Origin of the sequence: Pseudoxanthomonas sp. GM95 (assembly GCF_900109775.1) — a bacterium.
Lineage (GTDB): Bacteria > Pseudomonadota > Gammaproteobacteria > Xanthomonadales > Xanthomonadaceae > Pseudoxanthomonas_A.
In genome coordinates this window covers 1-57671 of the sequence record NZ_FOAX01000005.1, presented here as the reverse complement: position 1 = coordinate 57671, position 57671 = coordinate 1, and the positions used below count along the sequence as shown (strand labels likewise).

Here is a 57671-nt window from a genome sequence, read left to right as displayed (position 1 = left end):
CGCAGGATCCGACCAAGGAACCGGGCTGCGTGATCGGCCCGATGATCAATCCTTCGTCCGCCGAACGTATCAATCGCATGCTGGAAGACGCGCTGTCCAAGGGCGCCAAGATCGTGGCAGGTGGCGTTGCCGACGGCGTAGTCATGCCGGCCACCATTGTCGACCACGTCAAGCCTGGCATGGAGATCTACGACGAGGAAACCTTTGGCCCGGTTACCACCATCGTCCGGGTCAACGGCGTGGACGAAGCCATCCGAGTGGCCAACGACACCGATTACGGCTTGTCCGCAGCAGTATTCGGCTCCGACACCACCCGTGCGCTGGAAGTGGCGCGCAACATCGATGCCGGCTGCGTGCATGTCAACGGCGCCACTGTACAGAACGAGCCACAGGCGCCCTATGGCGGCATGAAGAACAGCGGCTATGGACGTTTCGACGGCTCTGCCGTGATCGAGGAGTTCACCGAGATAAAGTGGGTTACCGTCGAGCCGGCCGACCAGCCATACCCGTTCTGACAGCCCGTGTTCGCTTCGCCACTGTCCGAGAAAGAGTGGCGGCGCGTGTGTGCACGCCAAACATTTTGCGTTCTGGCCCTCCGCGCCGTGCAGGTGCGGTACAACCAACGGGTAAATTCGATGAAGAAGACCATTCTGCTGATAGCGGGCGCGCTTGCGGGTGTCTCCGCCTCCGCGCTGGCCAAGGAAGGAGGCGACCAGTCCACCAATGGTGCCGAGAGCTGGGCCGCCGGTGCACTGCCACCGCCAGGCAACTACTTCCTCAACTACGCAGGCTACTGGAGTGGTGACCTCCGTAACGCATCGGGCAACAAGGTCGATTTTGGGAACGGCAAGCGTGCCACCCTCAACGCGACCTATGACGCGCTGCGCTGGGTGCACGTCACCGACAGCAAGCTTCTGGGTGCGGACTACGCGTTCCACGTGATCGTGCCAGTGGTGAACCTTTCGATCTCCCATCCTGCATTCGGTGGACGCGACAGCAAGCTTGGCGTGGGCGACATCGTCATTGATCCGTTGGTGCTTGGCTGGCACCGCGGTGACCTGCATACCACGTTCGGCCTGGACATCTTTGTGCCGACCGGCAGCTACGACAAGAGCGATCCGCGTGTCAGCATTGGTTCCAACTACTGGTCTTTTGAGCCGGTCTTGGCCTTCTCTTGGCTCCCGGCCAGCGGCTGGGAGGCCTCGGCCAAGTTCATGTACAACATCAAGACCAAGAACGATGACACCGATTACCAGTCTGGCGATGAACTACACGTGGACTGGCTCGTGGGCCGCACGCTGGGCAGCTGGGGCTTTGGCGTGGCCGGCTACTACCTCAAGCAAACCACCGACGATAAGGTCGACGGTAGCCGCATCGCGGCGGTGCCAGATGTCTGGAGTGCGGGGCGTCGCGGCCAGGTCTTCGCCTACGGGCCCAGCATCAAATACACCACCGCCGGCCATGTTGCGCTGATCGGCCAATGGGCACACGAGACCAGCGTCGAAAACCGCTTCGGCGGCGACAAGTTCCTGTTCAAGGCAATCGTTCCATTCTGAGCACCCCAATGAAAGAGCACAGCAACAGAACGGGAAATCCAGCTCCCGTGATTGAGCGGATCGAAACCTTCCTAGTCGATCTGCCCACGATCCGGCCGCACAAGCTGTCGGTGACTACGATGGTCGGCCAGACGCTGATGCTGGTGCGTATCCACTGCAGCGACGGCATCGTCGGCATCGGCGAAGGCACCACTATCGGGGGCTTGGCTTACGGGGCCGAAAGCCCGGAAGGCATGAAGGTGGCGATCGATACCTACTTCGCCCCCGTCCTGTTGGGCCAGGGGGCTAGTCGCATCCCTCTGTTGATGGATCGGGTCGGCCGTATGGTCAAGGACAACCGGTTCGCCAAGACCGCAGTTGAAACGGCGCTGCTTGACGCGCAGGGCCAGCGTGTCGGGCTACCGGTCTCCGAGCTGCTGGGTGGCCGCCGCCGCGATCGTCTACCCGTGGCATGGACGCTGGCTTCGGGTGATACCGCACGCGACATCGCCGAGGCTGAGAGGATGCTGGACTTGCGCCGGCACAACATCTTCAAGCTGAAGATCGGTGCGCGAGCGGTCAAAGACGATATCGCGCACGTAGCTGCTATCAAGCGGGCGCTGGGCGAGCGTGCTTCGGTCCGAGTGGACGTCAACATGGCTTGGAGCGAGCAGGAAGCGGCCTTTGGCATGGCCGCACTGGCCGATGCCGGCTGTGAGCTGGTCGAGCAGCCGGTGCGCTCGGCTTCGGCGATGGCGCGCCTGATGCGCCGTTTTCCAGTCGCGCTGATGGCTGACGAATCGTTGACCGGCCCAGATTCGGCGTTCGATCTAGCCAGGGTCCAAGGAGCCGACGTGTTTGCGGTCAAGATCGAGCAGAGCGGGGGCCTATTCGCCGCCCAGCACGTGGCCGCAATCGCAGACGCGGCTGGCATCGGCCTGTATGGCGGGACGATGCTCGAAGGCGCGTTCGGCACGATCGCTAGTGCACATGTCTTCTCGACCTTCAGCAAGCTCCAGTGGGGCACGGAGCTCTTCGGCCCGTTGCTGATCACCGAGGACATCCTGGTCCAGCCGCTGGACTACCAAGAGTTCTCGCTCGCTGTGCCCACCGGGGCCGGGCTGGGCATCACGCTCGATGAGGAGCGGGTTGGTCATTTCCGGCGCGACGGCCTCAAGCGCGTCAGCGTATCAACGCAGGCACACACGAATTAGGAGATCCCAAGGAATGCTTTTTCACGTACGCATGGATGTCCGCATCCCGCTAGACCTGGACCCAGGCATCGCCGCCGACCTTAAGGCAAAAGAGAAGGCGCGTTTCCAAGACCTGCAGCTCGCGGGCCAGTGGCGCCATATTTGGCGCGTGGTCGGCGAATACGCCAACGTCAGCATCTTCGATGTCGCCGACAACACCGAGCTGCACGACCTTTTGCTGAGCCTGCCACTGTTCCCGTACATGCAGATCGCGGTGACCCCGTTGTGCCGACACCCGTCATCGGTCCATCACGACGACCGCTGAAACAACCCGCAAATCCGGTGTGTGCCTATAGCACGGCGCACCAGGCAGCACATGCGACCCATGAAGGAGACAGCAATGAACGTCAATATTTTCGATCGTCCGCAAGTCCAAGAATTCCTCAAGACCGTGAGCGGACTGGATAAGCCTGAGGGTGATCCACGCATCAAGGCCATCATTCATCGATTCATGACCGATCTGTTCAAGGCCATCGATGAGCTGGACATCACGCCGGACGAGTACTGGGCTGGCATCGCGTGGATCAATGCCCTGGGCACAGCAGGTCAGGCTGGCTTGATCTCGCCCGGGCTTGGCTTGGACCACTTCCTGGACCTGCGCCTGGACGCCAAGGACGCAGCGCTGGGCATCGATGGTGAGACCCCGCGCACGATCGAAGGCCCGCTATATGTTGCCGGTGCCCCTGTCGTGCACGGACACGCACGCTTGGACGACGGTCGGGACACCAATGGTACGCCGCTGCTCATGCATGGCACGGTTCATGGCGCTGATGGCAAGCCCCTGCCTGGCGCCGTGGTTGAGGTCTGGCACTGTGATACGCGAGGCTTCTACTCACACTTCGATCCAACCGGTGTACAGGGTCCCTTCAACATGCGCCGGACCCTGATAGCCGATGAGGCAGGTCATTACAGCTTCCGCAGCATCGTGCCCAAGGGCTATGGCGTGCCGCCAGGCAGCCCGACAGAGCAGCTGCTGTTCGCGCTGGGGCGCCATGGTCAGCGCCCGGCCCACATCCATTTCTTCGTCAGCGGTGACGGACACCGCAAGCTGACCACCCAGATCAATATCGCGGGTGATCCGCTGGTCAATGACGACTTCGCCTTTGCAACGCGCAATGGACTAGTGCCGGAAATCAAGCAGCACACCGGCGGATCTCCGGTTAATGGTGTGGAGATGGGAGAGGCATTCGACGAGATCCTCTTCGATTTTCACCTGACCGAGCTGGTGAATGGGGAAGACAACCAAGCCGTCCAACGTGCGCGCGTTGCGGCCTGATCAGTCCAGACGGTACAGAAGGCAAGCGGGCCGAGCGTCCGCCTGCCTTGTTTCCAATGAGACCGGCATTGGCGTGGCCCGGTGGGAGCGCAAGCATCCCGGCCTCCTGTAAGGAGTTGCCTTGAACGTGTTTTTGGATAGGACGGACGCGGAAACCGCGATCCTGTCGTTGCTGCCAGGACGGTCTGACGACTTGGCGCGACTGAAGATCCTCGCCCGGGTAGACGGGACGCCGATCGTCACCGTCATCGGCAAGTACAACCATGGCAAGTCGAGCCTGCTCAACGTGCTGTGCGGTGCCAGCGCCTTCGACGTGGCGGATAAACGCCAGACCATTGCCCTGTCCGAGCACCTGGCTGCCGGCGTGCGCTGGCTGGATGCCCCCGGACTCGATGCCGATGTCGCAAGCGGCGACGACCGCGAAGCGTTGACCGCGGCCTGGCAGCGCTCGGACATACGCTTGCTGGTTCACGCGGCCAAGGAAGGCGAGCTGGATAACAGTGAGCGGCAGCTGCTTGGTCAGCTCGATGCCGACGACCAGCGGACCCGGCGGCAGACGCTTTTCATACTGTCGCAGGTCGACCAGCTCGAGGATGAAACCCACTTGGCGCATGTGACCGACGCGCTGGCCACGCAGGCACCGCATGTCCCGGTGCACCTGACGTCCTCGGTCCGTTACAGCAGGGGCATGGAAGGCGGCAAGGCGCTGCTAGTAGCACGCAGCGGTATCCCCGCCCTGAAGGAGGCACTGCAAGCGGCCTGCGCGCTAGTGCCCGAAGCGCGCAAGTATGAAGTCGCGCTGCGACATGCCGACGTTCGCGAGGAAGTAGGCACCTTGCAGCATGCGCGCAATCAGGCCCTGGCTACGCTACTGGAGACCCAGGTCACGCAGGCGGCTGCATTTTCCACAGGATTGTCAGAGGTCCTGGACAAGGCCAGGGACGAGATCCAGGAGCTGCTTGACCATCCCGGTCCCGACGATGCATTGCGTCCCGACACGCACGAGGAGCGCTTCCAGGTCACAGCCGGCAAGCTCGAACGCGCGCGCCAGCAGTTGGCGCTGACCAAGGTCAACAGACGGATCAGTAGCTATCTCGTTGGCCATGGGGTTGAGGAGCTGCCGCCGTCACCTGGCTGCGTGGCGTCCAGCTTGAACACGGTCATGGTCGCGGTGCTTGGGATCTCAGTGAAGTATCTGGAGGACATGCGCCGGATCTATTGCGCGGAGCCGGGTCGCGCGCATCTGCAAGCGCGATTCACCCATTACTACGAGATATCCAAGGACCGCCTGGCCTTGGCAGAGCTGATCACCGCCGCGGTCGACGCGCGCGATAAGGCGGCGTGCGCGGCCGCCGCGCTGCAGTGGCTGGAGGCACAGGCATGACCGCGATGCTATGCCCGCAGGCCGGCGACACGGAAGCGCCCATTGTTGACACTGGCCAGACGCCGTCGCCGCTCGATCGTTGCGAGCTAGACCGGTGGTACGGCACGCTGGAGCAGGACCTGCAGTCGCTCCGCGTGGAGCTGACGTTCCTGGGCGAAGGCAGTGCCCTGGCCGGTGGGATGGTCGAGCTGAAGACGCTGATCGCGCGCCTGCCAGGCATGTGGCAGCATCAGTGGGACCGCCTAACCGCCGCGCGGCTGCTGGCCGAGGCGTTCGACGACACATGCATGCTGCTGGTGTTCGGCAAGTTCAACGCCGGCAAGAGCTCGCTGTGCAACTTCCTGGCCGACCAGGCCCGTGCCCAGGGCGCGGCGGTGCGCTACTTCCATGTCGTGGAAGGCCAGGTCATAGACACCGCCGAGCGTCTGGTCGAGGGCGTGACCGAAACGACCGCCCGTCTGCAGGGCGTCGTATTGGGCCAACGGCTGGTGCTGCTGGATTCGCCGGGGTTGCATTCGGCGACCGCGGAAAATGCTGCGCTCACGCTGCGCTTCACCGATTGCGCCGACGGCATGCTGTGGCTCACCAGCTCGACCGCGCCTGGACAGGTCCAGGAACTTGAGGAGCTCTCGCGCGAGCTGCACCGCGGCAAGCCGCTGCAGCCGGTGCTGACGCGCAGCGATGTCTTCGACGAGGACGAGATCGACGGACAGATCAAAAAGGTGCTGTGCAACAAGTGTCCAGAGCGCCGCGCACTGCAGGAGCGGGACGTTGCACAGCGCTCCGCCGAAAAGCTCCGGCAGCTGGGTGTGGACGAAGGGCTGCTGCGCCAACCGCTGTCGGTGTCGGTCCATGCCGCCAAGGTGTATGCCGATTCACCCGATGGGCTGGACGAGGCGGGATTCGGTGGCCTGCGCGCCGCGCTCGATACGCTGGTGGACAGCGCCCTGCACTACAAGGGCGGCAAGCCGTTCGCCATGCAGCTTCACCATTTCGAGGAATGCGTGGTCGGCAGCCTCGAGGCGGACTTGCTGCACAAGGTCAACGCCATGATCCAAAGCCTTCAGCAGGAGCAGGGCACGCTTGCCCCGCGGCTGGAGCGACTGCGGACCGATGCCGCGCGAGCGGTGATCCTGCAGCTCCACGACACGCTGGAACTGCATGCCGAAAGCCGCAACACTGAAGCGGCAGTCCAGGCTGTGTCGGACCAGCTGCGGGATGCCTTCGCGCGGCAGTTGATGGCGAATTTCCGCGACTATCGGATTGAACTTCCCGAGCTGGACGCGGCGATCGCGATCAACGCACGCGCCCGTTACGACGTGCTGTCTGCCGAGCCGGTCGCAGAGGCCGGAGCAGGCGGGGGGACCGATGCCGCGTCGGCGCCGATCATTGGCATCAGTCACGAGCGAATGCAGACCGCGCTGGAAGAAGGGCTGGTCGAACGTCTGCAGGTCCTCGTCCAGGCTGTGGGCACGCAGATGGGCGCAGGCCTGCAGCAAACGCTGGATGCGCTCATCGCTTTTGAAGCCGGCATCTGCGAACGCACTGCCGAGCTTGCCCTGATCGGGGCCCGGTTTCGTGGCGGTGGCAGGGCCGGCGATACACAGGCGGCGCCACCTGTCGCGCGCTAGCGGGCGCTGCACGCATGCACGGCATGGCTGAGCGTTGCTGTCTTTGCGTCAAGCCAGCACCGTTGATCGCCTGACATCGACGCGCGGTTTTGCACAATGGTCGCCCCCACCGCCGCCGGTTGGCGGCGCACGATGTGCGAGAACTCCCCATGAAAACATCCCTGCTATTGTCCGCTGGCTGCGCGCTGGCGTTGTGCATTCCCGCCGCTTTTGCCGATGACGCGAGCGACCCTGCCGCCACGCCGGCCGGATCGCTTGAAGTCGTTGCCCGGTTCAATGGACCCGGACCATCGGGTATCGCGGTCACTCCGAAGGGCCGTGTGTTCGTCGGCTTCCCGCGGCATGCCGAGAACCACACTGGCATGACCTTGGGTGAGCTGGTCGACGGCGAGCTGGTGCCGTTTCCCTCGACCGCGATGAGCCTGCCGTCGCAGGCGCCAGTGGCGCAGTGGCTGGTGTCGGTACACGGCATGACCACCGACACCCGCGGCAACCTGTGGGTCATCGACGATGGCAAGCGCGCCGGCATCGACGGCATCCCGGACGGTGCGGCCAAAGTCGTCGGCTTCGACCCGGATAGCGGCCAGGTGATCGCCAGCGTGGCGCTCAAGGCGCCGGCGCTGTTGCAGGACAGTCACATGAACGACCTGCGTGTGGACCTCACCCACGGCAGCAAGGGCACTGCCTACATCAGCGATTCGTCTTTCGGCACTTCGCCGGCCTTGGTGGTGGTCGACCTGGCCAGCGGGCGCCAGCGTCGCGTGCTGGCACACCACGTCTCGACACAGCCGCAGGCAGGGTTCGTGGCGATCCTGGATGGCAAGCCGATGCGCTACGACGCCAGGCATCCGACATTCCCGGTCGGTGGCACAGACGCGATTACGCTGAGTCCGGATTCGCAGACGCTGTATTTCGCGCCATTGACCAGCCGGGCGCTGTACAGCATTCCCACCTCGGTGCTGTCCGATTTCGACACTAGCGAAGCCACGCTGGCTTCGGCGGTCAGCGATTTGGGCGAGAAGGGCTTTGCCGATGGCATGGCTAGTGATGCGCAGGGTCGCCTTTACATCACCGACGGAGAGCACGATGCCATCCTCCGGCTCTGGCCCGACGGACACCTGGACACGGTGGTCCGCGACCCGCGCATCGTCTGGCCCGATGGCATTGCCACCACTGATAAGTACGTCTATGTGACGCTGGGGCAGTGGGATCGTCTGCCCGGCTTCAATGGCGGTCGAGACTTGCGAAAGCCGCCTTATCTCCTGGTACGCGCGCCGATTGACGCGCCACCGTCTGTCGATGCCTCAAAGGCGCTGAATGTAAAAGGCGGCCGATAATCGGAGCATTGCCCGGATTTCGTCCATGAAGAAGCTTATTTGCTCCGCTGAGGCGCGTTATCGCCTGAAGAGCTGACGAAAATTCAGCATGAAATGCGGATGGCGAACGTGGCGTCTTTGTAATATTTGCGCAGGCAACCATCGGGTAACCCACCGCATGAACATTCTCACCACCGGCTCTGAAAATAAGCGCTTGGAGTCGTTGACCCGCCGAGACTTTTTGGTGGGAGCGGGCTCGGTCGCATTCTTAGTGGCCCTTGGCGGCAATGCGCTGACCGCCGCCGGCACTCCTGAAGCATTGCCCGCCACTGACGGTAAATTTTTGCGCCTTTCTCAGACGTTGACCGGCAAGGCCGATCTCAATCCGGTCACTGCCGGTCGCATCGATGCGGCATTCGCAAAACTCCAGCCCGAGCTGCACGCGCAGTTTGCCGCCCTGGCACTGCTGGCCGGCACCTACACCGAGCCAGCCACGCTGGTCGAGGCCGCAGGCGATGCCAAGCCGGCGGCGCTGGCCATCATCGCTGCCTGGTACACCGGCACCGTCGGCAAGGGCATCGAGGCTGTCACCGTGGCCTATCGCGACGCGCTCATGCAGCGTCCGGCCGACGATGGCCTGTCGCCGCCAACCTACGCCATGGGCGGCCCCGCTTGGTGGGTCGCACCGGCGCCTGCGCCGCTGCGTGGCCAGGCCTGATCCCACGTTCGTGATCCCTGCACGGCTAATCCGCGCAGGTCCCTTTATCTGAAAACCTGGAATTGCTCTCCATGAAAGTGCCCACTTTCCATGACGGCGATGCCGATGCCGACGTCGTGATCGTCGGTTCCGGCGTCGTCGGCGCCCTCATCGCCAACCAGCTGGTCCGCGCCGGCAAGTCCGTCTTGGTCCTGGAGGCCGGCCCGCGGTTGAACCGCTCGGACGTGGTCGAGAACTGGCGCAACGTCAGCTTCGAACGCCGACTCGGCAGTGACTTCCAAGGGCCTTACCCGCAGTCGCCGTTCGCGACCGCGCCGCTCTATTACCCAGCTAATGACTACGTCGCATTGAGCGGTCCGGATGCCAGCAGCTTCCGGCAGGGCTTCATCAAGGCCGTCGGTGGCACGACATGGCACTGGGCCGCCTCGTGCTGGCGTCACCTGCCGGTGGATTTCAAGATGCAGTCCACCTACGGCGTGGGCCGCGACTGGCCGATCAGCTACGACGACATCGAGCCGTACTACTGCCGCGCCGAAGAAGCCATGGGTGTCTCCGGCCCGAATGATCCGGCCAAGCAGAGCCCCTCCGAGCGCTCCAAGCCGTACCTGGCCGACATGATCCCCTGGGGTAACGGCGACAAGGCCTTTGCCGAGGTGGTCAATCCGCACGGCTACAACCTGGTGCCGATCCCGCAGGGCCGCATGGTCCGGCCGTGGAACGATCGCCCGGCCTGCTGCGGCAACAACAACTGCCAGCCGATCTGCCCGATCGGTGCGATGTACAACGGCATCCACACCGTCGAAGCCGCCGAGCAGTCCGGCGCCAAGGTGCTGGACGAATCGGTGGCCTACCGCATCGACACCGATGCGCAGAACCGCGTCACCGCCGTGCACTGGTATGACAACAAGAAGGTCAGCCACAAGGCGACCGGCCGGCAGTTCGTGATCGCCTGTAACGCGCTGGAAACCCCGCGCCTGCTGCTGTTGGCCGCTAACGAACAGAATCCGAACGGCATTGCCAACTCTTCCGACCAGGTCGGCCGCAACATGCTGGACCACTCCGGCTTCCACTGCTCATTCATCGCCGACCGGCCGATGTGGCTGGGCCGCGGCCCAGCGCAGTCCAGCTGCATGGTGGGTCCACGCGATGGCGCGTTCCGCTTGGAATACTCCTCGACCAAGATCATCCTCAACAACATCAGCCGGGTGGCTGCGGCAACCGACCAAGCCTTGAAAATGGGGTTGGTGGGTGAGGCACTTGATGCGGAGATCCGCCGCCGCTCGATTTATGGCGTGGACCTGTCCATCAGCCTGGAGCCGCTGCCTGATCCGAACAACCGCCTGACCCTATCCAAGACCCGCGTGGACGGCCATGGTCTGGCTTGCCCGGACATCCACTACTCGCTGGGTGAGTACGCACGCAAGGGCTACGACAAGTCCTGCGAGCAGCTGCGCCACATCGGCTCGCTGTTCAATGCTGAAGAGTTCGTCATCACCACCGCGCTCAACGCCAACAACCACATTATGGGCTCGACGATCATGGGCTCGGACCCGCGCGACTCGGTCGTCAATGGCGACTGCCGTGCGCATGACCATCCCAACCTGTACCTGCCAGGTGGCAGCGCGATGGCCTCTGCCAGCGTCGTCAACAGCACCCTGACCATGGCGGCGCTGGCTCTGCGCGCGGCTGATGCCATCGAGCGTGCGGCATGAATAAACTCTTCCTCGGTGCCGTGACCTTGCTGCTGGCGGCGACCAGCCAGGTCTCCCGTGCGGACGACACGGTCGAACGCGGTCGTTACCTGTCGGTGGCCGCCGACTGCGCGGCGTGTCATACCGCACCCAAGGGCGGGCAGCCTTATGCAGGTGGCTACGCGATCACCTCGCCGCTGGGCGACATCTGGGCCAGCAACATCACGCCCTCCAAGACCCACGGCATCGGCAAGTACAGCGAAGCCGATTTCGCCAAGGCCGTTCGCGAGGGCGTGCGTAAGGATGGGGCGCATCTGTATCCGGCCATGCCGTACACCTCGTACGCCAAGCTCACCGATGAAGACGTGCATGCGCTGTACACCTACTTCATGCAGGACGTGAAGCCGGTCGATGCCGAGGCGCGTCAGACCGACCTGCCGTTCCCGTTCAACATCCGCGCTTCAATGGCGGTGTGGAATCTGCTGTACCTGGACAAGGCCACCTTCAAGCCCGATCCGTCAAAGGACGCACAGTGGAATCGCGGCGCGTATCTGGTCGAAGGTCTGGAGCACTGCTCCAGCTGCCATACGCCGCGCGGGCTGATGATGCAGGAAGTGGGCAGCCAGGCTTTTGCCGGTGGCTCGCTGGGCGACTGGTATGCGCCCAACATCACCTCCGACAAGATCGGCGGCATTGGCGGCTGGAGCGATGCTCAGCTAGCCCAATACCTGAAGACCGGTCGCGTGCATGGCCTGGCCCAGGCGGGCGGCGGCATGGCTGAGGCGGTGACCAACAGCCTGTCCAAACTGCACGACGAGGACATCGCGGCCATCGTGGCCTACATGCGCAGCGTACCGGCCGTGGCTGAGCCCGGTGCAAGTAAGGCCGCTTTTGCCTGGGGTGATGCGGTTAAGGCGCCAGGTGAGCAGCCGGTGCGTGGCACCGACGCCTCTCCGTCCTCCGGAGGCGTGCTGTATTCGGGCCTGTGCGCCAGCTGCCACGGCGCTCATGGCGAAGGCAGCAAGGACGGGTATTACCCCTCGTTGGTACACAACACCACGGTGGGCCTGGCCCGCCCGCAAAACCTGCTAGCCGCCATCGCCAAGGGCGTGGATCGCGAAGTGGGCGGCGAGCACGTATTAATGCCGCATTTTTCGGAAGGCTCGCATGTGCAGCCACTGACCGATGCCGAAGTGGCTTCAGTGGCGACCTACGTACGCACCAACTTTGGTCCTGGCGATCAGGTCACCGCAGAACAGGTCGCGCATATGCGCGCCGGTGGCGACAAGCCGCTGCTGGCATCAGTACCGCGTCTGATGTTGCCTGCCGTGATCATCGGCGTGCTGGTGCTGCTGGCCTTGGTGCTACTGGTCCGCCGTGCCCGCGCCGAAAAGAACAAAAATAAGCACAACAAGGCTTCCGCATGAACCGTTCGTATTCCCTAATCGCCACTGGACTGCTGGCCGCTGCCACCAGCCTATCGGCACAGGCCGCCGACAGCGACGCCACCAAGGCCAAGCCCAAGTCGGTCGACACCATCACCCAGACCCCGCTTAGCGCCAACTGGGCCGCACGCTTGTGGCTGCAGGATCGCGGCATCACCCCGACCGCGCGCATCGTGGTGGCCAGCGGCATCAACAGCGATGGTTATCGCGGCAGCGGCTGGTCCACCGCCGAGCACATCGACCTGGGCGCGGTAATCGACACCGGCAAACTGTTCGGATTCGACGGCACGATGCGTGTGGTGTTGTCAGATCGATTCGGCAACGCCGTCAATGACCGCTCAACCGGTTCGTACATCCAGAACCAGGCCTTCTGGGGCCAGGGTCAGAACCTGCGCTTCAACGAACTGTCTTACGAGCGCTTCTTCCTGGCCAAGCGGCTCAGCCTGAAGGGCGGCTTCTATTCGATGGGCAACGACTTCGGTGGCTTGCCGTACACCTGCAACTTCAACAACAACGGCCAGTGCGGCCATCCGCTGGGGCCGATCTACAGTTCGGGCTGGCTGGACAATCCGACCGGTCAGTGGGGCCTGCGGGTCAAGTGGGCCGATCCGTCGGGCTGGTATGCACAGACCGGCGTTTACGATGTCAATCCGACCCGTAAACAGGCAGGAAACGGCTTCCGGGTTTCTGCAGAGGGCAAGACCGGCATTTTTCTGCCCGTAGAAGTGGGCTTTACCCATGGCAAGACCGCGAACGACTACACCGGCACCTACAAGGTCGGCTACTACCTAGATACCTCCAACGCCGCGGATATCGGCGATCCAACTGCGCCAAAAGCCTCCCATCGCAGCGGCTCATACGCGCAGGCGGCGCAGCGTGTGTGGAAGCCTTCCGGGGATACCGTGCGCGGTCTGTCGGTGTTTGGCGTGGCCACCCAGGCCGATGCCAAGACGGGCCTGCTGAGATACTCGTGGGAAGCTGGCGTGAGCTGGCGCGGTCTGGTTGCTTCGCGTGAGGACGATGCGCTGAGCTTGGCCTGGAATCGCCTGGACATCTCCAATCGGCTGGCCAACTACCAGCGTCTAAGCGGCAAGGAAATGCAGACCGATGAGCAGTTCGTTGAGCTGAACTACGGTGTGCAGGTCACCCGGTGGATGGTCTTGCGCCCCTCGGTGCAGTACGTGGCGCGACCGAGTGGCTATGACAGCCGTCCGGACAGCTGGGTCTTTACACTACAGGCGCAGCTAACTCTCTAGATCGACCCTCGCTGAGCGAGCGTGGGCGGCGAGGCGAGGCGAGCATCGGTGATTCGTATGCCGCGTTGTTCAGGCCTGAGGCGTGCGTGACCAATTTTCGCTGTTGCCGAAGGACTCAACCAGAAAATCAATGAAGCTGCGCACCTTGGGCGCCAAGTGGCTGCGGCTGGCGTACACCGCGAAGATCTTTATCGGCGGGATCTTATAGGTGGGCAGCAACTGGACAAGGCGGCCATCGGCGATGGCTTCGCCAACGATGAAATCCGGCTGCAGGATGATGCCCATGTCGGCGATGGCGGCCTCTCGCAGCACGTCGCCGTTGTTGGCGCGCAGACGTTCGCGCACGCGCACCGATTCCTCTCCGTCTGGACCCTCAAGGCGCCATTCGTCGCCGCCTTGCCAATAGCGATAGCCCAGCACGCCGTGTTCGGCCAAGGCGGCCAGTGACTGCGGCGTGCCGGCGCGTTTGAGGTAGCCAGGGGAGGCACACAGCGCCATCGCCGATTCGGCCAAGGGCCGGGCAATCAGCGAGCCGGCCGGCTGGCGGGTGATGCGGATGGCCACGTCGTAGCCTTCCTCCACCAGATCCACCAGGCGGTCGGACAGGTCCAGGTCCACGGTGACCTGCGGATGCAGCTGGCTGAAGCTGGCCATCAGGTCTCCCAGGCGGGCAATGCCGAAACTCACCGGGGCATTGACCCGCAGCGTGCCCGAGGGTTCCAGCGATTGCGCGGTGACCGCCGCCTCGGTGGCCGAAAACTCGGCCAGCAGCTTCAGGCAGCGCTCGTGATAGGCCGCGCCGGCGCTGGTCAGGCTGACGTGGCGGGTGGTGCGGTTGAGCAGGCGCGTGCCCAGGCGCTGTTCCAGCCAGGCCACGTGGCGGGTGACGCTGGGCGTGGACATGTCCAGCGCGTCGGCAGCGGCGGAGAACCCGCTGCGCTCGACCACCGTGGCAAACACCCGCATCGCTTCGATCGTGTCCATTGTTTCTCCTCTCGCAATAAATTCTGGCCTTCAGCGGAGTTTATCGGCTACCAACGGCGCAATAGTCTGCGCGCCTCAGTTCCTTTCTGGCACAGGCCTTGTCGTGAACACCGCCACCCGTCTGCCCTCGCTTTACATCTCCCACGGCTCGCCGATGACGGCTCTGGACCCTAAGTTGGTCGGCGTGCGTTTGGCCGAGCTGGCCCGCGACCTGCCGCGGCCCAAGGCGATCGTCGTGGCCTCGGCGCACTGGCTGGCGCGCGCGCCGCTGGTCGGCGGCCACGACCAGCCCGAAACGATCCACGACTTCGGCAACTTTCCGCAGGCGCTGTTCGAGCTCCAGTACCCGGCGCCCGGAGCGCCTGAGGTTGCCCAGCGCGTGACCCGGTTGCTGCAGGCTGCTGGCCTGAATCCGCATATCGATCAACAGCGCGGCCTGGATCACGGTGTGTGGGTACCGTTACGCCTGCTGTATCCCGATGCGGATATTCCCGTGGTGCCAGTCTCGATCCAGCCAATGGCCGGCCCCGAACACCAGTTGGCGGTGGGTCGCGCGCTGGCGCCGCTGCGCGACGAAGGCGTGCTGGTGATCGGATCGGGCAGCATCACCCACAATTTGCACGATTGGCGAAGCTACAGCGAAGGCAAGCAGGCGCCATATGTGCAGCCCTACATCGACTGGGTCGAGCGCAAGCTCGCTGCCGGCGACGTGGCCGCGATGCTCGACTACCGCCGTCAGGCGCCTGCTGCTGAGCGCGCCCATCCCACCGATGAGCACTGGCAGCCGATCTACGTGGCCATGGGTGCGGCAGGCGAAAACTTCCGGGCTACCCGCATCGATGCCGGCATCGATGCAGGCTTCCTGGCCATGGACATCTATCGATTCGACGACGCCGTTCCGGCGAAGGTGGCAGCATGAACAACGACAACACATTGACCTTCATCGAACGTGCTGCGGTCGGCACGCCCCGCGGCTTGGTGGTGCTGCTGCACGGCGTAGGCGCCAACGAGCGCAGCCTGTGGCCGCTGGCACAGGAACTGCCCGCCGACGTGCATGTGGTTCTGGTTCGCAGCCCGCTAACCCTTGCGCCGGGTATGTTTGCTTTTTTCCAGGTTCAGTTCGGTGCCAATGGCCCGCAGATCAATCCGGGCCAGGCCGATGCTAGTCGCCGCCAGTTGATCAAATTCATCGCTGCCCAGCAGGCGCGGTTGGACATCGACCCGGCACGCACCCTGGTTGCTGGTTTCAGCCAAGGCGGGATCATGAGCGCCAGCGTGGCCTTGAGCTCACCGGCATCGGTGGCCGGCTTCGGTGTGCTCAGCGGCCGGATCCTGCCGGAGCTGGAGCCGGAGATCGCACCTGACGTCGCCAGTCATGAGGTGCACGGCCTGGTGCTGCATGGCATCCGCGATTCCAAGCTGGGTCATTTCTTTGCCGAACGTGCCCAGCAGTTGCTGCAGCGCCTGGGCGTACCGCACACACTCAAGTCCTACGATGCCGATCACGAGCTGACGCCAGCAATGCGGCAGGATTTCATCCTATGGGTCAATGCGCGCCTGCCAGCGCTGACGGCGGCGTAGCATTTGGTCAAAGCACATGTCACGTGCAATGCATAGGCTTCAATCAATGTTGAATAAGCAAGGCCGCCCCGAGCACGGGGCGGCCGAATCTTGATCGTCTAAAACGAATACTTGACCGAGGTTTGGATCCGCCGCAGGTCACCCGAACGCTCGTCTTCAAGGTCGCGTCGTCCCCAGCTCAGCTCCGCTCCCAGGTCCAGCTTTGAGAAAGGCGAATAGATCAGGTTGGCGCGCCAGGACTGGGAGCGCTCGGTGATGGCAAAGCCGGTGTAGGCCACTTCGTTGTCCAGCAGCGCGGCTGAGTACATCAGGTTGCTGCGCAGTTTCGGGGAGAACAGGTGACGCCAGGCGACATAACCGCCATAGGAGTTCTCAGCGTGCAGTCCGCCCTGTGCGTCCTGCACGGTGTCCGGCGCCAGTCCAAAGGCCATGTAGCGGCCAAGGCCCTTGCCGCCGTTGAACTGGTAGCGGATATCGTCAGCCTCGCCCATGTTGAATTTGCCTGACAGGCTCAATGAGGCACCGCTGGTGTCCTCTTCTGCTGACTTAAACTGACGCAAAAGCGCCGCGACGTTGAAACTGCCCCAGCTTCCCTTGACCCCCCACTTGGCTGTGAAGTCGGGCAGGGCATTGTCACCGGAGCTGGAGCGTACGCCTGTCTGGTATGCACTGATGCTGGTCTGCGGATTCTCCAGCGACATCGAAAAGCCGCCGTGGGTGTAACGCAGCTGAGCTTGTCGCACGAATGCCACGCCATCGGTCACCCCGAGGAAATCGACCGCATCGGGCAGGACCTCGGCGGAGGTGAAGTTTGACCAGGTCTGGCCGGCTAGCCAGTGGTTCCAAGTGACATAAGCATGGCGCAGGGTCAGGGCATAGGTGTTGGTTGAGGTTTCGTTGCCCGACAGCGCATTGCTGCCGCCCCCGTACATGTCTGCCTCGATAAAGGCCTTTATCTTGTCGCCGTTGTCGGTGGTGGTGTCCATCGAGAAATTCAGACGTGAGAACTGTGCATGGAAGTCGGTGTAGCCATCGCCTCCCTGCGCGCTCGCAGCGGCGACCGGAATTGCGCTTGGTACGTAGAACAGGCGGCCGGCCGAGCCGTCGGCCATGCGACCATCCGAAGTCTCGGTGTACATGCCATCCATCTTGATGAAGCCACCGAAGGCAAAGGTAGTGCCTTGCATGGCGCCGGGCATGATCGACTGGGTTTGAATCGGGGCTTTGCCGGCGGGCACTGCACTGGCGGGGATACGGACTTGGTCGAGTTGGCGCTGTGTCTGGGCCACTTGGTCCTGTGTCTGATCGATCTGGGAGGTCTGTTGCTGCTGCGCGCCGATCAGGGCTTGGACCTGCGTCTCCAGCTGGGCCACGCGGGCTTCAAGCGCCCGTTCCTTTGCTGTTTGTGCAAACGCAGTACCGGGCAACAAAATCGCCACGGTGATGGCCAGTGACAGCGGGCAATGCGATATACGAAGCAAGTTCATCTTCTCCTCTCCCAAGAAGCATGGATGGCACGCAGGGCTAGCCCTCCTGCGAGGGCGGTACGAGGGGCGCCATGCGTGCGAAGCAGCGCTCATCGCTTGAAAACATGTCGTTGGAGCAACACCGGCACGTCCCGCTGCAGATCGCAGCAGGTTGAAGGGCGTTGCCGGTACCGGCGCCTTAGCGCCTATTGCATGACTGCGGGCGCGAACTCAGGCCTGGTGGCCCAAAGCTTCGGAAATCTGCGCAGCGGTTTGTCGCAGGTCGGCGATTGTCGTCAGGTCTGCCGTGGAGGGCAGGTAGTGGATAGAGCCCACGATGGCGATGGTGCCAAACAGCGAACCATCGGCCTGGAACACGGGGGCGGCCAGGGCGTTGATGCCCGTATAGAGCTCCTCGGGGGCATCAGCCCAACCTCGGCGTTTCACCAGGTCCACCTCGCTGCGCAGGCGATCGGGATCAGTGATGGTGCGTTGGGTTAGGCCTTTTAGAGGACCTTCCAGGGTTTCCTCCAGCAGCGCCGATGGGCCATAGGCCAAGACGATCTTTCCCTGGGCAACGCTATTGAGCGCAAATCGAGTGCCTTGGCGCAGGCTGATTTCCACCGGCGAGGTGCCCCGCAAGACGTCAATGACCACTACCTCGCTGCCGGTGAAGCTCGACACCACCACCGTCTGCCCGATCTTGTCCCGCAGCCGCTCTAGCATCGGCTTTGCCAGCGACATGATGTCGAAATGCCTGCTGCAGGCCTGGCCCAGCAGATAGAGTTGCCACCCGACCTGATAAGTGCTGGTGCGCGGATCCTGAGTTACATAACCGTGCTCGCGCAGCACCGTCAGATGACGGTGCATGCGCGCTTTGGGCATTCCCAAGAGCTGTCCAAGTTGGGTCACCCCCATTCCTGAAGACGTTGAAACCAGGGCTTCAATGATCTTCAGCGAAACAATGGCAGTAGGCGTGGCACCGTCGTCTGGCAAGGTGTCCGTCGCGTCTGCATCGGCTGTCGAGGAGGAACGTTTCATGGCGGATGGCGGGCCGTAGGGCCTTTCAGCGTACCGAATCTGAGGTTGCCGTGTCTCGCTCATCGTGACGGCGCTTAGTCAGGAAGACTGATGAAACGCTCAGCGAACACCCGGTATTCCTGCACCTTCGGTGCGCGCGCATCCTCTGGGCGGACATAACGGATCGAGCTGACCCCCTTCAATGCACGCGGCAGCAGGAAGCAACGCACGAAAGCGGTCGGTCCATCCTCGGTAGTGGGTGCGAGCACGGGGGCATGTCCCAGCTCGAACCAGGCCTCTCCCGGATTGTGAACGTGGCGCTGGCCCAGGGTCTCGATGGCGATCTGGCCGTGATGCACGATGCGAATGCCGGGACCTTGGTGGACATGCGTCAGGGCCACGCCGCCAGGCGGGAAGTCGACGCGGTCGCAGCGCATCAGCCAATCAAATCGTCTGTCTAGATCGACCTCCTGCTCCAGAAGCAGGCGGCTGCTAGTAGCCGGCGCAGACGGCAGTGCAGGCGAGGGCGCGCGGGCCGATTCTTCCAGCTCCCAACGCCATAGCAGCGTGTCGGCCTGGCCGGCAACGAGCGATAGGCCGCCATCATGGACATGGCCCTGGCCTGCTTCGATCAACCTGCCGCCACTTTCGTCATCGGCCATCACCGATCCGTCCCGGACGTAGAGCGCCCGTGGAAGGCGTGAGAGGTAGATGGCCGGACAGCCAGCGGGCAGGTGATCTTCGTACAGGCGTAGCGTCAAAGCGGTCATGGCATCTCCTCTTGCTGCCAAAAGTGATATCACGAGTATCGATGAAAGATACACGAGACCAAAGTCTGATACTTTAGTCCGCAGATCGAGTAATACGATACACGTGTATCGATGATCGATACATGGCCCTTGGGAGGGGTGCATGAGCCGGACCGAACCGCTTCAGCCTGCAGGTAACGCGACCGATCGATGGTGGCGGGGCGCCACGACGCAGCAATGGAACACCTTCCGAAGCGCATACCTGGGATGGGCGCTGGACATCATGGATTTGATGCTCTTCGCCATGGTCATCAAACACGTTGGCGCGGAACTGGGTTTCGATAAATCCGCCGCTGGCATCGTCGTGTCGGCAACCCTGCTGGCCACAGCAGCAGGCGGATTGGTCTTTGGCTATCTCGCCGATCGCATCGGCCGGGCCAAGTCAATGATGCTCAGCATCATCTGCTACTCAGTCGGGACTGCCTTGTGCGGACTGTCCGGCAGCCTTGGGCAGCTGATGCTGTTCCGCGTAATTGTCGGTCTGGGCGTCGGCGGCGAGTGGTCGGCGGGCTCGGCGCTGGTTAGCGAGACTTGGCCGGCCAAGCATCGCGGCAAAGTGATGGCCTGGGTACAAAGCGCATTCGCTGCAGGTTATGCGCTCGCCGCGATCGTTGCGGCTGTGGTCGTGCCGATTGGTGGCTGGCGTTGGGTTTTCGCGGTCGGGCTGATTCCCGCGCTGCTGGCGTTCTACGTACGCCGCCATGTCGAGGAGCCAGAGATCTGGTCGCAACAGACCAAGCGCCTCGGGTTTATCGAGACCGTGCGTTTGCTGTTCACCGATCATGCGCGCGGAACGATCGTGGGCCTGGCTTTCACAATGACCGCAATGTGCGGCTATTGGGGCTTGTTTACCTGGATTCCAACATATCTGGCCACGCCAGTGGCAGAGGGCGGTCCGGGTCTTGATCTGGTCAAGTCGACAGTCTGGATCGTGATCATGCAGGTCGGCGCCGCGCTGGGGTTCATCACCTTCGGATACATCGCCGACTACATCGGTCGTAAGAAGGCTTTCATCCTGTTCTTTGTAGCCTCGGCCGTATCGGTGCCGATTTTCGCGACGATCCAGCAGCCTGCCGTGCTGATGGCCTTCGGCATTGTGGTGGCTTATTTCGGCACCGGGTTTTATAGCGGCTTCGCTCCGACATTTGCTGAGCTGTTTCCCACTTCGGTACGCGCCACTGCCCAAGGCTTTGTCTACAACGGCGGGCGTGCCTTCGCCGCCATCGCCCCTGCGCTGATCGGCTTTTTTGCCAGCAACTACGGCGTCAGCGTCGGATTGATCGCGACGGCGGGCTTCTTCGCGCTGGCAGCGCTGATCGTGTTGCTGTTCCTTCCCGAGACGCGCGGCGTCGAACTGACCTGAGGATAGTCATGCCCATCATCCACATCACCCTGGTCCAGGGACGTCCAGAAGAAAAGATCCAGCAGTTCATTCGCCAGGTAGCGCAGGTTGCGTCAGACACCCTGGATGCGCCGATCCAGACCGTCCGGGTGATGGTCAACGAGGTCCCGCCGACGCGCTTTGCCGTCGGAGACCGACTCAAAAGCGACCCGTCGAACAACTGAAAGGGCACGTCATGCAACATGAGCACATCCAGCTACACGCACAGCAACTGCACCGCGCGCTACGCGACGCCTTGCCCATCCCGCCACTGACCGGGCGCGTTCAGGGCATTAATATCGAGGCGGCTTACGCCATTTCCGAAGCGCTGCTGCAATACCGCCTGGAAGAAGGCGAAAAGATCGTGGGCCGCAAGATTGGCCTGACCAGTGCCGCGGTCCAAAAGATGCTGGGCGTCGATCAGCCGGACTTCGGGACGTTGACCGATGCGATGGCCTACGAAGACGGCGCTGCGATATCGCTCGCCGGCATGATCGCGCCACGTGCCGAGGGCGAAATCGCCTTCATCCTGGGGCACGACCTGGTAGGCCCGGGCATCACTGCGCACGACGTGCTGGCCGCCACCGAATCGCTGGCGGCGTGCTTTGAGATCGTCGATTCGCGCATCGCCAATTGGAAGATCGCCATAGCAGACACCGTGGCGGACAACGCGTCAGCGTCAGCCTTCGTGCTGGGCAAGTCGCGCGTCCCGGTGGCAGGTATCGACCTGGGTACCTGCGGCATGGTCGTGGAGAAGAACGGCGAGGTCATCTCCACTGGTGCTGGCGCTGCCGCACTGGGCTCACCCACCAATTGTGTCGCGTGGCTAGCCAACACGCTGGGCCGGTTCGGCATCGGGCTCAGGGCGGGCGAGGTGATCCTGTCTGGCGCTCTTGTTCCCCTGGTCGACGTGGCGCCCGGCGACACGATGCGGGTGCGCATCTCCGGCATTGGCAGCGCGCAGGTCAAATTTACCTGAGTCGACCAACTCGATTCATCCGCACGAGGAAGACCGCAATGACTCTTAAAGTCGCAATCGTAGGTTCGGGAAATATCGGCACCGACCTGATGATCAAGATCCTGCGTCACGGGCAGGCCGTCCAGATGGGCACGCTGGTCGGCATCGACCCGGCCTCCGACGGCCTGGCGCGCGCGGCCAGGATGGGCGTGAACACCTGCGCCACCGGCGTGGCCGGCCTTATCGCATCGTCGCAATTCGCCGATATCGACATCGTCTTCGATGCGACTTCGGCCGGTGCCCACATCGAGAACGACCGTCTGTTACGCGCGGCCAGGCCGGGTATCCGGGTGATCGACCTGACGCCGGCGGCGATCGGCCCGTACTGCGTGCCGGTGGTCAACCTGGAGGACAACCTGGTAGCGCTCAACGTCAACATGGTCACCTGCGGCGGTCAGGCCACCGTGCCGATGGTGGCGGCCGTATCGCAGGTGGCCAAGGTTCACTATGCCGAGATCGTGGCGAGTATCTCGAGCAAGTCGGCCGGGCCAGGGACGCGCGCAAATATCGACGAGTTCACCGAGACCACCTCGCACGCGCTGGAGTCGGTCGGTGGCGCCGCCAAGGGCAAGGCGATCATCGTGCTCAATCCCGCCGAGCCGCCGCTGCTGATGCGCGACACCGTATACACCCTGTCCGAAGACGCGGACACCGACGCCATCGAGGCAGCCGTCAATGCGATGGTGGCGCGCGTGGCCCAGTACGTGCCCGGCTACCGGCTCAAGCAGCGTGTGCAGTTCGAACGCATCGACACGCCGATCAAAGTGCCGGGCGTGGGCCTCATGACCGGCTTGAAGACCTCAATTTTCCTGGAGGTCGAAGGCGCGGCACATTACCTGCCGGCCTACGCCGGCAACCTGGACATCATGACCAGCGCGGCGCTGGCCACTGCAGAACGCATGGCCCAATCGCTGCTGGCTCAACGCAATCCACAGGAGCTGCCAGCATGAGCCACGATCCGAGCAAGAAGCTGTACATCTCCGACGTCACCCTGCGTGACGGCAACCACGCCGTGCGTCATCAGTACAGCGTGCAGAACGCCATCGACATCGCCCGGGCCCTGGATGCGGCCAAGGTCGACTCGATCGAGGTCGCACACGGCGATGGCCTGCGTGGCTCGAGCTTCAATTATGGCTTTGGCGCGCACACCGACCTTGAATGGATCGAAGCGGTGGCCTCCAACGTATCGTACGCCAAGGTCGCCACGCTGTTACTGCCGGGCATCGGCACCGTGCACGATCTGAAGGATGCTTACGCGGCGGGCGCGCGCATCGTGCGCGTGGCCACGCACTGCACCGAGGCCGACGTGTCGCGCCAGCACATCGAGGCGGCGCTCAGCCTGGGCATGGATACTGTCGGCTTCCTGATGATGAGCCACATGACCACGCCTCAGAACCTTGCCGCCGAAGCAAAAAAGATGGAGTCCTACGGCGCCACCACGGTGTACGTGGTCGATTCGGGCGGCGCGATGAGCATGCAAGACATCCGCGAGCGTTTCCGTGCCTTCAAGGACGTGCTCAAGCCTGAGACCCAGACCGGCATGCACGCGCACCACAACCTCAGCCTGGGCGTGGCCAACTCGATCGTCGCGGTGGAGGAGGGCTGCGACCGCATCGATGCGAGCCTGGCCGGCATGGGCGCAGGCGCGGGCAACGCGCCGCTGGAGGTCTTCATCGCCGCTGCGGAGCGACTGGGCTGGAACCACGGCTGCGACCTGTACACGCTGATGGATGCGGCGGATGAGATCGTGCGCCCGCTGCAGGACCGGCCGGTGCGCGTGGACCGCGAGACCCTGGCGCTGGGCTATGCCGGCGTGTATTCAAGCTTCCTGCGCCACTCCGAGGCGGCGGCAAAAAAATACGGCCTGTCTACGGTGGACATCCTGGTCGAGCTGGGCAAGCGGCGCATGGTCGGCGGCCAGGAAGACATGATCGTCGATGTTGCACTAGACCTGCTTGAACTCCAGCCTGAAGGAGCACGCGCATGAGTCTGGAACCCGAAGTCATCGAGGACTGCGCCCGCCTGCTGGATGAAGCGCAGTCCAACGTTTACGACGTCGACAAGCTGACCGATACGCATCCGGGCATCGATGTCGATACCGCGTACGACATCCAGGACGCGCTGCGTGCGATCAAGCAAGGGCGCGGCCTGCGCATCACCGGTATGAAGATGGGCCTGACCTCCTATCCCAAGATGAAGCAGATGGGGGTCGATACCCCGATCTACGGATTCCTGAGCGAAGACCTGGCGGTCAATGATGGCGGCCTGGTGGAGACCGCGTTGCTCATCCATCCAAAGGTCGAAGCGGAAATCGCTTTTGTCACGAGCGAGTCGCTGTCCGGCCCGAACTGCGACGAGGCAGCGGTGATGGCAGCCACGGCCTTCTTGCTGCCAGCGATTGAGCTGATCGATTCGCGCTACCGCGACTTCAAGTTCGATCTGCCAAGCGTGATCGCCGACAACACTTCGGCATCGCGTTACGTCGTCGGCTCGCGCCCGGTCTCTCCAGCAGGCGTGGACCTAGAAACGCTCGGTGTTGTGCTTGAGAAGAATGGTGCGGTAATGGAAGTAGGCGCGGGCGCTGCCGTGCTCGGCAATCCAGCGACGGCGGTTGCCATGCTGGTCAACATGCTGCATGTCCGTGGGCAGAGCCTCCCGGCCGGCAGCCTGGTGCTGTCAGGAGCGATAACAGCAGCGATTCCCGTCGCTGCTGGCGATTCGATCCTTTTGCGGGCGGACGGATTGGGAACCGCTGGCTTTCGCTTGATTTGACGACTGTTGGTCAATCTTCGATGGTGGCGCTACATACCAGACAGATCCGAATAGAAAGGCCGATTCCTGATCGGCCCATCTAGCTGCGACCTGAGTTTTTCTCGCGTGATTAGAGCGCCGGAACCAGCTCGATCGAGGCGAATTTGATGCGTTGATTCTGCAGCAGCAGGGCCTTGAGGTTGTTGATGTCCACCTCGCCCTGTGCGGCCAGGCAGATGGAACAGGCGTGATGGCTCCGGCCAACGCGCCAGACCTGCATCTTGTGGATGGAGGCGTTGCACGCCTCGTCGTGGACAAGCTGGCGGATCTCGCCTGCCAGCGGACCGTCCGGATCGGCGTCGAGCAGGATGCCGGCGGTCTTGCCGAGCAGCTTCAGCGCCCAACTTGCGACGATCAGCGCACCGATAATGCCCACCGCTGGATCGAGCCAAGCCAGGTTCAGTAGCGTACCGGCGCCAAGGGCGAACAGCGCCAGCATCGACGTGGTCGCATCGGACAGGACATGTAGATAGGCCGCGCGAAGGTTCAGGTCCTTGCCGCCAGCGGCAGGGTGCCTGTGGGCGGTGGCCTCGTGCGCATGGGCGCCAGATGCGGCATGGTCGTGTTGATCACGCAGCCACCAGGCGCAGACCAGGTTGGCGGCCAGGCCGATCACGGTAATGATCATGGCCTCACGGACATGGATCGGTTCGGGCGTGACCAGCCGCTGCACCGATTCGAAGATCATCGAGATGGCGATGCAGAACATCAGCAGGGCACTGGTGTATCCACCGAGCACCTCGATTTTCCAAGGGCCGAATGCAAATCGCGCATCGCTGGCATGCCTGCGGGCAATGGCGTAAGCCACAAGGGACAGCCCCAGGATGAGCGCGTGCGAACTCATGTGCCAGCCGTTGGCAAGAAGCGCCATGGAATTGAGCACGGTGCCGCCGACGATCTGCGCCGCCATCACCAGGACGGTCAGCACCAGCGCCTTTTTGACCTGTCGTTCGGTGTGCAGCGGCGTGCCAGTGCTGGGCCCGTCATGACGGTGGATGTCCTGATGCACGTGCATGGAGGCAGTGTCCTTAGATCTTCTTTGATTTAGTGACGATCGCGACAAGGTATGTCATGTGGAAGAGGTTGCCGGCGCGCGCTGCACGCCAGCAACCGATCCCTGATCAGACAGCCAGCACGCCGTTCGCCTTGGCGATGTGCGTGGAGATGGCATCCATCAGCGGCGGGTTGAGGCTGTCGTAAGGGGGCAGGCCGAGCTTGCTCAGCTTGGCGCGCACGCCATCCATCTGCTCTGGACGGGCACCGCCGCCTTCGATGATGGATGACACGAACGCGGCAAAGCGCGGTTCTTCCCAGCCCTTCTCGTCGGACAGTTCAACGTGGACGAAATCGAGACCGTAGAACGGGTGGGTTTTGTTCTCGATACGGCCGTACATGTGCACACCGCAACCGGTGCAGGCATGGCGACGGATTGTGGCGGTTTCATCGACGACCTTGAGCTTTTCCGGGTGCGCTGTCACCTTGACCGCATCGCGCGAGACGACGGCGACGACCGAGAACGCTGCGCCCTCCGGCTTCCAGCATTTGGTGCAGCCGCAGGCATGGTTGTGCGCAACGTTGCTCGAGATCTGAACCTCGACCTTGTCGCTGGCGCAATGGCAGCGCAGGGTGCCGCCGTTGAAGCCGTCGCTGCCGGCGGTGACGCCGCCTTCGACGGAAGGATGGATAGTGATGTCGCTCATGATGACTCCTGGTGGTTGTTACAAAGATGCGCCCCGGCCCGGAAAGACCGGGGCATGTTGCGAGTGATCAATAGTTGATGACGGTGCGGATGGACTTGCCTTCGTGCATCAGGTCGAACGCCTCGTTGATGCGCTCCAGGCCCATGGTGTGGGTAACGAACGGAGCCAGGTCGATCTCGCCCTTCATCGCGTCCTCGACCATGCCTGGCAACTGGCTGCGGCCCTTGACGCCGCCGAAGGCGCTACCCAGCCAGCGACGGCCGGTGACCAGCTGGAACGGACGGGTCGAAATCTCCTTGCCCGCGCCGGCCACGCCGATGATCACGCTCTGGCCCCAACCGCGGTGCGCGCACTCCAACGCCGCGCGCATCACATTGACGTTGCCGATGCACTCGAAGGAGTGATCCACGCCCCAGCCTGTCATCTCGACGATGACTTCTTGGATCGGCCTGTCGTGGTCCTTCGGATTGACGAAGTCGGTAGCGCCAAACTGCTTGGCTAGCTCGAACTTGGACGGGTTCATGTCGATGGCGATGATGCGGCCGGCCTTGGCCTGGCGCGCACCTTGGATCACGGCCAGGCCGATGCCACCCAAGCCGAACACGGCGACCGAATCGCCTTCCTGCACCTTGGCGGTGTTGTGTACCGCGCCGATGCCAGTGGTGACGCCGCAGCCGAGCAGGCAGACGTGTTCCGGGTTGGCCTCCGGGTTGATCTTGGCCAGCGACACTTCGGCCACCACGGTGTACTCGCTGAAAGTCGAGCAGCCCATGTAGTGGTACAGCGGCTCGCCGTTGTAGCTGAAACGGCTGGTGCCGTCGGGCATCACGCCCTTGCCCTGGGTGGCGCGCACGGCCACGCACAGGTTCGTCTTGCCGGACTTGCAGAACTCGCATTCGCCGCACTCGGCGGTGTACAGCGGGATCACGTGATCGCCGGGCTTGACGCTGGTCACACCTTCGCCGACCTCGACCACGATGCCGGCGCCTTCATGGCCCAGCACGACGGGGAACAGACCTTCGGGGTCATCGCCGCTCAAGGTGAAGGCATCGGTGTGACACACGCCGGTGCTGGTGATCTTGATCAGCACTTCGCCCTTCTTTGGCGGGGCAACGTCGATTTCGACGATCTTGAGAGGTTCGCCTGCAGCGAAGGCGACGGCGGCACGTGATTTCATGAGTCAATCCTCAGTGTGGTCAGGAAGTGGGTTGCAGCAGCAAATGCTCGATCTGCGTTTTGCTTGCGGATTTGGATCTAAAGCGCTCGGGAGCGCCGGGCAATGGGTGCTTCAGCATTCCCAGCCTGGACATTCCAGAGGTGTTGAACTGGTGCCTTCAATCGGGAGAATGTCGCCTTGAGTTCACCGGATCTGGCCAGCGGTGCCCAATCACGATCGACATGGACATGCGAGTGCGTGCTGCTAGTGCGCAGCAATGAAAAATCGACCGTGGAGATGGCCCAAGGCTGATGGCCTAACGTCGAAGCCACGATACCGTTGTCAGGGAAGCCGTAGTCCATAGGCGCGAAAATCGCCGCTTCTCCTGTATTGACGTCAAGGGCAGGGCTCCACGCGGCCAGTCCTGCGGTAACGGACTGGGCAACGAACATACGGTTCTCAAGCGCCCTGGCCATTGCCCCAACCCGGACACGCGTCGCGCCAGCAGCAGTGTCGGTACAACTGGGTACCAGCAGCAGGCTGGCCCCAGCCTCACGCTGGGCGCGCACAGGCAGCGGGAATTCGCTGTCGTAGCACACGGCTATTGCCGCCCCGACGCCAGCGACGTCGAAGACCTTGACCTCATCGCCTGGATCGATGACTCGCAGGGCGCGCTCGAAGCCGGTCAGCTGTAGTTTGTCCTGGTAGCCAGACATCCCGTTGGGTGCAAACAGCCATGCACGGTTGCGATAGCGTTGCTCGCCGGTCTGCGCAATGAACGTACCGGCCTGGATGTACATCCCCAATTCGCGCGATAGCGAGGAGTAGAGGCTGAGCCAGGCGTCCTGAAGCGGTTGCAGCGCTTTGAACGAGGCATGTAGATCAGCGCTAACGTCGGCTGGAAAGAAAGCTGCGAGTTCAAGCGCCAGATACTCCGGCAACACAGCCAGGTCAGCGCCTGCGCGCTTGGCCTCAAGCAGCAGGTCGCGCTGACGCTGCGCAAAACTCTCGAAGCTTTCCGGCCGGTGAATCTGGTATTTGGCGACTGCAATCTTCATCTTTTCTCTCCAATGCACGCATCCACATCGTCATTGCGTGTGTTGTTTCCGTGTCATCACCGATCTGCCGCCAATGCAGCTGTGCTTTCATGTCCGACGGCGCATAGCCGCGCTTTAACCAGAACGCCTCGTTACTGCGGTACTGTGCCGGACGGTTGGGATCTTCATGTGACCTGTCCACGCTCGCAAAAGCAGTCCACTGGAAATTCTCCAGCTTGTGCGCATGCGCTTCGCGGCGGTCGAAGAATTGATGACCGATGCCCTGTCCTCGGTACTCGGGTAACAGCACCGACTCACCGCAATAGAAAACCGAGTCGATGTCGACGCCACGTCCTGCAAGCGGCAGCTGAAAGGCTTTATCTGCCTGCGCCAAGGGAATTCCCGTTGACGCACCCACGACAGATTTGCCATCAACCACGAGGATCAGAACGCTTTCATGTGAACGTGCGTAGCTGGCCAGATAGCCGCGCTCGTACTCCAGACTTCCCGCATAGAGGTAGGGGTACTGGCGAAACACCTTCATCCGCAGGTGGGCAACCGCATCGAACCAGTGGTTCATTTCCCGCCCGTGGCGCACTAGGATCTGTGTGTTGGATTGCACGTCAGGATCCTCTGTTGACCTGTTTCAGCCAATCTTCCAAGTTGTAGTAATTGGTCACTCGGCAGATGCGATGGTCGCGAATTTGGAAGAACGCGCCCCCTGGCAAGACATAGCCCTGACCGATCGCTTCGGGCAATCCCTTATCAGTGCTGTGATAGATGCCATGGACGACGTACTCGGCAGCTGCTCGGGTGCCGTCAGCGCTGGAGAGCAAGGTGATATCGCGTAGCTGTTCGTCGTAGCAGCTGTCCATGCGTTCCAGGAACGATCGAAACGCCTGGCGGCCAATTTGCCTTTCGCCCTGATTAAGGTCATGCACCACGTCCTCGGTCAGCAAGGCCAGCATCACCTGCCGGTCGCCGCGGTTGAAGGCTGCGTAGTAGGTGTCCACGAGCGCTGCTGCGTTCATGAGTAGCTCCAGAAAGCGTTGAGGAAAGCTGCCGTGGCAGCGGATGGAGGTCAGTCTCCTCGTTCTATAAATGCCCGTATATGGAACGGTTTAGATTTCATAATTCCTATAGGTGGAATACTCTAGGCGCTGGTTTTTATGTGGGCACCCCATGCAAGGCGAACTCGAACTCCTCCGGATTTTTCGTGCTGCAGCAGAGGCTCCCAGTTTTCGCGAAGCCGCCATTCGCTTGGGGGCTTCGCCACAAGGCGTCACCCGCGCGGTCAAGCAGCTGGAGCAGCATTACGGAGAGCCGCTATTCCACAGGAGTACGCGCCAGGTCCGGATCACCGCCTTCGGAGAGGCACTGCTGGCGCGTTTGGCGCCAACACTGGCGCAATTCGAAGATCTGTGGCGTCCGGCTCACACCAAACAGCAGGCAGCTGTGTCGGGCCTAGTCCGTGTCAGCGTTCCTCGCAGTCTTGGCTCGCGCGCGGTGTTGCCCGCCATGGAGGAGATCGCCAAGCAACACCCAGCGATCACCTTGGATGTACGTTTGTCGGATCGAATCAGTGATGCCGTCGATGAGGGCATCGACGTAGGTCTTCGGGTTGGCTTCATGCGGGACAGCCGGTACGTCGCGCGTGAAGCGGCCAAGATGCGGTTGCTAACGGTGGCCAGTCCGGACCTGATCCAAAAGTTGGGAGCGCCGGACAAGATTGAGGATCTGGCGAATCTGCCTGTCGCGGCAGCGCTCGATCAAAACACGGGGCGTCCATGGCCGTGGTATTTCAGGGCAGGGGCGCAGTGGACGCCGACATCACCTGTGGTGATTGCCGATGATGCAGATATCGAAATGGGGGCGGTTTTGTCCGGGATCGCCTTTGGCCAACTCGCCGACTACATGGCGCTTCCCCACCTAAACTCAGGAGGGCTTGTCAGGGTGCTTGAGAGCGAGGAGCCCTCACCATGGGGTCTGTACGTCTTCCGGCCTCAGCCGGGTCCAGTGGCAGCTCGTGTACGAATTGTCTTTGATGCGCTGGCTTCCGTCTTGAGCACGCTTTCAGATAGTCAGGTTGGCTCAAGGGATCGTCCAAAGCCGAAACAAAAAAAGGGCGGCTAAAAGCCGCCCTTTTTCTATGTTGTGGCAATCCCCTTGCAAACGATCAAGTCCGCTTGCGTGCATCCAGACTGAAGCGGCCTGCGCCGTTTGCAACGAGCAGCAGGAAGGCACCGGTGATGGCCAAGTTTTTCATGAACATCAGCTGCTGCATCTGATCGCCCAGATTTGTGTGGAACAGCAGGGCAGTCAAAAGCGTAAAGCCGGCCAGCAGGAAAGCGACTACCCGCGTCTGCCATCCCAGGATGATTGCAATGGAGCCACCGATTTCGAGTGCGATAACCAGCGGCAGCATGACGGGGGGCACGCCAGCCGATGCCATGTAGCCGGCGGTTGCGCTGTAGGCGGCGAGCTTGCCAAATCCAGAAACTAGGAACAGGACAACGAGCAGGACGCGCCCCGCAAGATCAAACGTAGCAGGCAGTGCAGTAGAGCGACGGGTCGTGGAGGAAGATGCTGAAGTGGACATGATGAATTCTCGTGCTGGGGTGGGTTTGCGGTTCTGGGTCGACTGACGCACCACTGACTAACGTCAGGCGCGGTGGCCAGATGCAGTCACTGTATTCATCACAAATAAATCAATAAATAACGCGAAACGACATCAATTGTTTCTATAAGTAAAATTATTGATGCCTACGTCCTCGGCTGTGCTCACAAATGCGCCTGTTGCCTCTCAACGGTGCTTGATAGCAGGCAACTAGCGACGACGACAGAATCTTGTAAGCACGCCAGCCCACGGTCGGCCTACGTGGAACAATCAATGGCACTAAAGCCTAGCGGCGCTTACGTCAAACGCGTCGGCACGCATCGACCGCCACTAGTGGGCTTTCCTATTAGACGTAGTCACACAGCTTCGGCCCGGGCCCTACGCGCAAGTGCAGCGCTGTAGGGGGGATCTATCAAGGTAGGTAAAGGCGGCTTCTGCGCAATAGGAGACTACGCACGAAGCGATTAGTTCTTTTTAGTTCTGTGTGCTTCAGTGCTCGACAATACCTGCAAGGTCTGAAAAGCGTTCTCAAGGTGCTTAACCAAGGGCGTCGATGGATCTTGCACACATGTCCGCAAAGCGTGTCCCGTGAGCGCCATGCCCGTTGCAGCAGCAAGGTCTGCGATCGCAGGGGCGATATCGCGACGCTTGAGCGCCTTGGCGATAGCACGGGTGATCAAAGCGGTCTTGGCAAGTTGACGCTCCTGCAATGCGGGCGTCTGCGCGATCACCGCTTGCCCCACGTTCGCCAGGGGAAGGTTCTCCTCGAACAGGGGAGCAGCCGACTTGAACGCCCACACCACGATCTCCAGTGCGTTTAGGGCAGGCGGCGCTTCTGCGATCGCCGCGTCCAGCCTGGCATGTAGCTCAGCCTCGTTGAAGAGCACTTCGCGCTTGTCGGGGAAGTGGCGGAAGAACGTGCGCTCGGTGACACCGGCACGGGCTGCGATTTCGGCGGCGGTGGTGCGCTCGTAACCCTTTTCGCTGAAGAGGGCCAGGGCGGCTTCCCGCATACGACGACGGACATCCCCTCGAATTTTTGGCATGCGCGCTCACGCTCCTATTGACAGTGACTGACGTAAAAATCTAGATTAATGTCAGTGACTGACTTTAACGAATCCAGGGTGCCTGAGCAATGGGCCTTGGAGGCCAATCGATGCGTGGAGAAACCTGTGGCTATGAAAAATACGAGAACGATCCGGTTTTACGAACACGGTGAGCCAGGCGATGTCCTGCGTCTGGAGATCGGGCCCATCCCAGCGCCCGTGGCAGGGCACATCGTCGTGCGCGTGCATGCCTGCGGATTGAACCCCGCCGATTGGGCGCTCTGCCGTGGACTGTCTTCGCGGGAGTTGCCATGTGGCATCGGGCTGGATGTTTCGGGCGTTGTCACTGCGGTAGGCGAGGGAGTGACCGACGTCGCCGTCGGCAATGCCGTCTTCGGTCCGGCCGAATTCAGGGCCTATCCCAGCGCAGGTGCGGCTGATTACGCCGCCCTCAACCATTGGGAGCGGCTTCCCGAAGGACTGGCGCACGTAGAAGCAGCAGCGCTTCCGATGGTGGTTGAAACTGCAGCCCGTTACGTGGCCTGGTCGGGTCTCAAGAATGGACAGACGGTGCTCATCAACGGAGGCGGCACGATGGTGGGCTTTGCCGCCGTCCAAATGGCATTACGAGAAGGAGCTCACGTCATCGCGACAGCTGGCGACACCTTTGCAGATCGGCTGCGTGCAATGGGTGTCCTGGTCGCCTCGCATGGCGAGGGAATGGTGGAACGCGTGCGTGCACTGATCAACCAAGCGCCAGACGTGATCGTGGACGCGGCGCCCGTCAACTTGAAAGCGGGGTCTGTCGGTGCGCTGCCTGACCTGGTGAAGCTCGCGGGTGGAGATCCTACCCGCGTCATCACGATTGCCGACTTCGAAGGCGCAGCCAAGACCGGGGTGCGCATGGGTGCGGAGAACGTCAAAGCCGAAGGCGGCTTCAAGCTTCGGTGGGACGCCCTGCGTGCGTATGGGCAGCTTGCTGCCGATGGGCAGTTTTCCATCCCCGTTGCGCAGACCTTTGCGTTGGAGGATTGGCGCGATGCGCTTGAGATAAGTCTGGCCGGTCGTGCGCGCGGCAAGCTGGTGCTGTTGCCTGGCCATTGAGCCCTAACTGTTCCTGATCACGCTCGTCCAGCGACTTGGCGCCATGCGAGGAGGGCAACGTTTTGCCGGACTCCGGGAACGTGTGTTACGTAGCGCGAAGAGAAGCTTTTGAAACGATGAACGACAAGATGCGCACACGCATGCTGGAGGGGCCGATCGGGCGCACGCTGATGGCCCTCTCAGTGCCGATCATTCTGGGTAACCTGCTGCAGACCGGCTACCAACTCACCGACGCCTTTTGGGTCGGACGTCTTGGTGCTTCTGCTGTCGCTGCTATCGCACTAAGTTTTCCGGTGACCTTTCTGGTCATTGCGTTGGGATCTGGGCTTGCGATGGCTGGCTCTGTGCTGATCGCGCAATACGCCGGCGCCGGCCGGCAGGATAGGGTCAATCACGTGGCCGGCCAGACCATGATGATGGTGCTGATCACGTCAGCGCTGCTCGGCACCGCCGGATATCTGCTCGCACCTAGCTTTCTCGACATTCTCGGAGTAGCGCAAAACGTGCGTGATGGGACGCTTGGCTTCATGCGCGTGTCCTTCGTTGGCGTGGTCTTTGTCTTTGCCTACGCTATGTTCCAGGCGTTGATGCGCGGCATCGGACAGACCCGCCTGCCGCTTCTCATCGTCCTGGGCACGGTCTTGCTGAACTTCGCGCTCGATCCGCTCTTCATCTTTGGATGGGGCCCGATGCCAGGCCTGGGCGTTGTCGGTGCTGCCTGGGCGACCGTAGCCACACAGGGCCTAGCGGCTGTGGTGGGCATCGTCGTGTTGCTCAAGGGGCGCCACGGCATTCATCTGGAATGGACTCATCTGCGTCCGGATCCTGGCTACATCCGCAAAGCATTCCTCCTTGGCCTGCCAGGGTCGATTGACCTGTCGACGCGTGCGTTGGGCTTGATCGTGATGTCCTACATGGTGGCTGGCTTCGGGACGCTACCGATTGCCGCATACGGAATCGGCTCTACCATCCTCCAGGTTGTCACGATTCCCGCAGCTGGGCTGTCGATGGCGCTGTCTACGCTGGTGGGCCAGCACCTGGGCGCTGGCAAGGTGGAGCGCGCAATGAAGATCGCCCGGCTCGGCATTGCTGGTGGGTTTGGGATGCTCTCGATACTCGGAGTCGTCGCGTTTGTAGGCGCGCCCACGCTGGTTGCTTTGCTGGTGCCCTCCGATGCCGCTGCGATTGCGACCGGCAGCACATTCATCCGGACCATGGCGCTGTCGTGGGGTGGGATCGGAGTCCAGTTCTGCGTCGTTGCGGTCCTTCGCGCCTCGGGGCAGATGGTGCAGGCCATGATCATTGCCTTGGTTTCGCAGTGGCTAGTCCAGTTGCCGCTCGGCTATGTGCTGTCGACATACATGCACTTAGGAGCAGTTGGCATCTGGTGGTCCTTTCCTACGAGCAATCTAGCCACGGCGCTCTTGGCACTGGGCTGGTTTGTCCGTGGCCAGTGGATGCATGGTGGGATCGCAGCTGAGGCCTGACGGACCGGGGGCACAGGCGAACAAATGACGAGAGGAAGTGCACGGTAGCTTCATCGGCACAAATATTAGAGCTGTACCATCGTGGAGCGCTCGCCTTGCGCGCTGTAACCCATGCAATTTCCTCGTCGCAAGCCTCCTGTTCCTTGTGGAATAAATTTCCGTGGAGCTTGGGGATGCTATGCGGAAGGGGCACGAGCCGAAATTGTCGCAGTCTTGCTGGCGCACTAACTGGATCAGGCTCGCTATGGAACGCTCTTTACGGGGTCGGTGTTTGTGTGGTCAGGTGCAGTATCACGTCAACGACAATTTTAGGTATGCGCTGATTTGTCATTGCTCTCAATGTCGTCTGGCCACAGGTTCGGCGTTCAAGCCATTCGCTGGTACAGAGCGCGAGTTTCTTCGCGTGCTTCAAGGAGCGATGGGGATAACAAGATATGGCGATGACTCAACGTTCGATGCTCGCTGTAGCAGATGCGGTTCATTGCTTTTCTCAGTGGTAAGAGACGGGGCATATGTCCATGTGCCAGTTGGGGGCTCTGTTAGATGAACCAAGCATCAGGCCAAGTGCCCACATACACGTAAGCTCTAAAGCCTCCTGGCACCACATCAGAGACGACCTGCATCAGTACGCCGAATTTCCGGTTGATGAATAGCGGCAGCTTTTAGCCGAAAGCGGGCGTCGGCGGGGGCAGGGGATTAGGAAGATTTATCGGGGGTAAGGCGTAGTGCTTTCCAAGCCAAGGCGGAGGTCTGCGCGCATGCGTCTGCAGTCTGATCCTCTCCCCACGATCGCTGCGCCCGGCTGTGCGATAGTCCTATTAACAGGATCTGGCCCTAGGATCACGCACCATGGGAGCTGAAGCAGCCTCGGCAGTTCAAGTCAAACTTATCGGACGTGGCAACCGGCCGCTTACGCGGTTCGTCGAGAGCGGAACAGAGTCGAGTCGAACATCCCATCAATAAGAATGAAGATGGGCGGCACAAGTTGTTCGTCTATCCAAGCAGGCGATCGTGGCACTCAAAGCCGGGGCGCGTCACAGACGCACCATGGTGGCGAACGGGTCAATCCTAGGCGTGCGCCAAAAACCTAGGCGTCCCGCTGCTTATTAGCGTCTCGACGCCGACTCTGGGACTCCCGTTTTTATCAGTTGTCAGCGGGGTGTCGCGGATCCTAAGTTTGGGCCACCCAGGCTCACACCCGGCCTTCAAGCCTGTTCAGTCGGAACGCGCTTGACCTTGACGCTGAACTTCCTTCGCTTCCGTATGAACACTCCTCCTGGCTTGGATCGGACGCAGCGTTGCGCGCATTCAGCAACACGGAGGCGAACGGGCGGTGAGGTGGCTCAAATTTACTGCGACGCAACACGCCAGAGCAGGATCCAGCTCAGTAATGGCAAAATGAGGTCATTACACCTTGGCGATATCCAATAAAATCAGGCGCTTATGTGAAAATCCTGCGACTGGACGTCGACGCCTGGCGCAATTCGCCAGAGAGCACGTTGTCCACTGGCGAGGTTCGCCAGTAGACTCTGAGCATGTTGAACGGCCCGATTCCCGATAGCGTCCAATTCTCCGGTCACGAGACCTTTCCCTTACGCCAATTGTGGCTCCGCAAGGCCTACGAGGCCGCGACGCATTCGTATTACTCAACCAACGCCAAGTTGGCTTTTGCCCCCGAGAACGGCATTCGCCTGTTCGGGGTCGGAAAGAACATGGTCGCTGCGATTCGGCATTGGGCTCTGGCCTGCGACGTGCTCGAGGAGCAGACCGGCGGAAAAATCGGGGTCGGCAGCGTCGGGCGGACGCTCTTCGGTAGCCGTGGCCTCGACCCCTACCTTGAGAAACCCGCGAGTGCGTGGTGGGTACATTGGCTGCTCGCCGGCCGTGGAAGACGATCCACGACATGGTGGTGGTTGTTTAATCGCGTCACCGAGCAGACCTTCGATACGGATGCGGTGACGGCATCGCTCGCGCAGGCAGCCGCACAGGGCGGGCATCGGGTTTCCCCGGTAACGCTCAAGCGGGATGTCGACGTCTGCGTGCGTTGCTACGTGGCACGACGCGACGGGCGGGAAGCCGACGACGCGGCCGAGCCTTTGCTCGCTGATCTAGGATTGCTATCGGAGGGCCCCACAGGAACCTTTCGCTTCCGCCGCGGGCCACAGGCCTCCCTGCCGGATGGTCTGTTTGCGCTTGCGTTGCTGGAGTTCTGGGAATCCAAACAGCGTGTGGACGGGTCGGGCCAAGCGACGTTGTCATTTGAGGCCATTGCGCACGAATTTGGGGCGCCAGGACGTGTTTTCAAACTCGATGAGAACTCGGTCGGTGACCGATTGGTCAACCTCGAGAACATTTCAGAAGGCCAATTGCGCTGGAGCGACTCGGCGGGTGTCCGTCAGGTCAGCCGAATGTTCAAGGAGGCTCCCGATGCGCTTAAGCAACGGCTGCTGAGGCATGCCTATGGCAAGTAATACCGATCTTCGTATCCAGGTGACATCCCGCTTCCAACGGTCCGTGCAGTTGGAAGCTGATATAGCGCGTCATGACGCGCTTGATGGCTATATCAGCCAGACAAGCACCCGCAACGCGCTGTCGGTCGTGGCTCAACACCTCAACGAGTCGCAACAGCGGGCATTCACCTGGACCGGGCCTTACGGAGGCGGAAAATCGACCCTCGCGCTGGCTTTGGCACAGTTGGTAGGTGGAACCCCCGCGATTCGCAAGCGTGCGAAGCAGGTGCTGCGCATTGAGAACGACGACGACATCTGGCGAGCCTTTGGTAGCAAGAAGCCATGGCTTGTCGTGCCGGTGGTGGGCCGCAGGCAAACCATCGAAGAGGCCATCAGTCAGGCAATCGATAAACATGCGCCGCAGCGTGGCCCGAAGCGGATGCGCAATGGCCGGCGCGACGTGGTGGCCGAGCTACTGCGGCGGGCCGAGTCGGGCGAGCAGGGTGGCGTTCTGCTGGTCCTGGACGAGATGGGCAAGCTTCTTGAGTCAGCGGCAGCGGCCGGCGAGGACATCTATGTTTTTCAGGAGCTCGCGGAAGCTGCCAGTCGGAGCAACGGCAAGCTTGTGGTCATTGGCATTCTGCACCAAGCCTTCGAACGATACGCCACACGCTCTGGGCGCAGCGTCCAGTCCGAATGGGCGAAGGTGCAGGGACGCTTTGTCGACGTCCCCGTGGTTGCAGGGACTGACGAGGTTATCGCTCTGATCGGCGGTGCCATTCATACCCAGGAGCCGCACGCTCAGAGCAAGGCTGTAGCGCAGGTCATCGCCAAGGCCATTCACAGCCGTCGACCTGCCTCGCCGGCGACCCTCGCAGATGCCTTGGATCGGTGCTGGCCCTTGCATCCTGTCACCGCAGCATTGTTAGGGCCATGCTCCCGTCGCCGCTTCGGTCAGAACGAGCGCAGTGTGTTCGGCTTCCTGAGCTCGGCCGAACCGCTGGGATTCCGTGAATTTCTTTCAGGTCACGATCGCGCGTCGATCGATTACTACCAGCCCGCCCGCTTCTGGGACTACCTGCGCACCAATTTCGAGCCAGCCATCCTCGCGTCCGCGGACGGTCACCGCTGGGCTATCAGTGCCGAGGCCATTGAACGTGTGGAGGCGCGTTTCAGGGAGCCGCATGTCTCCCTGGCCAAGACGATCGCCCTGATCGAGTTGTTCCGCAATGGCTCTGGGTTAGCCGCCAGCAACGACGTGCTGGAACGTTCGGCTGGAAGTTTTACCCCCAAAGTAGTGCAAGCAGCATTGGCCGATCTGGCTTCAACCAGCATCATCATCTACCGCAAGCACAATGCCGCCTGGGCTGTTTATGCGGGCAGCGACTTTGACATTGATGCTGCAGTCGAGACGGCCAAGCGCGAAGGTAGCCACAGCATCGACGAGCAGCTCAAACGATTGGGTGTGCTGCCGCCCTTGACCGCACGCAAGCACTACTCCACGACGGGCACCTTGCGCTGGTTCACGCGCATCGTGACGACGCCTCATGGGGCCCGCAGCCACACTTCGCCAAACACCACCTCACAAACCGGTCGTTTTGTTTTGCTGATCCCCGATCGCGAAACGTCGATTGAGCGGTTGGAACAGGCAGCATTTGATCTGGCCAAACAGACGTCCGATCCGTTGAGCCTGTTCGGAGTGCCTAAGGGGCATCAACGGCTAGCGGAGTACGCCGGAGAGCTCGCGGCCTTGGAACATGTGGCGGAGTCCACCCCCTCGTTGGAGAGCGATAGCGTGGCCCGGCGCGAGATCAATGCGCGGCTGCAGCAGCTGCGCGGTGATCTGGAGGCCGCATTGCGAGACGCTTTTGCGACCGCAGTCTGGTTCAGCGCGAACAAAGTCTACCAGCCGACCGCTGAAGAAGGCCTTTCGCCAACGGCTAGCCGCGTGTGCGATGCGGTGTTCAAACCTGCACCCCATATCTTCAGTGAATTGGTCAACCGCGAGGTGTTGTCGTCCAACGCGGCGAAAGCTCAGCGAATGCTGATGCACCGAATGTTATCCCACGGCGATCGCCCCGAACTCGATTACAGCGGCTACCCCGCCGACGCGGGTCTCTACTACACGGTGCTGGCCGCATTGGGCTTACACAAAACGGTGAAAGGGAGGGGCGTCTTCACCTCGCCTGAGAAGACACCCGATTCAGAAGGCGCCGGTTCGCTCACCGACTTGTGGAAAATCTGGCGACAGCAGCTGGCAGACGCTGGCGGCGCCATCACTTTGGCCGAGTGGTATGAAACCGCGCGGCGAGCTCCCTACGGCGTAAAGAATGGTGTATTGCCGATCCTGGCGCTGGCGTTTCTGTTAGTGCATCGCGGCGAGATCGCCGTCTATGTCGACGGCATGTTCAGCCCCGACCTCACCGATGCGGACGTTGACGAATGGCTGCAGGATCCCGCGCGCATCGGCTGGAAGTGGGTGTGCATGGACGCCCCGGCCAAACAAATGCTCACCCTGCTGGCATCGCAGTTGGAAGAGACCCTTCAACGCCCCGTGCTGGCCGATCCCCTAGACTCGGCACGTGCGCTGGTGGCGTGGACGCTCTCGTTGCCCCAGTGGACGCAGCGCACGGCTAGGGTCAGCACGCTCGCACGTGAGACCCGTGGCCTGCTGGTGCAGGCCTCCGACCCGGTCAAAACCCTGTTCGTTGATCTCCCAGAAAAATTGGGGACAGGGAGCGACGGCAAGGCCGTCGTGGCCGAAGTGGGCCGGGTCATCGAAGAGTTGACCAACGCCTACCCGCAGGCGCTACGGGCTCTGGAAGCCAAGATGCTGGACCGCATCGACCACGAGGGGCAGCTGACAAAGCTGCAGGTCCGGGCGAACGCTGTGCGGGGCATTAGTGGCGATCTCAAGCTGGAGGCGTTCGTCGGCAGACTGATGACTTACAGCGGGACGGAGGAGGGCATAGAGAGCCTAGCAGCTCTCGCTGTCAGCAAGCCGGCCCGCGAGTTCAGCGATCACGACCTCGATCATGCCGCGGTGCAGTTATCGCAGTGGGCCTTCGAGTTCCGTCGTATTGAAGCGTTGGCGTCGGTGCAGGGACGGCCAGCCGGCCGGCGTGCTCTCGCCGTGGTGTTCGGCGGGCAGGACACGGTGTCTGCGACGATCGATATCGCCGACGCCGACAGCCTGCTCATTACCCGCATGCGCGACGATCTGATCGAACGGTTGCGCACCGAGGCTGTGAAGCCGGATCTGCTGCTGGCCGCCCTGGTCGAGGCCGGGGCACTGGTCTTGAAGGAACTGCAAGCAAAGGAGGCGAGCCGTGGCTGATCGCCATGTACTGGGAATCTCTGGAGGCAAAGACAGCGCTGCACTGGCCGTCTATATGCGCTTGCATCACCCCGAGTTGGATTTGCAGTACTTCTTCACCGACACGGGCAAGGAATTGCCCGAGGTCTACGAGTTCCTGGGAAGCCTGGAGGGCTTTCTGGGCAAGTCGATCCTGCGCCTGAATCCGCAGCGGGACTTCGACTTCTGGTTGCGCGAGTACGGACACTTCCTGCCCTCAGTCAAGACCCGCTGGTGCACCCGGCAGCTCAAGCTGGTTCCCTTCCGAAACTGGGTCAGGCCCTGGCTGGAGGCCGGAGACCAAGTCCACAGCTACGTGGCGATCCGCGCAGACGAATCCCACCGCGAGGGCTACGACTCCGGCCACGAGAACCTGACCGTTCACTTGCCTTTCCGGGAAGCAGGCGTTGATCACGCCGGGGTGCTGGAGCTCCTCAACGGCGCCGGAGTGGGGTTGCCCAAGTACTACGACTGGCGCTCGCGCAGTGGCTGCACGTTCTGCTTCTTCCAGCAGAAGATCGAGTGGGTCCGGCTCAAGCAGCAGCACCCGGACCGATTTGAGGAGGCCAAGCGCTACGAGAAGAGCGCGCTCGAGCACGGCTCACCGTTTACCTGGAGCGATCGCGAATCGTTGGATGAGCTGGAGCAACCCGAGCGCATGCGCGCAATCGAGCGCGAGCACGAGGTGCGACGGGCCCGCGCGCGGGCCAAAGTTCGCCGCAATCCGCTGCGCCCGCAAGACGAGGCTGAGTCAAACGCGATGGACGACATCTTTGCCGGCGGCAAGGCCTGCCTGGTGTGTCACAAGTAGCATGCACAGTATGACCGCACCGGCGAAGGAACCCTTGTACCTAGACTTCGCGGCGTCGACGCCGCCGGCGGACGAGGTCGTCGAGGCCATGCTGCCTTGGCTGCGCCACGCCCATGCCAACCCGCATTCCGAGCACTTCCACGGCCGCCGGGCTGCCCGTGCTATTGACGACGCCCGTGAGGCCGTGGCGGCCCTGATTGGTGGCCAGCCGGAAAGCGTCGTGTTCACCTCCGGCGCAACCGAAGCCAACAACCTGGCGCTGAAGGGCCTGCTCTCAGCTACCGGGGCGCGCACGCACCTGTGGCTGGCTGACACGGAGCACAAGTCTTTGCGAGAACCCGCACGCTATCTGTCTGGGGTGGGGGTCGTAGTCACGCCACTGGCGGTGCTTGGCACGGGGTTGGTCGACATGTCAAGACTGACGGAGGCGTGGGGGGCGCCGCACATCACCCCGGGGGTGGTCGCGATCGCGCACGGTAACAATGAGATTGGCACGCTCCAACCGTTGCCCGAATTGGCCGAACGCGCTCATGCCTATGGCCATCTGCTGCATGTCGATGCTGCCCAATCGGCTGGGCGCATACCATTGGATGTGGAGGCGATGGATTGCGATCTGATGTGTGTGTCGAGCCACAAGCTCTATGGCCCCGGGGGCATAGGCGCCCTATACGTGGCACCCGCCGTGCAGGGGCAACTCGAACCGCAACTACACGGTGGCGGCCAGGAGGGCGGCCTGCGGTCGGGTACCGTTCCGGCCTTCCTGGCAGTCGGCTTTGGCACCGCGGCCAAGTTGGCCCGACAGCGCATCGTGCAGGATGCCGCGCGCCAGCAGCAGCTGGCCACCGGATTTCTGGCTGCGCTCTCCCGACACGGGGTTGCCGTCCAACTGATCGGTCATCCCACCCAGCGGCTGCCTGGACACTTGAGCCTGCGTTTCCCAGGCGTGGATGCCGAGGATCTCCTCGCGCGATTAGCGCCGGCACTGTCGGCTTCGACCGGCGCGGCGTGCGCGGCGGGAGAACTTCGCTCCTCCCATGTGCTGCGCGCGGTGAGTTTGGACGAGCGCACGGCCGGGGAGGTAATTCGATTCACCCTGGGACGTAGCACGCGTGAGGACGACATCGAGGTGGCCGCGGAACGAACCGCGGTCGCCATCAGCCGCATCCAAGAACACAGTGGCTAGCGGAGACAGATCCTCGCGATTCCAGCAGTCAGCAATTTCCATGCAAGACGTAGGACCCCAGCTCGGGAAAGGACTAACGTGGCGAACTTCTCGGTAGCGGCCAGGACGCTGATTCATTTGGGTGCAGAACTCATCACCTCCGATGAGGTCGCCCTGAACGAGCTCATCAAGAACGCATTCGACGCAGAATCCAAGCGGGTTCGCATCGACTTCCGGATCGGCTTGCCACAGGCCGAGCTCGACATGCTTCTCGATCAAGCGCGGTCGCATCCGTCTGGCATGGATGGGCTCGGTGCTTTCACTGACGATGTCATCAAGCGCCTCTCTGCCGGTCCTGAGGGTGCACCGAAGCATGCCGTTGCCCTGATCCATGCACTGCAGGTCGCCACGAGTTGGCCGGAGGTCGTGGGTGTACTCGAGCTGATCAACACGATTGCCGTCAGCGATCGTGGCACCGGCATGAATGAACACGACCTAGAAACCGTGTTTCTGCAGATCGGCACGCCGTCACGCTACAACACGCAGACCAGCGAAGAACTGCAACGCACGTTGCTTGGCAACAAGGGTATCGGTCGACTGGCCATGATGCGGCTGGGAGATCGGGCCGCTGTCACCTCCTGGGTGGATCGAAAGAGCGCGCATCAGATCAACTTTGACTGGCGCGTTTTTGATAAGACAGACGAGATGCTGGAGCAGATCCCCATCGATATCGTCCCGGTCGAGCCCGGTCACGACCATGCCACCGGGACGGTGATCGAAATCGCCGCACTGCGAGCAACTTGGGACCTCATCCAAGTCGAAAAGCGCTTCGTCGATGGGTTTCTGCGCCGTCTGCAAAACCCATTTCCCGAGTTGACCAAGCAGGCCGTATTTCCCATCGATGTGTACTACAACGATGGAGACCGCATCCCGATCGAAGGTATGAAGAAGGTTCTGAGCGAGCACGCCCAGGCCGACCTGGAGCTGGTGTTCACTCCAGAGGTGAAGGGACCTACCGACACGGTGGTCATGACTACACTCGTGGATCACCAGCGCGGGATTGATCCGCAAAAGGTCTTACGCACACGTGATGAGGTAACGCACAAGTTGGAGGCCACCTCTGACGAGTTGCGTTTGATCGGACCCTTCAAGGCGCGCATTCGCTGGTTCAACCGTGACACGCTGCGGGCGCAAACTACCTTGCACGGCACCACCAAGGAAGCTAAAGCCGAGCTGGATCTGTGGAGCGGCGGTGTGGCCATCTACCGCGATGGATTCCGGGTGGGCTTCTCTGGGCAGTCCTCGGGCGAAGATTGGCTGGCCATCGACAGCAGTGCGCTTAAGCGCGGCGGGTTCGCCGTCAATCGCATCCAGACGGTTGGCGCCGTCGAGATCAGTCGCATCGAGAACCCCAACCTGATCGACCGGTCCAACCGGGAGGGCCTGATCGAGTCCCGGCAGACTCGGCTCGTGCGCAGCATCCTATTTGACTATGCCATCGACGAGCTCCGGCGCCACATCACCCACGAAGGCGAGGAAGAGAAGCGCAGCCAGCTCGACGAAGTGACCAAATCGGCGCCAGAGACTATTCGCAATCGGATCAAGCAGGCCGAGCAGGGGTTGGCCGAGATCCGGGCCCGGGTACCGGACGACACTAAGAAAACCGTCGAGTCAATCACCAAGCACCTGCATTTTATCAAGACCGAAACCAGGCGCTTTGAGGACGCCGCCAAACAGGTGGGAGAGCGTCGTGAAGACATCTTGGAGCTGGCAGGCGTTGGCACGGTGATGTCGGGTGTCTTGCATGAGCTGACGCGGACCACAGGGCACACGCGGCAGCTGCTGCAGAAGCTGGCCAAGGACGAGTCGCCGGCGACGCGGGCACTCCTGGTCAAGCTCGATAACGAAATTAAGGCCATCAACACACGCTTGCGGCAGCTCGATCCATTGACGCCCTCGGGACGCCATCGCAAGGAACCATTCGACCTCGCAGCGCTGCTGCAGACAATCCTGCACGGCTATGAGGCGCGCTTTGAGCGCCACGAGATCCACGCCACGCTGACCACATCAGGCCAGGAAGGGGTCAGCCCGTTCATGGTCAACATGGTTCGCGGCTTCGTAAGCCTGGCCGTGGAGAATCTGGTCACCAACTCCGTGTATTGGTTGCAGCGTGGGTTAAAGGCGGGCGCAACAGGACGGGAGATCCATCTGGAACTGGATCCCGAGTCCAGGACCCTGTCGGTGTGGGACAACGGCCCTGGAATCGCCTCCGCGGACAAGGACCGGGTGTTCACGGCGGGCTTCACGATGCGCCCCCGAGGGCAGGGACTGGGGCTGTTCCTTGCTGCCGAGGTCGCCACGTATCACCAAGCTCAACTGGCGCTCGACGGCGCTGACGACGACGGCCGTTACCGTGCGTTCGTACTGCAATTTCCCAAGGAATGAGCATGGACGTGGCCGCCAAGTTGAACGAGGCGCAGATCCTGAGGGTTGCGGTGATCGACGATGATCTCTCCGCCCGGATCTCGCATGCGGACCTGCAGATCGCCGACGCGCGGGTGGCCGCGTTGCTGAATGATCCTAACGATCCCGATCGCGAGGCGTATGTCGACCTGTTGACCCAAGAAGGCCGCAATCCCGAGGCCATGGACGACTTGGCTGAGCCCTTGGCCGAACCCGCCATTCGCGAGCGCGCGCCGGCGCGACTGCGCGTCGCGGCCGAGGCGGTGCTAACTGCACGCCATGAGCACGCAGCTCCGGTGCGGCGGGTCATCGAACTGCTCAAGGAATTGGGGGTCACCGCTGACAACATCGACATATACCCGGAGCCCGCGATCCCGCATAACGCTTTCTACGACCTGATCGTCGTCGACTATTTTCTGGTCGACGCCACGATAAACGCGACACTGCCCTTCATTCGCGAAGTGCTCGATACTCACCATACGCAGGAACGCCCCCTGCAAGTCATCCTGATGTCCTCGCACGAGCAGCAACTGCGTGCCGACTTCAAGAGCATCCGCCCGGGGCTAAAGGTATCGAGCTCGCGGATGCGGATCATGGAGAAGCCGGCCACTGATACCCATTTGGTGGCATGGCGTGCCGCGTTGTGGCAGCTCGCGAGCGACCGCGTGGACGTCACGAAGATGGAACGCTTCATCACCGATGCAGGGTCTGCCCTGACCGCGGCCGCCAGTGCCACCGCTAGCAAGTTGTGGGAGCTGGACTTGCAGGCGATGGACCTACTACACGAGCTGGCGTCGAAAGACAATGACGATTACGTTCGCTACGTTGAAGATGCGATTAGCCGACGCTTATTGTCCGACCTTGAAGCCGATGGTGGGATGCGCCCCGCGTTGCAGCAGCTGGATACCAGCTTGCTCGAACATCGCGCGGCCAACTTACTGTCTCCCGTTGCGGAGGTCGGAGACTCCCGCGCGGCGATCCATAGCCTGATGCACAGCATGGAATGGCGCGCGAGCGTAGTGGGCCTGCCAGCGTATCCGGCGGGTGAGGCGCCCGTGGTGCAGGCACACTGGATACGCAAGCACCTCCGGTTCGGGATGGTGCTGCGTGATCCAGATGGCACCGATTGGCTCAACCTGACCCAGGCTTGCGATCTCGCGCAGACGAAGGAGTCCGAGTTTAATAGCTCCACCGTGCTGTTCGTACGCGGTCAACGCACGCTGCCGGCGATCACACTGGATGGCAATTATTACGTGCCGATGAGTGCGATGATGGCGCACGCGGAGAACCATTTATTGACGTGGAATCTACGCGACGTTCGCGCCGAATCGATTCTGTCCTTCGGCACCACCTATGGGACAGGTTGGCAGGTGGTCGGCGAACTGCGCCCGGATGTGGCGCAGAACATCGCGGCCCAGTACGGGGCACGCGCAGCTCGGGTGGGACTGCCCGTGACGCTGTCGGTCTGGCGGCTCAGCGGCGTCGCAGTCCGACTCGCGGACCTGCGGGGCGCCATGGCCGACGCGGCGGTGGAAGGCCTACCGCTAGTCGGCCATGCCATCCAACGGGCCAAGGCCAAGCAACACGAGCTTCACCTCGATTTGTCGGCGGTAGACGATCTGCTCACTGCTCATGGTGAGGCCCTCGACGCGAATGTAGTGCGTCTGCTGACCGGCCTGGCCATCAAACCGGGGGGCAAGGCTGACATCGGCGGCCGGGCCGTCTGCGTATATTGTGCCGCGTCGCCGACAGTCGAAGAGGCGCGGCAGGCGTTGGACGCACGCCTGCTGCAGGATGCCAGGAACGATGACAAGTTCATCATCCTACTCTGGAGTGCCCCGTGATGTCGGCGCCTGCTGGTCTTCTGGTCGTGGCAAGGGCGCTGAGCGCGCGGTAGGCGGACGTATCCATCGTTGGGGGCATAGGCCGATCCTTGGCGTATGGCTAAGTCTGCCGAGATAGCAGGCCTCACAACCGAATGCCAGCTGCGCTGGTCGGATTTGACTATCTGCCGCAGTGCATCGCCCGGTTTAATCTTCAAGCAAGCGAGCGGCGGGATTCGCGGACGCGCCTCCAGTCTGGAAGTACCCTACAACACTCGACACCGCTCGGTGCTCGGTCATCTGCATGATCGCCGCCAGCGGGACCCCTTGGCGGCTGGCTTCGGTCACAAAGCCCGACCGCAGGCTGTGCCCACCAAAGTCCCCCTCGATCCCCGCCAACTTCGCCCGACGTTGCACGATCTCGGCCACAGCCGCAGGAGACAGGGCAGGGCCGACACGCCGCTTCCATAGCCGACGGAAGATCGCCCCCTCCTGGATGCCCGCCTCGGCGATCCATTCCTCGAGCGCCGCTGCAGCGCGCTCCAGCACCGGCTTGTCCGGGGTCGAGGTCGCCGTGACGCCTTCCTGCTGTGTCTTGCTGTGCTCCAAGCGATAGATGTAACCCTTGTCGCCAATCCGGCGTAGATCGCGCATGTCCGCGGCTGCGACCTCACTGCGCCGGCGGCCGCCGCTGGAGAAGGCAAAGCAGAGGAGGGCACGGTCGCGGATGCCTTCCAGGCTGTCGTCGCAGGTGGCCAGCATGGCCTCGAGCTCGGTCAGCGTGATCGCGGTCTTTTTGCGCGGGCGCTCGCCGCGCTTAACTGCAGCGCGGCGGGCGCTGCTCAGGACCAGACGCACTGCGGGCTGTTCGCAGGGATTGGGCAGCTGCTTGAGCCGGTGTGCCGTTGAAAGGACGGCGACCCGGTGACGGACCGTGGTCAGCGTCCAGGGGCCAGGCTTGGCCTTGAGGCCCGAGGCGACCAGCGCCTGATCCACGACCGGCGGCAATTCCCAGGTCAGATCGTTTTCGGTCGAGCGCCGCACGACGTGGTCGACCACAAACTGCAGTACCGCGGCCTCGGGCACCGGCAGGCTCAGCTCGATGCCGTAGCGCGCCGCGTGCCAGCCAGCCCAGTACCGCAGCGCCGTGGCGTAGCTGCGGGTGGTGTTTTCGGCAGCGGCCTCGGCGAGCAGCTCGCGCACCGCATCGGCCGCTTGCTGCGCCAGCTGTTCGGGCAGCACCAGGCTGTTGGAAGCATGGGCGAGGGCGGGAATTCCGATAATTTCTTTCATAGTATGTAATGTACGCTATGAGTTAAGGCTTATACCCACGATAATCATGACTAATCAAGTTGTTATTTAATCATTCCGCTCGCGTGCTTTTCCCTGTGCATGGCAAGGTCGCTGGCGAGCGCGCAATTTCGGCCAAATCGGATTATTGAGTTCGCGCAACTGCTATTTGCAAAGTTATTAGTTAATTATTATTAGATGATCTGTCTTTAGCAGCCCGGCTCTTTATTTCATTCAGCAAGTCTCGCTGCTCTGAGACTGTAAGGCCAGAGAACACCTTAATTGCTTCTGCAATTTCGTCAGTCTCGGCATATAAGGCGGCAAGTGGCAAATTCAGTGCGCTGGCAAGCTTCTTCGCGGTGCGAAGATCGCACTCGTTCACGCCTCTTTCGTAGCGATTGACGCGTGTTCTAGCCACGTCAGCCAAAATTCCTGCTGATACGCCGAGAGCCTCTTGAGTCAGTCCCGCTGCAAGGCGCGCAGAGCGAAGCCGGCTGGCGAATATGTATCGGGCGTCTTCCAATTCCTGACCGAGCTCGAAGGGATTCGATGATCAGCATGAGGTGTTGCGTCCTTTCTGTCTGTTACCGTATAAGTAACACGCCCAGAGGGCGTGAGCAATTCAATCTGCTGATCGCTCAGGGGTCTCCGCCCTCAAGAGGCGCGCATATTCCGACCGAGGATCCTCGAAAATGTTAAACGGCAATCTCGTCGTTGCACATGGAGTAGTTGCACACCCGAATCATCTCAAAGGATATGAGTGCAGATGGACAGTAAAAGCCGCGAGCGCTCGCGCTCCAAAGAATAATCGTCTTATTTTAAGAAGGAGCAGCGCTTTTACAGTCAATTGGTACCGCATCGGTGCCGCTGCCATTTCGTTGCTCCCCGTGTTTTCTGCTTTCGGTCAACAGCAATTAGCTCCTTCTGTCGCTGGTGACAGACAGGTACTCAGTGCGGAGGCTGCCGATGACAACCAGCCACTTCAGCTCGACCGTATGTTGGTAACAGGTACTCGCATCAAGGGCGGGGTGTCGCCATCAGCGCTGGTGACTTTGGATGCTGCTCAGATCCAAGAGGAGGGCTTGGGAGATCTGGGGGAGGTAGTGCGCAGCGTTCCGCAGAACTTCGGTGGCGGCCAGAATCCTGGCGTGGCCTCTGGCGCTGCTGCGGGCGGCCCGAGCAACCAGAACGTCACCGGTGGATCTGGGTTGAACCTGCGTGGCCTGGGGCCGGATGCAAGCCTGACGCTGCTCAATGGGCGGCGCATGGCCTACGGCGGCTTCTCGCAGGCCGTGGACATCAGCGCGATCCCGGTGGAAGCGGTGGACCGGCTCGAAATCGTGCCCGATGGCGCTTCTGCGGTGTATGGCTCCGATGCGGTTGGCGGGGTGGCCAACGTGATCCTCAAGCCGGATTTCGATGGTGTCACGGTGGGTGCGCGCTACGGTGGCGCCACCTCGGGAGGGCTGACGACCCGTGATTCTTTTGTGGTTGCGGGGACGACCTGGTCCAGCGGCGGGCTGATCGCGACCTGGAAGCGGTCGAGCAACGATCCAATCTGGTCGGACCAGCGCGACTTCACCGCTTCGATGCTGCAGCCTTCGACGCTATGGCAGGACAACGACCTGCAGAGCGGGCTGGTCAGTCTGTACCAGGGGTTGGGTGATCTGGTGGATGTGCATCTGGATGCCTTGCACAGCGCCCGTTCGATGCTGACCTCGCAGGCTTACAGCACGACCTATTACCCCTATGCGGGCAAGACCCACAGCTCACTGGTGGCGCCCAGCGTGGAAGTCCATTTGCCTGCGGACTGGACATTGACCGTCGGTGGGACGCTGGGCCAGGACAAGACCGAGTACGTACAGCGCAGCATGCTTAGTGCGACGGGGCAGGTGCTGTCCTCGAGCAATGGTGCCTACACCAACCGCTCGCGCAGCTACGACGTCGGCGTGGAAGGACCGCTTCTGTCGTTGCCGGGCGGCGAGGCGCGCCTGGCGGCAGGGGCAGGGTATCGCTACAACTCCTACCTGGAGCGCGGCTATACCTTCGGCGAGGAAGACGGCCGGTTCGCGTATGCCGAACTCAACCTGCCGCTGGTCGGGGCCGGGCAGGGGATTGCCGGTGTTCGACGGCTTGAGCTGACCGGTGCGCTGCGCACCGAGGATGGGGACTACGGTCGGGTGACCACGCCCAAGCTTGGCCTGATCTATGCGCCCAGCGAGGACCTGACCTTCAAGGCCTCCTGGGGCAAGTCGTTCAAGGCACCGACCCTGGTGCAGCGGTTCTCGGGGCAGACCGGGATCTACTACCTGGCCTCGACCTTCGGCGGCAGTTATCCGGCCGATGCCACAACGCTGTGGTTGTCCGGCGGCAATCCTGACCTCAAACCCGAACGTGCCCGCACCCGCAGTGCAACGCTGGCGTTCCATCCGCAGGCGCTGTCCGGGTTGGAGGCGGAGCTGACCTGGTTCGACATCGACTACACCGACCGCATCCTGCAGCCGATCACTTCCTACGACGTGTTCGGCAATGCGACCTACGCCGACTTCGTGACCCTGGCACCCAGCGCGGCTGCGCAGGCGGCCTACCTGGCCGGGGTCAGCGACTACTACGACCTGGTCGGGCAGGCCTATGACCCGAGCCAGGTGGTGGCGGTGATCGACGGGCGCTACGTCAATGCATCGCGGCAGCAGATCCACGGCCTGGACCTGTCCGGTTCGTACCGGTTCGATCTCGGGGCAGGGCGGTTGACCTTGCGGGGTTCGGCCAGTCGCCTGGACAGCAACCAGTCGCTGACCGCGAGCCAGGCGCCCTATGCCCTGGCCGGAACGTTGTTCAACCCGGCCAAGCTCAATGCCCGGCTTGGGACGGTCTGGAACCAGGGCGGCTTCATGGCCAGCCTGTTCGGCAACTACAGGAGCGGGGTCACCGACACCACCCTGGAGACCGACGGTGGGTCGTTCACCACCATCGATGCGGCCTTGCGCTACGAGACCGATGCCGGCAGCGGACTGCTGGATGACATGTCCTTCGAACTGGCGGGGCAGAACCTGCTCAACCGCGCGCCGCCATCGTACCTGCCGGTCTCGCTCACCTACGCGCCGTACGACTCGACCAACTATTCGGCGGTGGGTCGTTTCTTGAGCGTTGCCCTGACCAAGCACTGGTGAGCGCCATGCGTCCCTGGCTTTTTTTGCTGTGGGTGCTTGGGTCTGGCTGGGTAAGCCAGGCCCGGGCGGTGGAGCCGCGCGAGCTGTTGGAGGTGGCCGATTTCAGTGCGCCGGTGATCTCGCCGGACGGACGCCAGGTGGCGTTCCGGATCGAGCAGGCCTCGATCGAGCGCAACACCTTCGATGCCAGCTGGTATGTGCAGGGCCTGGATGGCGGTGCACCGCGGCGGGTAGCCGACGGCGGCACGGTGCTGCGCGGGACGGCCGGCACGCCCCTGCCGGCCAGCGTGTCCTGGTCGCCGGACGGACAGTGGATCTACTACCGGGCGCTGGTCGATGGGCGGGTGGATGTGTGGCGGGCATCGACCCGCGGTGCCGGGGCCGTGGCGTTGACCCATGACGCGAGCGATGTGCGGGCGTTCGCGCTGGTCGATGGTGGCCGGACCTTGCGCTACAGCGTCGGGCCGGACCGCCAGGCGGTGCTGGATGCCGAGCAGGCAGAGAGCGAACGGGGCGTTCGCATCGATCCTTCAGTCCCGCTGGGGCAGGGCCTGGTGCGCTCGGGCAATGTCGACGGGCGGTTGGCGACGCAGCGCTACGGCAAGGTCTGGTTCGATCGCGCCTCGCTGCTGGCCGATGTCCCGGATGTGTGGAAGGCGATGGACCTGGCCAGCGGCAAGGTCCATTCGCTGGCTGCCGGCGTGGTGGTCCCGGAGCGCGATGATGCCGATCCAGACAAGGCGTTCACCGAGGCCTGGAAGGTCTCGCGGGACATGGATGGGCGCGCGGCGATCCTGACCCGGTTCGGCGAGAAGCACGGACTGCAGCTTGCGCCTTCGGTGCGCCTGTCGGCGTTGCTGCAAGGGCGTGGAGAGCGCGAGCGTGTCTGTGCCGATCCGCTGTGCACCGATAAGCAGATCTCGCTCGTGCAGTGGCGACCTGGGCACGACGAGGTGGTGTTCACCGTGTCCGATCCTGATGCCGGGCGATCGCAATCGATCTTCCGCTGGGACGTGCGCACCGATGTGGTGTTCGAGGTCGCGCACGCGCCCGGCCTGCTCAATGGCGGCCGCGACGGGGCGAGCAAGTGCGGGATCGCCCAGGCGGTGCTGGTGTGCGTCAGCGCATCGGCCAACCAGCCGCCGCGGCTTGAGGCGATCGACCTGGAGACCGGCGCTGCCAGGGTGCTGTATGAACCCAACGCCGCGCTTGCCCAGGCCATGTCCGGTTCGGCGGTTCGATTACTGCGCTGGCGCGATGCTGCCGGGCGGGTGTTCACCGGGCAGTACTACCCGGCCACGCCGATCGGTGGCGCGCCTGCGCCGCTGTTCGTCAGCTACTACCTGTGTACCGGCTTTGTGCGCGGTGGGGTCGGGGACGAGTGGCCGTTTGCGAGCCTTGCCGCGCACGGGATCGCCGCGCTGTGCATCAACAGCCAGCCGTACCGGATCGAGCCGGTGGAGCGCTATGACGAGGCCCTGTCGGCGGTGGACAGCGTGGTCAAGCTGCTCTCGGCTGACGGGCAGATCGATGCGGGTCGGGTCGGCATGGGCGGCTTGAGCTTTGGCAGCGAGGTGACGATGTGGACGGCCATGCGCAGCAAGTTGCTCACGGCCGCTTCGGTCAGTTCACCCTCGGTGACCTCGACCTATTACCTGTTCGGCTCGATGAAGGGGGCCGAGTTCCGCGATGGCCTCAAGGAGCTGTGGGGCCTGGAGTCCCCACAGGCCACGCCCGAGCGCTGGCGGCAGCTGTCGCCGCAGTACGCGATCGACCAGATCCAGATCCCGGTCCTGTTCCAGATGCCCGAGCAGGAATATCTCTACGCGCTCGACTATGCGATTCCGCTGCTGGAGCAGGGCAGGGCCGAGCTCTACGCCTTCCCCAACGAGCCGCACCAGAAGTTCCAGCCCAGGCACAAGCTGGCGGTGTATCAGCGCAACCTGGACTGGTTCCGGTTCTGGCTGCAGGGCGTGGAGGATCCTGATCCTGGCAAGGACGCGCAGTACGCCGGCTGGCGCAAGATGCGCCTGCACCTGGGCGAACCTGCGCCCGCGCGCACGGCCATGGCCGGGCCCTAGCCATGGTTGCGAATCCAGTTCTCGATCATGCAGAAGTCGAACACGCGCATGAACGCCTGGTCGCCGGCCTGCGGTGTCTGCGCGAGCACCTGCCTGAGCGCCTGACGGTCCAGCAGGCCACGCTCGGTCAGGCGGCCCTCGAGCAGGAAGTGCGAGATCTCGTCGGTGTTCCTGCGGTACACCGCGTAGCTGTAGTTCATGAAGCTGCCTTTGCTGCGTCGGTGCAGCACCTCTGGCGGAAGCACGCCGGCGAATGCATCGCGGGCCACGGCGCGGTTGCGGCCACGGTCGATCCACATCCAGCTGGGAATGCGCAGGCAGGCTTCCATCACCGGCTGGGCGAGCAGCGGCATCCGGATCCTGCGCCCACTGGCGCGCAGCGTGGCATCGCGGAACAGCTGGGTACTGGCCAGGTCGAAGATCCGCTCCCGGTCGCCGGCCAGGTTTCCGGCGGGTGCGTGGTGCCAGGGGTGGGACTCCAAAGACTCGGTGGTGTCCTGCGCCGGCAGCAGCGCCAGGTTTGGGCTGCAGGCGGGCTTTGGGGGACGAAGCAGATTGCGCACGGTCAGCCGCGCGGCTCTGGCCCAGGTGCATCCATGCAGCGCACTCAAGTCGGAGATGGCGCGCAGTCCCTGGGCCAGGCCGGCCTGGCGGAAGGCGTCGGCCGCGGGAGCCGCAGAGCTGAGATAGCCGAATACCGTATCTCCACCGCCACCGGAGAACAGGCTGCCGGCCTGTTGGCTGGCGGCAGCCCGGTCGACGGCCACGCCCACCGCGCGGCTCAGTGCCCAGGCCGCCGGGCGCAGCGAGTGCCTGGGCAGTACGAATGCGGTGCTTGCCTGCTGATAGTCCAGCGTGGACTCCAGCAGCCTGCAGCCCATGACGCGCGCGACCTGGACGGCGTACCGGCGCTCGTCGGCGCCGGGCACCGGGGTCACGGCGGTGAAGCAGGACAGCCTGGCGCCGGTTTGCGCCAGGCAGGCGCCGACGATCGAAGAATCCAGACCACCGGAGAGCTCCAGCAGCACATGGCCATCGGTACGCGCCATCGCCTGGACCACGGTGCGCGTGGCCTCACCGACCAGGCGTGCAGCCTCGTTGGCATCGCGCAAACGCTGGCCCGGTTCGACCCATTGCCAGGGCGACCAGGCCATGGAGGTCCGGGCGTGGTTGCCGTCCACGGTCAGCAGGCAACCTGGCAGCAGCTCGGTGACCTCGCGCAGGCCAGTGCGTGCGATTTTCAGGTGCGGGTAGCGCAGCGCATGCTGGATGTAGTCCCAGTCGATCCGGCCCGCATGCAGGTCCAGGCTGGTTGCGATCGCAAGATCGGAGGTCACAAAGCCGCGCTGCCCCTGCAGCAGGTAGGCGCACTCCAGCGCGCCGGAAGGATCGCGCAGGACGCAGAACGCATTGCTGCCTTCGTCCACGGGCTGGAACAGCAGGTACTCACCCCAGTAGTGGGCGAGCAGGTGCGCGCGGCGCTTTGGCTGGGTCGGGATGGCGTGCAGCGGGGACAGGTCGGTGACGCGCTGGCCGCGCCGGTCGTAGAGCTCACCGAGCAACACGCCGCCGCCGGGAACCTCCAGGATCGGCGCCTGTTGGTGGCAGAACAGCACCAGCGAGCCTACGCAGGTGCGCGCCACCATGCGCCGCGCCGCAAGCCGGTCGGCGATCCGGTTGCCGCGCTCGCTCTGCTGCCCGATCAGCGCGGCGGTCACTGCAAGGTAAGGGTGGGGCATCACACCACCCTGATCGGCACGTGGGCCAGCACCGTGCCCAGCGATTCGTTGAGCACCAGCTCCTGCTGCTGGACCCAGGCATGGGCCGAGAACGGATCGCAGGCCACGCCCATGACCAGGTCCGCGTACAGGCCCTGGTCGGCAAGGAACCGGACCATCGCGATGGAGTCGACCAGGCAGCGTGTTGGCAGTGGGACGCTGGGACGGATGCGCCGGAAGGTCTGCGCCGCGGCGAGCAGGCGCTGTTCGGAAGGTTCGCCCAGGCGCCGCGCGGTCCTGCGCGAGCGGTATGCGGCCAGTGACAGGAGCGTGCGCTTGAGGCTCCACATGGATAGCTGCCAGTGCGAGAGCAGCACGGCCAGAACGACCTGCCTGGGTGGCAGGCTCCCTCTGCACGGTGGCGGCTCGAGTTCGAGTGCGCTGCGTTCGGCGACTTGGACTTGGCCGGGCGGTGGTCCGGTGCGTGGCTGGTCGTCGGCTACCAACAGGCCACGGCGGCACAGCGCATCGAGGTCGGCGTTGGGCGCATGCGGGAAGCGCAGGTAATGGCGGAATTCGAGCTCAAGTGTTTGCGAGAGCTTGAAGTAGCGATCGCGTTCGATGTCCATGAAGAACAGCTGGCCATCGAGCTCGCAGAACGAAACATCCTCGTTGAGCCGCATGGAGGTGTCCTTGGTCCCGGGCAAAGGAGGCGCGCGCTCGGGCGCGCCTCCGGTGGGGTCACTCCTCGGAGATGCCCGGGGTGGGCTGACCCCCTATCGGCTCGTTCCTCAGGCCGACGCCCTTGGTGGCCACGCTGGCCACGCCGAGCACGATCAGGTGCTCGCTCTCGTTGCGGATGTTCTCGTTGGTTTCCATCTTCGACTCCTTCGGTCATGTCATGGACCACCCATGACCAGGACACCGTAGGAGCGCAAAATTTGGATTATCAAATCATTTTCTTATGGTCTTTGCGGTGCTCGGGCACTGGGCCTGCGGCCTTGCCCAGCGCTGATTGCACGGGCAAATCCTGGCGTGTTCTGGCGCATCCTCGGAGGACTGCCGGCCCCGGTCAGATGCGGCCGTGGCGGCGATCGCTGAGTTGCGCCACCACGCGCGGCACCAGCTGCTTGCGGCGCAGATGGTATTGCTGCAGCGCCTGGCCAAGCGATGCGATGTCCTGCTCCTGCCACAGCCGCTCAAGCGATTCGAGCTCGGCATGCTCGTCGGCGATCATGCCCCGCATCGCGTGCCGGATCGGCGCAAGTCGATCGCTGGTGTTCCTGGCCGACTCGGTCAGCAGTCGCTGTCCGGCTGCATGCACGATCACGTCGAACAACCGCCAGGTGCGCCTGGTGAGATCCAGGCCCGGCTCTGGTTCGACCGCTGGCGTTGCCGCTTCGATCGCCACCGGGCCGATCTCGCAGGCCATCAACAACAGCCGCTCCATCCAGTCCTGGAGGTGATACAGCGCGATCTCGCTCGGTAGCGGCACCTGGAATCCGTTGCGGCCGTGGTCTTCGAGCAGCCCACGGCCGACCAGCTGGTACATGGCAAAGCGCACCGGGGTGCCACTGACCTTGAACTCATCGGCCAGCGTGGTCGGATCGATCCGCTCTCCGGGTGCAAAGCGCCCGAAGAGGACGGCGTTGCGGATCTGCTGGTAGAGCAAGCCACGTTTTGACTGCTTCTTCTGCCACATCGCGAGCTCCTTTTCGAAGGTGCGCGCAGCGGGTGGTTGGCGCAGTGCGGGCGGTTATAGACGATCGCTCGCTGATTAGTTCCTGATTAATTGCAGTGGCACTGAGCGCATATTTGCGCGCTTGCGACACGATTCCTCAATACCCTTGCAAGACCAGACGCGGCCTTGCGATGCGCGTGCTCGGATTGTTTGTGCAATTTGCCGAGATTGGCTGCTGAAACCTTACTCGTGGCCGTTCACGCTCTTTGTCAGTCTTGCAAAGAAGCTTGGGCGGTTATGCCAGCGGATGAAGTGCGCGACGGGTTCCAGTGGTTCGGGTTGTGCCGTTGACGGTGCGCGTTGCTGCAAAGCGGGATGTGCACGAGGTGTTCGCCGGCAGCTTTGAGTTGATCGAGTCGTGCAGTCATTGTTCGGTTTCCTTGACGCCTTCGACGATGAAGACGCGATAGTCGGCACCGCGTTCGCGGTGCACTTTTGCGGTTTGATAGGCGGAGCTGTGGTACCAGTCCCGCGCCTGTTCGATGGTGGGGAAGCGATGGATCAGCACGCCGTCCATCGGCGGGCCTTCGAGCACGTCCAGGGCGCCGTAACGCGCCAGCGGCGTGATGTCGTGCCCGACGCGTGCCCGTGGCGCGATTCGGGCATACGTTTCCATCGCATCCGGATCGGTCACGCGTTCGCGGACCATCACCACGTAGGCACTCACGCCCGGGCGAGCTGCTTGATCAGCACGGCGGCTGCTTCGGCCGAGGAGGCCGGGTTCTGGCCGGTAATCAGCAGGCCATCGGTGACCACATACGAACCCCAGTCCGGGCCCTGCGAGTAGACGCCGCCCTTGGCCTTGAGTTCGTCCTCGACAAGGAAGGGCACTACCTCGGTGAGGCCGACGCCGGCTTCCTCGGTATTGGTGAAGCCGGTGACCCG

General features: G+C 62.6%; 50 protein-coding genes and 1 pseudogene (1 of these 51 running past the window's edge). 31 read left to right on the top strand and 20 right to left on the bottom strand.

Going from position 1 to position 57671, the window contains the following annotated elements:
• The 12 genes from BMZ17_RS20065 to BMZ17_RS20010 all read left to right on the top strand — a co-directional run.
• Positions 1–515: the final stretch of an aldehyde dehydrogenase gene (locus BMZ17_RS20065; protein ID WP_093144259.1), read on the top strand. It extends 937 nt beyond the left edge of the window; the window shows 515 of its 1452 coding nt (coding positions 938–1452); its start codon lies beyond the left edge, outside the window; the stop codon is at positions 513–515.
• Between the two features lie 6 nt (positions 516–521).
• Positions 522–1556: a SphA family protein gene (locus BMZ17_RS20060; RefSeq protein ID WP_217645877.1), complete on the top strand. Its 1035-nt coding sequence runs from the start codon at positions 522–524 to the stop codon at positions 1554–1556.
• A gap of 8 nt (positions 1557–1564) precedes the next feature.
• Entirely contained in the window at positions 1565–2749 is a 1185-nt protein-coding gene (locus tag BMZ17_RS20055) for a muconate/chloromuconate family cycloisomerase (protein WP_093144133.1), read from the top strand.
• 13 nt (positions 2750–2762) lie between these two features.
• Positions 2763–3053, top strand: a complete 291-nt coding sequence (gene catC / locus BMZ17_RS20050; protein WP_093144130.1) for a muconolactone Delta-isomerase — start codon at positions 2763–2765, stop codon at positions 3051–3053.
• Between the two features lie 75 nt (positions 3054–3128).
• Positions 3129–4064, top strand: a complete 936-nt coding sequence (gene catA, locus BMZ17_RS20045; RefSeq protein WP_093144127.1) for a catechol 1,2-dioxygenase — start codon at positions 3129–3131, stop codon at positions 4062–4064.
• Positions 4065–4191: 127 nt separating this feature from the next.
• Entirely contained in the window at positions 4192–5448 is a 1257-nt protein-coding gene (locus BMZ17_RS20040) for a GTPase (RefSeq protein WP_254775497.1), read from the top strand.
• On the top strand, positions 5445–7079 hold the full coding sequence (locus BMZ17_RS20035) for a GTPase (RefSeq protein WP_093144124.1): 1635 nt from the start codon (positions 5445–5447) through the stop codon (positions 7077–7079). Before BMZ17_RS20040 ends, BMZ17_RS20035 begins: the two co-directional genes overlap by 4 nt.
• Positions 7080–7228: 149 nt before the next feature.
• Complete coding sequence (locus BMZ17_RS20030; protein ID WP_093144121.1) at positions 7229–8416, top strand: L-dopachrome tautomerase-related protein; 1188 nt, start codon at positions 7229–7231, stop codon at positions 8414–8416.
• 157 nt (positions 8417–8573) lie between these two features.
• Positions 8574–9113, top strand: a complete 540-nt coding sequence (locus tag BMZ17_RS20025; protein WP_093144119.1) for a sugar dehydrogenase complex small subunit — start codon at positions 8574–8576, stop codon at positions 9111–9113.
• 71 nt (positions 9114–9184) lie between these two features.
• Positions 9185–10825 (top strand): GMC family oxidoreductase, encoded by a 1641-nt coding sequence (locus BMZ17_RS20020; RefSeq protein WP_093144117.1) that lies wholly within the window; start codon positions 9185–9187, stop codon positions 10823–10825.
• Positions 10822–12231 carry a c-type cytochrome gene (locus BMZ17_RS20015; RefSeq protein WP_093144114.1) on the top strand — a complete coding sequence of 470 codons (1410 nt, stop codon included), beginning with the start codon at positions 10822–10824 and terminating at the stop codon, positions 12229–12231. The genes BMZ17_RS20020 and BMZ17_RS20015 overlap by 4 nt, the downstream gene beginning before the upstream one ends.
• A complete protein-coding gene (locus tag BMZ17_RS20010) occupies positions 12228–13505 on the top strand; it encodes a carbohydrate porin (protein ID WP_093144111.1) in 1278 nt (425 codons plus the stop codon). The genes BMZ17_RS20015 and BMZ17_RS20010 overlap by 4 nt, the downstream gene beginning before the upstream one ends.
• 69 nt (positions 13506–13574) lie before the next feature.
• On the opposite strand, the gene BMZ17_RS20005 is transcribed toward BMZ17_RS20010, so the two are convergent.
• Positions 13575–14489, bottom strand: coding sequence for a LysR family transcriptional regulator (locus BMZ17_RS20005; protein ID WP_093144108.1), 915 nt, complete (start codon positions 14487–14489; stop codon positions 13575–13577).
• Between the two features lie 103 nt (positions 14490–14592).
• Between BMZ17_RS20005 and BMZ17_RS20000 the strand changes: the two genes are divergently transcribed.
• Positions 14593–15408: a dioxygenase family protein gene (locus BMZ17_RS20000; protein WP_093144105.1), complete on the top strand. Its 816-nt coding sequence runs from the start codon at positions 14593–14595 to the stop codon at positions 15406–15408.
• Positions 15405–16070 (top strand): alpha/beta hydrolase, encoded by a 666-nt coding sequence (locus BMZ17_RS19995; protein ID WP_093144102.1) that lies wholly within the window; start codon positions 15405–15407, stop codon positions 16068–16070. Before BMZ17_RS20000 ends, BMZ17_RS19995 begins: the two co-directional genes overlap by 4 nt.
• 98 nt (positions 16071–16168) lie before the next feature.
• On the opposite strand, the gene BMZ17_RS19990 is transcribed toward BMZ17_RS19995, so the two are convergent.
• The 3 genes from BMZ17_RS19990 to BMZ17_RS19980 all read right to left on the bottom strand — a co-directional run bounded on the left by BMZ17_RS19990 (position 16169) and on the right by BMZ17_RS19980 (position 19326).
• Complete coding sequence (locus BMZ17_RS19990) at positions 16169–17557, bottom strand: DcaP family trimeric outer membrane transporter (protein WP_093144100.1); 1389 nt, start codon at positions 17555–17557, stop codon at positions 16169–16171.
• Between the two features lie 210 nt (positions 17558–17767).
• Positions 17768–18577 carry an IclR family transcriptional regulator gene (locus BMZ17_RS19985; RefSeq protein WP_175485698.1) on the bottom strand — a complete coding sequence of 270 codons (810 nt, stop codon included), beginning with the start codon at positions 18575–18577 and terminating at the stop codon, positions 17768–17770.
• 74 nt (positions 18578–18651) lie between these two features.
• Positions 18652–19326: a hypothetical protein gene (locus tag BMZ17_RS19980; RefSeq protein ID WP_139203026.1), complete on the bottom strand. Its 675-nt coding sequence runs from the start codon at positions 19324–19326 to the stop codon at positions 18652–18654.
• Positions 19327–19468: 142 nt separating this feature from the next.
• Between BMZ17_RS19980 and BMZ17_RS19975 the strand changes: the two genes are divergently transcribed.
• From BMZ17_RS19975 to dmpH, 6 genes are read left to right on the top strand one after another with little or no spacing between them, the layout of a single operon-like run.
• Positions 19469–20728, top strand: a complete 1260-nt coding sequence (locus tag BMZ17_RS19975) for an MFS transporter (RefSeq protein WP_093144092.1) — start codon at positions 19469–19471, stop codon at positions 20726–20728.
• Positions 20729–20736: 8 nt separating this feature from the next.
• Positions 20737–20931 carry a tautomerase family protein gene (locus BMZ17_RS19970; RefSeq protein WP_093144089.1) on the top strand — a complete coding sequence of 65 codons (195 nt, stop codon included), beginning with the start codon at positions 20737–20739 and terminating at the stop codon, positions 20929–20931.
• An 11-nt stretch (positions 20932–20942) separates the two neighbouring features.
• Positions 20943–21725 carry a fumarylacetoacetate hydrolase family protein gene (locus BMZ17_RS19965; RefSeq protein ID WP_093144086.1) on the top strand — a complete coding sequence of 261 codons (783 nt, stop codon included), beginning with the start codon at positions 20943–20945 and terminating at the stop codon, positions 21723–21725.
• A gap of 38 nt (positions 21726–21763) precedes the next feature.
• Positions 21764–22714, top strand: a complete 951-nt coding sequence (locus BMZ17_RS19960) for an acetaldehyde dehydrogenase (acetylating) (RefSeq protein WP_093144084.1) — start codon at positions 21764–21766, stop codon at positions 22712–22714.
• Entirely contained in the window at positions 22711–23751 is a 1041-nt protein-coding gene (gene dmpG, locus BMZ17_RS19955) for a 4-hydroxy-2-oxovalerate aldolase (protein WP_093144082.1), read from the top strand. Before BMZ17_RS19960 ends, dmpG begins: the two co-directional genes overlap by 4 nt.
• The gene (gene dmpH, locus BMZ17_RS19950) at positions 23748–24536 is read left to right on the top strand and encodes a 2-oxo-3-hexenedioate decarboxylase (RefSeq protein WP_093144080.1); all 789 of its coding nucleotides are present in this window, start codon (positions 23748–23750) and stop codon (positions 24534–24536) included. Before dmpG ends, dmpH begins: the two co-directional genes overlap by 4 nt.
• A gap of 109 nt (positions 24537–24645) precedes the next feature.
• Here the strand turns inward: dmpH and dmeF are convergent, their stop codons facing one another.
• The 6 genes from dmeF to BMZ17_RS19920 form a co-directional block, all read right to left on the bottom strand.
• On the bottom strand, positions 24646–25590 hold the full coding sequence (gene dmeF / locus BMZ17_RS19945; protein WP_093144077.1) for a CDF family Co(II)/Ni(II) efflux transporter DmeF: 945 nt from the start codon (positions 25588–25590) through the stop codon (positions 24646–24648).
• Positions 25591–25696: 106 nt separating this feature from the next.
• Complete coding sequence (gfa, locus tag BMZ17_RS19940) at positions 25697–26275, bottom strand: S-(hydroxymethyl)glutathione synthase (protein WP_093144074.1); 579 nt, start codon at positions 26273–26275, stop codon at positions 25697–25699.
• A 67-nt stretch (positions 26276–26342) separates the two neighbouring features.
• Positions 26343–27452, bottom strand: a complete 1110-nt coding sequence (locus BMZ17_RS19935; RefSeq protein WP_093144071.1) for an S-(hydroxymethyl)glutathione dehydrogenase/class III alcohol dehydrogenase — start codon at positions 27450–27452, stop codon at positions 26343–26345.
• Between the two features lie 77 nt (positions 27453–27529).
• The gene (locus tag BMZ17_RS19930; RefSeq protein ID WP_093144068.1) at positions 27530–28489 is read right to left on the bottom strand and encodes a carbon-nitrogen hydrolase family protein; all 960 of its coding nucleotides are present in this window, start codon (positions 28487–28489) and stop codon (positions 27530–27532) included.
• Entirely contained in the window at positions 28404–29090 is a 687-nt protein-coding gene (locus tag BMZ17_RS19925; protein ID WP_254775481.1) for a GNAT family N-acetyltransferase, read from the bottom strand. Before BMZ17_RS19925 ends, BMZ17_RS19930 begins: the two co-directional genes overlap by 86 nt.
• Before the next feature lies 1 nt (position 29091).
• Positions 29092–29499, bottom strand: a complete 408-nt coding sequence (locus BMZ17_RS19920; RefSeq protein WP_093144066.1) for a ketosteroid isomerase-related protein — start codon at positions 29497–29499, stop codon at positions 29092–29094.
• Positions 29500–29650: 151 nt separating this feature from the next.
• Here BMZ17_RS19920 and BMZ17_RS19915 point away from each other — a divergent pair, with 151 nt between their 5' ends.
• Complete coding sequence (locus BMZ17_RS19915) at positions 29651–30601, top strand: LysR family transcriptional regulator (protein WP_093144063.1); 951 nt, start codon at positions 29651–29653, stop codon at positions 30599–30601.
• Between the two features lie 43 nt (positions 30602–30644).
• Here BMZ17_RS19915 and BMZ17_RS19910 read toward each other — a convergent pair whose 3' ends face one another.
• Together BMZ17_RS19910 and BMZ17_RS19905 are read right to left on the bottom strand one after the other, a co-directional pair.
• Positions 30645–31067 carry a DoxX family protein gene (locus tag BMZ17_RS19910; protein WP_093144060.1) on the bottom strand — a complete coding sequence of 141 codons (423 nt, stop codon included), beginning with the start codon at positions 31065–31067 and terminating at the stop codon, positions 30645–30647.
• Between the two features lie 482 nt (positions 31068–31549).
• Positions 31550–32131 carry a TetR/AcrR family transcriptional regulator gene (locus tag BMZ17_RS19905; protein WP_217645875.1) on the bottom strand — a complete coding sequence of 194 codons (582 nt, stop codon included), beginning with the start codon at positions 32129–32131 and terminating at the stop codon, positions 31550–31552.
• A 48-nt stretch (positions 32132–32179) separates the two neighbouring features.
• Between BMZ17_RS19905 and BMZ17_RS19900 the strand changes: the two genes are divergently transcribed.
• The 8 genes from BMZ17_RS19900 (at position 32180) to BMZ17_RS19860 (ending at position 46807) form a co-directional block, all read left to right on the top strand.
• Positions 32180–33235, top strand: a complete 1056-nt coding sequence (locus BMZ17_RS19900; RefSeq protein ID WP_217645873.1) for an NADP-dependent oxidoreductase — start codon at positions 32180–32182, stop codon at positions 33233–33235.
• 116 nt (positions 33236–33351) lie between these two features.
• Positions 33352–34722: an MATE family efflux transporter gene (locus BMZ17_RS19895; protein ID WP_217645871.1), complete on the top strand. Its 1371-nt coding sequence runs from the start codon at positions 33352–33354 to the stop codon at positions 34720–34722.
• A 1535-nt stretch (positions 34723–36257) separates the two neighbouring features.
• Positions 36258–37193 (top strand): DUF4007 family protein, encoded by a 936-nt coding sequence (locus tag BMZ17_RS19885; RefSeq protein ID WP_093144051.1) that lies wholly within the window; start codon positions 36258–36260, stop codon positions 37191–37193.
• The gene (locus BMZ17_RS19880; RefSeq protein ID WP_139203025.1) at positions 37183–40509 is read left to right on the top strand and encodes an ATP-binding protein; all 3327 of its coding nucleotides are present in this window, start codon (positions 37183–37185) and stop codon (positions 40507–40509) included. The genes BMZ17_RS19885 and BMZ17_RS19880 overlap by 11 nt, the downstream gene beginning before the upstream one ends.
• Positions 40502–41338 (top strand): phosphoadenosine phosphosulfate reductase family protein, encoded by an 837-nt coding sequence (locus BMZ17_RS19875; RefSeq protein WP_093144046.1) that lies wholly within the window; start codon positions 40502–40504, stop codon positions 41336–41338. The genes BMZ17_RS19880 and BMZ17_RS19875 overlap by 8 nt, the downstream gene beginning before the upstream one ends.
• Before the next feature lie 10 nt (positions 41339–41348).
• Positions 41349–42521: a cysteine desulfurase family protein gene (locus BMZ17_RS19870; RefSeq protein ID WP_175485697.1), complete on the top strand. Its 1173-nt coding sequence runs from the start codon at positions 41349–41351 to the stop codon at positions 42519–42521.
• A gap of 78 nt (positions 42522–42599) precedes the next feature.
• Complete coding sequence (locus BMZ17_RS19865; protein ID WP_093144043.1) at positions 42600–44945, top strand: sensor histidine kinase; 2346 nt, start codon at positions 42600–42602, stop codon at positions 44943–44945.
• Between the two features lie 2 nt (positions 44946–44947).
• Positions 44948–46807 (top strand): hypothetical protein, encoded by a 1860-nt coding sequence (locus BMZ17_RS19860; RefSeq protein ID WP_093144041.1) that lies wholly within the window; start codon positions 44948–44950, stop codon positions 46805–46807.
• A gap of 186 nt (positions 46808–46993) precedes the next feature.
• On the opposite strand, the gene BMZ17_RS19855 is transcribed toward BMZ17_RS19860, so the two are convergent.
• Entirely contained in the window at positions 46994–48079 is a 1086-nt protein-coding gene (locus tag BMZ17_RS19855) for a site-specific integrase (RefSeq protein ID WP_093144039.1), read from the bottom strand.
• Positions 48080–48260: 181 nt separating this feature from the next.
• Positions 48261–48599, bottom strand: a complete 339-nt coding sequence (locus BMZ17_RS19850; RefSeq protein WP_093144036.1) for a helix-turn-helix domain-containing protein — start codon at positions 48597–48599, stop codon at positions 48261–48263.
• Positions 48600–49071: 472 nt separating this feature from the next.
• On the opposite strand from BMZ17_RS19850, the gene BMZ17_RS19845 reads away from it, so the two are divergent.
• Both BMZ17_RS19845 and BMZ17_RS19840 read left to right on the top strand, forming a co-directional pair.
• Positions 49072–51246, top strand: a complete 2175-nt coding sequence (locus BMZ17_RS19845) for a TonB-dependent receptor plug domain-containing protein (RefSeq protein WP_093144033.1) — start codon at positions 49072–49074, stop codon at positions 51244–51246.
• A 5-nt stretch (positions 51247–51251) separates the two neighbouring features.
• The gene (locus BMZ17_RS19840; protein WP_139203023.1) at positions 51252–53327 is read left to right on the top strand and encodes an Atxe2 family lasso peptide isopeptidase; all 2076 of its coding nucleotides are present in this window, start codon (positions 51252–51254) and stop codon (positions 53325–53327) included.
• Here BMZ17_RS19840 and BMZ17_RS19835 read toward each other — a convergent pair.
• The 6 genes and pseudogenes from BMZ17_RS19835 to BMZ17_RS19815 form a co-directional block, all read right to left on the bottom strand.
• Complete coding sequence (locus tag BMZ17_RS19835; protein WP_093144030.1) at positions 53324–55066, bottom strand: asparagine synthase-related protein; 1743 nt, start codon at positions 55064–55066, stop codon at positions 53324–53326. The genes BMZ17_RS19840 and BMZ17_RS19835 overlap by 4 nt on opposite strands.
• The gene (locus BMZ17_RS19830; protein WP_093144028.1) at positions 55066–55728 is read right to left on the bottom strand and encodes a lasso peptide biosynthesis B2 protein; all 663 of its coding nucleotides are present in this window, start codon (positions 55726–55728) and stop codon (positions 55066–55068) included. The genes BMZ17_RS19835 and BMZ17_RS19830 overlap by 1 nt, the downstream gene beginning before the upstream one ends.
• Positions 55729–55786: 58 nt before the next feature.
• The gene (locus tag BMZ17_RS21070) at positions 55787–55924 is read right to left on the bottom strand and encodes a benenodin family lasso peptide (protein WP_139203021.1); all 138 of its coding nucleotides are present in this window, start codon (positions 55922–55924) and stop codon (positions 55787–55789) included.
• 193 nt (positions 55925–56117) lie between these two features.
• Positions 56118–56747 carry a GntR family transcriptional regulator gene (locus tag BMZ17_RS19825; RefSeq protein ID WP_093144025.1) on the bottom strand — a complete coding sequence of 210 codons (630 nt, stop codon included), beginning with the start codon at positions 56745–56747 and terminating at the stop codon, positions 56118–56120.
• Between the two features lie 403 nt (positions 56748–57150).
• Positions 57151–57453: a DUF1330 domain-containing protein gene (locus BMZ17_RS19820; RefSeq protein ID WP_093144023.1), complete on the bottom strand. Its 303-nt coding sequence runs from the start codon at positions 57451–57453 to the stop codon at positions 57151–57153.
• Positions 57450–57671 (bottom strand): annotated as a pseudogene (locus tag BMZ17_RS19815) (type 1 glutamine amidotransferase domain-containing protein); the annotation flags it as partial. The pseudogene BMZ17_RS19815 and the gene BMZ17_RS19820, both read right to left, overlap by 4 nt.

Bases quoted from the DNA above. Each gene is read 5' to 3' on its own strand.
- BMZ17_RS20055 (WP_093144133.1), top strand. From the start codon at position 1,565: ATGAAAGAGCACAGCAACAGAACGGGAAATCCAGCTCCCGTGATTGAG.
- catC (WP_093144130.1), top strand. From the start codon at position 2,763: ATGCTTTTTCACGTACGCATGGATGTCCGCATCCCGCTAGACCTGGAC.
- catA (WP_093144127.1), top strand. From the start codon at position 3,129: ATGAACGTCAATATTTTCGATCGTCCGCAAGTCCAAGAATTCCTCAAG.
- BMZ17_RS20035 (WP_093144124.1), top strand. From the start codon at position 5,445: ATGACCGCGATGCTATGCCCGCAGGCCGGCGACACGGAAGCGCCCATT.
- BMZ17_RS20030 (WP_093144121.1), top strand. From the start codon at position 7,229: ATGAAAACATCCCTGCTATTGTCCGCTGGCTGCGCGCTGGCGTTGTGC.
- BMZ17_RS20025 (WP_093144119.1), top strand. From the start codon at position 8,574: ATGAACATTCTCACCACCGGCTCTGAAAATAAGCGCTTGGAGTCGTTG.
- BMZ17_RS20020 (WP_093144117.1), top strand. From the start codon at position 9,185: ATGAAAGTGCCCACTTTCCATGACGGCGATGCCGATGCCGACGTCGTG.
- BMZ17_RS20015 (WP_093144114.1), top strand. From the start codon at position 10,822: ATGAATAAACTCTTCCTCGGTGCCGTGACCTTGCTGCTGGCGGCGACC.
- BMZ17_RS20010 (WP_093144111.1), top strand. From the start codon at position 12,228: ATGAACCGTTCGTATTCCCTAATCGCCACTGGACTGCTGGCCGCTGCC.
- BMZ17_RS20005 (WP_093144108.1), bottom strand. From the start codon at position 14,489: ATGGACACGATCGAAGCGATGCGGGTGTTTGCCACGGTGGTCGAGCGC.
- BMZ17_RS19995 (WP_093144102.1), top strand. From the start codon at position 15,405: ATGAACAACGACAACACATTGACCTTCATCGAACGTGCTGCGGTCGGC.
- BMZ17_RS19990 (WP_093144100.1), bottom strand. From the start codon at position 17,557: ATGAACTTGCTTCGTATATCGCATTGCCCGCTGTCACTGGCCATCACC.
- BMZ17_RS19985 (WP_175485698.1), bottom strand. From the start codon at position 18,577: ATGAAACGTTCCTCCTCGACAGCCGATGCAGACGCGACGGACACCTTG.
- BMZ17_RS19980 (WP_139203026.1), bottom strand. From the start codon at position 19,326: ATGACCGCTTTGACGCTACGCCTGTACGAAGATCACCTGCCCGCTGGC.
- BMZ17_RS19975 (WP_093144092.1), top strand. From the start codon at position 19,469: ATGAGCCGGACCGAACCGCTTCAGCCTGCAGGTAACGCGACCGATCGA.
- BMZ17_RS19970 (WP_093144089.1), top strand. From the start codon at position 20,737: ATGCCCATCATCCACATCACCCTGGTCCAGGGACGTCCAGAAGAAAAG.
- BMZ17_RS19965 (WP_093144086.1), top strand. From the start codon at position 20,943: ATGCAACATGAGCACATCCAGCTACACGCACAGCAACTGCACCGCGCG.
- BMZ17_RS19960 (WP_093144084.1), top strand. From the start codon at position 21,764: ATGACTCTTAAAGTCGCAATCGTAGGTTCGGGAAATATCGGCACCGAC.
- dmpG (WP_093144082.1), top strand. From the start codon at position 22,711: ATGAGCCACGATCCGAGCAAGAAGCTGTACATCTCCGACGTCACCCTG.
- dmpH (WP_093144080.1), top strand. From the start codon at position 23,748: ATGAGTCTGGAACCCGAAGTCATCGAGGACTGCGCCCGCCTGCTGGAT.
- dmeF (WP_093144077.1), bottom strand. From the start codon at position 25,590: ATGCACGTGCATCAGGACATCCACCGTCATGACGGGCCCAGCACTGGC.
- gfa (WP_093144074.1), bottom strand. From the start codon at position 26,275: ATGAGCGACATCACTATCCATCCTTCCGTCGAAGGCGGCGTCACCGCC.
- BMZ17_RS19935 (WP_093144071.1), bottom strand. From the start codon at position 27,452: ATGAAATCACGTGCCGCCGTCGCCTTCGCTGCAGGCGAACCTCTCAAG.
- BMZ17_RS19930 (WP_093144068.1), bottom strand. From the start codon at position 28,489: ATGAAGATTGCAGTCGCCAAATACCAGATTCACCGGCCGGAAAGCTTC.
- BMZ17_RS19920 (WP_093144066.1), bottom strand. From the start codon at position 29,499: ATGAACGCAGCAGCGCTCGTGGACACCTACTACGCAGCCTTCAACCGC.
- BMZ17_RS19915 (WP_093144063.1), top strand. From the start codon at position 29,651: ATGCAAGGCGAACTCGAACTCCTCCGGATTTTTCGTGCTGCAGCAGAG.
- BMZ17_RS19910 (WP_093144060.1), bottom strand. From the start codon at position 31,067: ATGTCCACTTCAGCATCTTCCTCCACGACCCGTCGCTCTACTGCACTG.
- BMZ17_RS19905 (WP_217645875.1), bottom strand. From the start codon at position 32,131: ATGCCAAAAATTCGAGGGGATGTCCGTCGTCGTATGCGGGAAGCCGCC.
- BMZ17_RS19900 (WP_217645873.1), top strand. From the start codon at position 32,180: ATGTCAGTGACTGACTTTAACGAATCCAGGGTGCCTGAGCAATGGGCC.
- BMZ17_RS19895 (WP_217645871.1), top strand. From the start codon at position 33,352: ATGAACGACAAGATGCGCACACGCATGCTGGAGGGGCCGATCGGGCGC.
- BMZ17_RS19885 (WP_093144051.1), top strand. From the start codon at position 36,258: ATGTTGAACGGCCCGATTCCCGATAGCGTCCAATTCTCCGGTCACGAG.
- BMZ17_RS19880 (WP_139203025.1), top strand. From the start codon at position 37,183: ATGGCAAGTAATACCGATCTTCGTATCCAGGTGACATCCCGCTTCCAA.
- BMZ17_RS19870 (WP_175485697.1), top strand. From the start codon at position 41,349: ATGACCGCACCGGCGAAGGAACCCTTGTACCTAGACTTCGCGGCGTCG.
- BMZ17_RS19860 (WP_093144041.1), top strand. From the start codon at position 44,948: ATGGACGTGGCCGCCAAGTTGAACGAGGCGCAGATCCTGAGGGTTGCG.
- BMZ17_RS19855 (WP_093144039.1), bottom strand. From the start codon at position 48,079: ATGAAAGAAATTATCGGAATTCCCGCCCTCGCCCATGCTTCCAACAGC.
- BMZ17_RS19845 (WP_093144033.1), top strand. From the start codon at position 49,072: ATGTTGGTAACAGGTACTCGCATCAAGGGCGGGGTGTCGCCATCAGCG.
- BMZ17_RS19840 (WP_139203023.1), top strand. From the start codon at position 51,252: ATGCGTCCCTGGCTTTTTTTGCTGTGGGTGCTTGGGTCTGGCTGGGTA.
- BMZ17_RS19835 (WP_093144030.1), bottom strand. From the start codon at position 55,066: ATGCCCCACCCTTACCTTGCAGTGACCGCCGCGCTGATCGGGCAGCAG.
- BMZ17_RS19830 (WP_093144028.1), bottom strand. From the start codon at position 55,728: ATGCGGCTCAACGAGGATGTTTCGTTCTGCGAGCTCGATGGCCAGCTG.
- BMZ17_RS21070 (WP_139203021.1), bottom strand. From the start codon at position 55,924: ATGGAAACCAACGAGAACATCCGCAACGAGAGCGAGCACCTGATCGTG.
- BMZ17_RS19825 (WP_093144025.1), bottom strand. From the start codon at position 56,747: ATGTGGCAGAAGAAGCAGTCAAAACGTGGCTTGCTCTACCAGCAGATC.